At 50.2% G+C, this 57671-nt stretch carries 43 protein-coding genes (1 of these 43 running past the window's edge); 6 read left to right on the top strand and 37 right to left on the bottom strand.

The window, feature by feature from the left end:
* The 17 genes from JJE36_02610 to lepA form a co-directional block, all read right to left on the bottom strand.
* Window positions 1-540, bottom strand: partial view of a sodium-translocating pyrophosphatase gene (locus JJE36_02610; protein ID MBK5211196.1) — the start only. Its footprint begins 1566 nt before the window's first position; only the first 540 of its 2106 coding nucleotides appear in the window; its start codon is at window positions 538-540; the stop codon falls past the left edge of the window.
* Window positions 541-699: 159 nt separating this feature from the next.
* The gene (locus JJE36_02605) at window positions 700-1770 is read right to left on the bottom strand and encodes a deoxyguanosinetriphosphate triphosphohydrolase (protein ID MBK5211195.1); all 1071 of its coding nucleotides are present in this window, start codon (window positions 1768-1770) and stop codon (window positions 700-702) included.
* A 112-nt stretch (window positions 1771-1882) separates the two neighbouring features.
* The gene (locus tag JJE36_02600) at window positions 1883-4603 is read right to left on the bottom strand and encodes a pyruvate, phosphate dikinase (GenBank protein MBK5211194.1); all 2721 of its coding nucleotides are present in this window, start codon (window positions 4601-4603) and stop codon (window positions 1883-1885) included.
* A 140-nt stretch (window positions 4604-4743) separates the two neighbouring features.
* Complete coding sequence (locus JJE36_02595) at window positions 4744-5556, bottom strand: kinase/pyrophosphorylase (protein MBK5211193.1); 813 nt, start codon at window positions 5554-5556, stop codon at window positions 4744-4746.
* 77 nt (window positions 5557-5633) lie between these two features.
* Complete coding sequence (locus JJE36_02590) at window positions 5634-7697, bottom strand: glycine--tRNA ligase subunit beta (GenBank protein ID MBK5211192.1); 2064 nt, start codon at window positions 7695-7697, stop codon at window positions 5634-5636.
* The gene (gene glyQ, locus JJE36_02585) at window positions 7697-8584 is read right to left on the bottom strand and encodes a glycine--tRNA ligase subunit alpha (GenBank protein ID MBK5211191.1); all 888 of its coding nucleotides are present in this window, start codon (window positions 8582-8584) and stop codon (window positions 7697-7699) included. Before glyQ ends, JJE36_02590 begins: the two co-directional genes overlap by 1 nt.
* Before the next feature lie 140 nt (window positions 8585-8724).
* Window positions 8725-9477 carry a DNA repair protein RecO gene (recO, locus tag JJE36_02580; protein MBK5211190.1) on the bottom strand — a complete coding sequence of 251 codons (753 nt, stop codon included), beginning with the start codon at window positions 9475-9477 and terminating at the stop codon, window positions 8725-8727.
* Between the two features lie 6 nt (window positions 9478-9483).
* Complete coding sequence (era, locus tag JJE36_02575) at window positions 9484-10416, bottom strand: GTPase Era (GenBank protein ID MBK5211189.1); 933 nt, start codon at window positions 10414-10416, stop codon at window positions 9484-9486.
* Window positions 10416-11693 (bottom strand): HlyC/CorC family transporter, encoded by a 1278-nt coding sequence (locus JJE36_02570; protein MBK5211188.1) that lies wholly within the window; start codon window positions 11691-11693, stop codon window positions 10416-10418. Before JJE36_02570 ends, era begins: the two co-directional genes overlap by 1 nt.
* Window positions 11690-12223 (bottom strand): diacylglycerol kinase family protein, encoded by a 534-nt coding sequence (locus tag JJE36_02565; GenBank protein ID MBK5211187.1) that lies wholly within the window; start codon window positions 12221-12223, stop codon window positions 11690-11692. Before JJE36_02565 ends, JJE36_02570 begins: the two co-directional genes overlap by 4 nt.
* Window positions 12223-12675 carry an rRNA maturation RNase YbeY gene (ybeY, locus tag JJE36_02560; protein ID MBK5211186.1) on the bottom strand — a complete coding sequence of 151 codons (453 nt, stop codon included), beginning with the start codon at window positions 12673-12675 and terminating at the stop codon, window positions 12223-12225. Before ybeY ends, JJE36_02565 begins: the two co-directional genes overlap by 1 nt.
* 29 nt (window positions 12676-12704) lie before the next feature.
* The gene (gene mtaB / locus JJE36_02555; protein ID MBK5211185.1) at window positions 12705-13961 is read right to left on the bottom strand and encodes a tRNA (N(6)-L-threonylcarbamoyladenosine(37)-C(2))-methylthiotransferase MtaB; all 1257 of its coding nucleotides are present in this window, start codon (window positions 13959-13961) and stop codon (window positions 12705-12707) included.
* A 47-nt stretch (window positions 13962-14008) separates the two neighbouring features.
* Window positions 14009-15151 carry a molecular chaperone DnaJ gene (dnaJ, locus tag JJE36_02550; GenBank protein ID MBK5211184.1) on the bottom strand — a complete coding sequence of 381 codons (1143 nt, stop codon included), beginning with the start codon at window positions 15149-15151 and terminating at the stop codon, window positions 14009-14011.
* A 12-nt stretch (window positions 15152-15163) separates the two neighbouring features.
* Window positions 15164-16222 carry a heat-inducible transcription repressor HrcA gene (hrcA, locus tag JJE36_02545; GenBank protein ID MBK5211183.1) on the bottom strand — a complete coding sequence of 353 codons (1059 nt, stop codon included), beginning with the start codon at window positions 16220-16222 and terminating at the stop codon, window positions 15164-15166.
* A gap of 87 nt (window positions 16223-16309) precedes the next feature.
* Window positions 16310-17443 (bottom strand): radical SAM family heme chaperone HemW, encoded by a 1134-nt coding sequence (hemW, locus tag JJE36_02540; GenBank protein MBK5211182.1) that lies wholly within the window; start codon window positions 17441-17443, stop codon window positions 16310-16312.
* Window positions 17444-17480: 37 nt separating this feature from the next.
* Complete coding sequence (gene dusB / locus JJE36_02535; GenBank protein ID MBK5211181.1) at window positions 17481-18527, bottom strand: tRNA dihydrouridine synthase DusB; 1047 nt, start codon at window positions 18525-18527, stop codon at window positions 17481-17483.
* A complete protein-coding gene (gene lepA / locus JJE36_02530) occupies window positions 18520-20322 on the bottom strand; it encodes an elongation factor 4 (GenBank protein ID MBK5211180.1) in 1803 nt (600 codons plus the stop codon). The genes dusB and lepA overlap by 8 nt, the downstream gene beginning before the upstream one ends.
* Window positions 20323-20439: 117 nt before the next feature.
* Between lepA and rpsT the strand changes: the two genes are divergently transcribed.
* Window positions 20440-20703 (top strand): 30S ribosomal protein S20, encoded by a 264-nt coding sequence (gene rpsT / locus JJE36_02525; protein MBK5211179.1) that lies wholly within the window; start codon window positions 20440-20442, stop codon window positions 20701-20703.
* Between the two features lie 65 nt (window positions 20704-20768).
* Here the strand turns inward: rpsT and holA are convergent, their stop codons facing one another.
* Genes holA through JJE36_02510 form a run of 3 tightly spaced genes read right to left on the bottom strand, consistent with a single transcriptional unit; the run spans window position 20769 to window position 24659 of the window.
* Window positions 20769-21767, bottom strand: coding sequence for a DNA polymerase III subunit delta (holA, locus tag JJE36_02520; GenBank protein MBK5211178.1), 999 nt, complete (start codon window positions 21765-21767; stop codon window positions 20769-20771).
* Between the two features lie 4 nt (window positions 21768-21771).
* Window positions 21772-23943: a DNA internalization-related competence protein ComEC/Rec2 gene (locus tag JJE36_02515; protein ID MBK5211177.1), complete on the bottom strand. Its 2172-nt coding sequence runs from the start codon at window positions 23941-23943 to the stop codon at window positions 21772-21774.
* Between the two features lie 8 nt (window positions 23944-23951).
* Window positions 23952-24659, bottom strand: coding sequence for a helix-hairpin-helix domain-containing protein (locus JJE36_02510; GenBank protein MBK5211176.1), 708 nt, complete (start codon window positions 24657-24659; stop codon window positions 23952-23954).
* A 201-nt stretch (window positions 24660-24860) separates the two neighbouring features.
* Here JJE36_02510 and JJE36_02505 point away from each other — a divergent pair, with 201 nt between their 5' ends.
* The 3 genes from JJE36_02505 (at window position 24861) to JJE36_02495 (ending at window position 29684) form a co-directional block, all read left to right on the top strand.
* Window positions 24861-25463 carry a TetR/AcrR family transcriptional regulator gene (locus JJE36_02505; protein ID MBK5211175.1) on the top strand — a complete coding sequence of 201 codons (603 nt, stop codon included), beginning with the start codon at window positions 24861-24863 and terminating at the stop codon, window positions 25461-25463.
* Window positions 25460-28378 carry a 2-hydroxyacyl-CoA dehydratase gene (locus JJE36_02500; GenBank protein MBK5211174.1) on the top strand — a complete coding sequence of 973 codons (2919 nt, stop codon included), beginning with the start codon at window positions 25460-25462 and terminating at the stop codon, window positions 28376-28378. Before JJE36_02505 ends, JJE36_02500 begins: the two co-directional genes overlap by 4 nt.
* A 91-nt stretch (window positions 28379-28469) precedes the next feature.
* Window positions 28470-29684, top strand: a complete 1215-nt coding sequence (locus tag JJE36_02495) for a 2-hydroxyacyl-CoA dehydratase (GenBank protein MBK5211173.1) — start codon at window positions 28470-28472, stop codon at window positions 29682-29684.
* Here the strand turns inward: JJE36_02495 and JJE36_02490 are convergent.
* The 6 genes from JJE36_02490 to JJE36_02465 all read right to left on the bottom strand — a co-directional run bounded on the left by JJE36_02490 (window position 29665) and on the right by JJE36_02465 (window position 36802).
* Window positions 29665-32124 carry a leucine--tRNA ligase gene (locus JJE36_02490; protein ID MBK5211172.1) on the bottom strand — a complete coding sequence of 820 codons (2460 nt, stop codon included), beginning with the start codon at window positions 32122-32124 and terminating at the stop codon, window positions 29665-29667. The two genes, JJE36_02495 and JJE36_02490, sit on opposite strands and share 20 nt — an antisense overlap.
* An 82-nt stretch (window positions 32125-32206) precedes the next feature.
* Entirely contained in the window at window positions 32207-33259 is a 1053-nt protein-coding gene (locus JJE36_02485) for a YdcF family protein (GenBank protein ID MBK5211171.1), read from the bottom strand.
* 172 nt (window positions 33260-33431) lie between these two features.
* On the bottom strand, window positions 33432-34658 hold the full coding sequence (locus JJE36_02480; protein MBK5211170.1) for an ABC transporter permease: 1227 nt from the start codon (window positions 34656-34658) through the stop codon (window positions 33432-33434).
* A gap of 198 nt (window positions 34659-34856) precedes the next feature.
* Window positions 34857-35981, bottom strand: coding sequence for an aldo/keto reductase (locus JJE36_02475; protein MBK5211169.1), 1125 nt, complete (start codon window positions 35979-35981; stop codon window positions 34857-34859).
* A gap of 27 nt (window positions 35982-36008) precedes the next feature.
* Window positions 36009-36554, bottom strand: a complete 546-nt coding sequence (locus JJE36_02470; GenBank protein ID MBK5211168.1) for a hypothetical protein — start codon at window positions 36552-36554, stop codon at window positions 36009-36011.
* Window positions 36555-36622: 68 nt separating this feature from the next.
* On the bottom strand, window positions 36623-36802 hold the full coding sequence (locus JJE36_02465; GenBank protein MBK5211167.1) for a LysR family transcriptional regulator: 180 nt from the start codon (window positions 36800-36802) through the stop codon (window positions 36623-36625).
* Between the two features lie 108 nt (window positions 36803-36910).
* On the opposite strand from JJE36_02465, the gene JJE36_02460 reads away from it, so the two are divergent.
* Window positions 36911-37906 carry a YeiH family putative sulfate export transporter gene (locus JJE36_02460; GenBank protein MBK5211166.1) on the top strand — a complete coding sequence of 332 codons (996 nt, stop codon included), beginning with the start codon at window positions 36911-36913 and terminating at the stop codon, window positions 37904-37906.
* 412 nt (window positions 37907-38318) lie between these two features.
* Here the strand turns inward: JJE36_02460 and JJE36_02455 are convergent, their stop codons facing one another.
* From JJE36_02455 to JJE36_02415, 9 genes are all read right to left on the bottom strand, one after another.
* The gene (locus JJE36_02455; protein MBK5211165.1) at window positions 38319-40508 is read right to left on the bottom strand and encodes a DUF262 domain-containing protein; all 2190 of its coding nucleotides are present in this window, start codon (window positions 40506-40508) and stop codon (window positions 38319-38321) included.
* A gap of 1 nt (window position 40509) precedes the next feature.
* Window positions 40510-42249, bottom strand: coding sequence for a DUF262 domain-containing protein (locus JJE36_02450; GenBank protein ID MBK5211164.1), 1740 nt, complete (start codon window positions 42247-42249; stop codon window positions 40510-40512).
* A gap of 558 nt (window positions 42250-42807) precedes the next feature.
* Window positions 42808-44688 (bottom strand): ATP-binding protein, encoded by a 1881-nt coding sequence (locus tag JJE36_02445; GenBank protein ID MBK5211163.1) that lies wholly within the window; start codon window positions 44686-44688, stop codon window positions 42808-42810.
* A complete protein-coding gene (locus JJE36_02440; protein MBK5211162.1) occupies window positions 44685-45866 on the bottom strand; it encodes an SIR2 family protein in 1182 nt (393 codons plus the stop codon). Before JJE36_02440 ends, JJE36_02445 begins: the two co-directional genes overlap by 4 nt.
* A gap of 12 nt (window positions 45867-45878) precedes the next feature.
* Window positions 45879-48977, bottom strand: a complete 3099-nt coding sequence (locus tag JJE36_02435) for a DEAD/DEAH box helicase family protein (protein MBK5211161.1) — start codon at window positions 48975-48977, stop codon at window positions 45879-45881.
* Window positions 48978-48988: 11 nt separating this feature from the next.
* The gene (locus tag JJE36_02430) at window positions 48989-50866 is read right to left on the bottom strand and encodes a site-specific DNA-methyltransferase (protein ID MBK5211160.1); all 1878 of its coding nucleotides are present in this window, start codon (window positions 50864-50866) and stop codon (window positions 48989-48991) included.
* On the bottom strand, window positions 50867-51463 hold the full coding sequence (locus tag JJE36_02425) for a DUF4391 domain-containing protein (protein MBK5211159.1): 597 nt from the start codon (window positions 51461-51463) through the stop codon (window positions 50867-50869).
* Entirely contained in the window at window positions 51463-54693 is a 3231-nt protein-coding gene (locus tag JJE36_02420; protein MBK5211158.1) for an ATP-dependent helicase, read from the bottom strand. Before JJE36_02420 ends, JJE36_02425 begins: the two co-directional genes overlap by 1 nt.
* Complete coding sequence (locus JJE36_02415) at window positions 54693-54890, bottom strand: hypothetical protein (GenBank protein MBK5211157.1); 198 nt, start codon at window positions 54888-54890, stop codon at window positions 54693-54695. The genes JJE36_02420 and JJE36_02415 overlap by 1 nt, the downstream gene beginning before the upstream one ends.
* 412 nt (window positions 54891-55302) lie before the next feature.
* Between JJE36_02415 and JJE36_02410 the strand changes: the two genes are divergently transcribed.
* The gene (locus JJE36_02410; protein ID MBK5211156.1) at window positions 55303-56256 is read left to right on the top strand and encodes a hypothetical protein; all 954 of its coding nucleotides are present in this window, start codon (window positions 55303-55305) and stop codon (window positions 56254-56256) included.
* 526 nt (window positions 56257-56782) lie between these two features.
* Here the strand turns inward: JJE36_02410 and JJE36_02405 are convergent.
* A complete protein-coding gene (locus tag JJE36_02405; GenBank protein MBK5211155.1) occupies window positions 56783-57019 on the bottom strand; it encodes a hypothetical protein in 237 nt (78 codons plus the stop codon).
* Window positions 57020-57100: 81 nt separating this feature from the next.
* The coding region (locus JJE36_02400; GenBank protein MBK5211154.1) for a nucleotidyl transferase AbiEii/AbiGii toxin family protein at window positions 57101-57671 on the bottom strand (571 nt) is incomplete at its 5' end.

Here is a 57671-nt window from a genome sequence, read left to right as displayed (position 1 = left end):
GACACGGGCGAAAAGGGCGACAGAAGAAGCACCCATTGAGAAACCTGAAATAATTTCTGCACCTTTCGAAAGGGCACCGAGTGAACCCGCTCCGAGTAAAAGAACGATAGCCCAGATGGCAAGTCCAAAAAGACCGAGACCGGCAACGACAAGCCCCATCGTCAGTCCTGAGCGAAACGCAACATTGAGTGCAACTTCGATACCCTTCGTTGCGCCTTGTGCCGTACGCGCATTCGCACGTGTGGCGACATGCATACCGATGAACCCGGCACCGACCGACAAAAGAGAACCGGTCACAAATGCAACTGCGGTAAGTGGAGTTGTGGCAAAACCGAGAACGGCAGCGACAACGACGATGAAGATGAAAAGTACTTTGTATTCAGCAAACAGAAACGCAAGAGCACCTTCTTGTATAGCTTCAGATATTTCTTGCATCTTTTTCGTCCCAGCATCTTGTTTAAGTACCCAAGATGCAAGATAAAAAGCGACCGCAAGACCCAGCACTGCGCAAAGAGGCGCCAACCAAGCCAACCAAGTCATACCTTACTCCCTTCCCATGAGCACAAATCATATGCACTCTTTTGAAAACTACCGTAGTGCCGCCCCCTAAAGGGAATCCACAAATCCTACATGAATTTGCCATCAATAACATTATCATAAACCCGTGCAAATGCACTATGCGAGTTGGACAAGCCGACCCTAAATACGCCAACTTTTCGGCACGAATATTTCTTCATATTGTTTCAGGGCATAACGATCGGTCATCCCGGCGACGAAATCGATGACTGCGCGAACATCGCATCCGTCGGAATGCACTCGATATTCGTGAGGAACATCGTCCATATGGTCGAGATAATAAAAGAATAACGACTCGATCAATCCGAGAGCCTTCGGCTCCTCCGACTTGGCACCCTGCGATAAATACACGTTATCAAACATCCATGAGCGCAACCCGAGCATAGCGTGTTCGACGGATGAAGACATGATGATTCTCTCTCGTCCGGCCGAATTTTCGACAAGGTCGCGCACGAGGGTGGTGATCCGATGAGGAGAGTTGTCACCGAGAACTTCGCAATATTCTTGCGGAAGGTTCTCCTCCGATATCACGCCGGCACGAAGCGCATCGTCGATGTCATGATTGATATAGGCGATGCGATCAGAAATTCGCACGATCTGCCCTTCGAGAGTTTTCGGAATGTGATTTCCACTGTGCCCCAATATTCCGTCACGCGTCTCCCAACATAAATTCAGTCCCTTGCCGTCGTACTCGAGACACTCGACAAGGCGTAACGATTGTTCGACGTGTTCGTAGTGCGTGGGAGCTTTGGGGTATTTCTCGCGATAATCTGACTGAATTTTTGAAAGCGCGCGGTTGAGAGCGGTTTCGCCCGTATGTCCGAATGGCGTATGCCCGAGATCGTGTCCCAACGCTATCGCCTCGGTAAGATCTTCATTCAGGCGAAGAGTACGGGCGACCGAGCGGGCGATTTGTGCAACCTCGAGAGTGTGCGTCAGCCTCGTCCGATAGTGATCCCCTTCCGCCGCCAAAAACACTTGAGTTTTATGAGAGAGTCTTCGCAAAGATTTGCAGTGGAGGATACGGTCGCGATCTCGTTGAAATTCCGTACGGTATATGTCGAGCGGTCGTACAACGACTCGACCTTTGGTGTCTGCGGACAAGGCGGCGTAGGGAGATAAGATATCCCGTTCGCGCTGCTCGATGTCCTCGCGTAAAAAAACGAGATTAGAAATGTCGTGGTCAGAATCCATGGGAGAGCTCCTTAGTTGTGCGATACATAAGTCTACCGCACGTCCCGGACACAAAAAAGTCCCCACGCATCGTACACGTGAGGACTTTTCATTCTTATGATTTGCGACTGACTTACTTCTTCTCCGCAAGCGCTGCCTGTGCGGCTGCGAGACGTGCGACCGGCACACGATAGGGTGAGCAGCTCACATAGGTCAGTCCGGCCTTTTGACACTTATGGATCGACTCCGGATCGCCGCCGTGCTCACCGCAGATTCCCAGATGAATAGCGGGATTTGCTTTGCGACCCTTCTCACAGGCGATTGCAACGAGTTGGGCGACGCCGTCGTCAAGTGTCTCAAACGGGTTGCGATCGAGAATCTTACGCTCGAGATAAGACGTCAGAAAGCTCGACTCGACATCGTCGCGGCTGAAGCCGAATGCTGTCTGAGTGAGATCGTTGGTGCCGAAGCTGAAGAAGTCGGCGACTTGCCCGATCTCATCGGCCGTGATTGCGGCGCGAGGAAGTTCGATCATGGTGCCGATGGGGATATCCACGTGTTGACCGGTTTCTTGCTCGACCTCGGCGATGACGGCCTCGGCTTCTGCACGAAGTGTCTCAAGTTCGGCCTTCAAGCTTACGAGCGGAATCATGATCTCGGGATGAGGATCTTTGCCGGCCGCTTTGAGCTGATGGGCCGCACGCGTAATCGAACGAACTTGCATGGCGTAAAGTTCGGGGAACACGATTCCCAGTCGACAACCGCGCATACCGAGCATCGGGTTTTGCTCGGAAAGTGCATCGATTTCGGCAAGAAGCTTCTTACCTTCGGCAAGCGCTCCGGCTGAATCACCGACAAGTTCACGTCGCACGAGCTCGACCTCGAGTTCGCGAGGATTATCCAAGAACTCGTGGAGAGGCGGATCGAGAAGACGCACCGTTACCGGCAGCCCGTCCATCGCCTCAAAGATTCCGAGATAGTCAGAAACTTGTACGTCGAGAAGTTTTGCAAGCGCGGCGTTGCGACCTTCATCAGAATCGGACAAGATGAAATCTTGGATGATGTCTTTACGCTCACCGAGGAACATATGCTCGGTACGAGTCAAGCCGATGCCTTCTGCGCCGAAATCACGAGATATTTTCGCATCCTCGGGGTTATCCGCGTTGGCATATACTCCGAGCGTACGAAACTCGTCGGCCCATTCGAGAATGGTTTCGAAATCTCCTGAAACCTCGGGCTCGACCAAGTCTGCATCGCCGAGAATCAAAATACCCGATGTTCCGTCGATTGAGATCGAATCGCCTTCTTTAATGACGATGTCGGTGCCGATGACGGAGGCTTGCTTCGCCTTTGTGTCGATTTTCAATTTATCGACACCGCATACGCACGGCTTGCCCATACCGCGTGCGATGACGGCTGCATGGGAAGTCTTTCCGCCGTGAGAAGTCAAAATGCCTTGTGCAGCGACCATGCCGTGCAAGTCGTCAGGAGTCGTCTCCCAGCGAACCAATACGACTCTTTCGCCACGTGCGGCGGCCGCTTCGGCGTCGTCGGCGGAAAAGACCGCCGTACCGACTGCTGCGCCGGGGCTTGCATTGAGCCCGCGCGCGACGACATCGTAGGTTCGCTTCGTGTCGAACGTCGGATGGAGAAGCTGGTCAAGCTGTGCCGGATTGATGCGGGATACCGCCTCTTCTTTCGAAATGGCTCCCTCTCCGACCAAGTCGACGGCGACTTTGAGCGCCGCACGTGCGGTACGCTTACCGACACGAGTCTGGAGCATCCAGAGCTTGCCTTGCTCGATGGTGAACTCGATATCGCACATATCGCGATATGCCTCTTCGAGAACGGCGAATACGTTATCAAGTTCTTCCCCGGCTTTTTCAAGACCCGGAAGAGTCTTTAATTTTGAAATAGGCTCCGTCAAACGAATGCCTGCCACGACGTCTTCGCCCTGGGCGTTCGTCAGGAAGTCACCGTAATATTCGTTGGTACCGTCAGCGGGATTTCTCGTGAATCCGACTCCGGTGGCAGACGTCTCGCCTTTGTTGCCGAAGACCATGGACTGAACGCTTACCGCAGTTCCGATGTCATCGGAGATTTTTTCCATGCGACGATAGTCACGCGCACGACGATTGTTCCAACTGCTGAAAACCGCCTCGATTGCCAAGTGGAGCTGTACATTGACGTCTTGAGGGAACGCAACTTTGCCGTCGATGACAAGAGAAGGAAAATCGTCTGCGGACACCTCTCGAGAAACGGTCGTTTTGAAATCTTCGACGAGATCTTTGAGGTCGTTTGCCGAAAGCTCGCTGTCATCGATCACTCCCGCTTGATGCTTTTTAACGGTGATGGCGTTTTCGAATTCGTCGCCTTCGACATTGAGAACGACGTTTGAGAACATTTGGATGAAGCGTCGATAGGAATCCCAAGCGAAACGCTCGTTACCCGTCTGGCTGATGAGACCGTGAATCGACTCGTCGTTAAGTCCGAGGTTGAGAATGGTATCCATCATACCCGGCATCGAAAATGCCGCACCGGAACGGACGGATACGAGAAGCGGGTCTTTGACGTCTCCGAGTTTCTTGCCCATTTTCGCCTCTAAATCAGCCGTATATGAAACGAGGTCAGCTTCGAGTTCATCGGGGAAAGAAGGTGGATTGGAATTGTAATACTCCATACAAGTTTGGCAACTGATGGTGTAACCGGGAGGAACAGGAAGTTCCATATTCGCCATTTCAGCGAGGTTTGCACCTTTACCACCGAGAATGAACTTCATTCCTTTGTTTCCTTCGGTGCGGTTCTCGCCTTGTGCGTCTTTTCCGAACGCGTAGACACGCTTAATATCAGACACGGCATCTCCCTTAAAAACTAAGACCCTACTTTGTACGTTTCGCCTCGACGATAAACGCGCAAAACCGACAGTAACGCAGTATCTTAACAAGCAAAAAACGCTACGAATTCCACGTAACGTATTTGCAATGATACAACAGATTATTCGAATCGCTCAACATATCGCAAAATCTCCTGGGCGACTTCTTCAATGGCTCGGTTGGCCGTATTGATCACAATGCAGCCCAACTTGCGCATGAGAGCACGCGCTTCTTCAAGCTCGCGCTCGACATGTTCGCGATCCGCATAATCGGGTACGAATGCGCCGAGTTCCTTCACACGGCCTTTACGAATGTCGAGAAGGACCTCCGGAGTCGACATCAAACCGAATATTTTTTTCGGATCGCAATCGAACAACTCATTGGGAGGCTCCACGCCCAACGCCAACGGGACATTCGCCGTGCGAACCCCCCTATAGGCCAAGTACATGGAGAGGGGCGTTTTCGAAGTTCTCGAAACACCGACGATGACCACGTCGGCTCGCAGAAGGCCATCCGGCCTGCGACCGTCGTCATGCGCAACCGAGTATTCCATCGCGTCGATGCGATCGAAATACTTTTGGTCGGTTCTGCGAAGTGCACCGACGAAGCTCGATGCATGTTGCGAGGTCATACGCTCGAGGCGCATAATCGTCTGACCTAAAACATCGATTCCTATCGCGCCGTCTTTGACGAGATCGTCCATCTCATCGTGTAGTTCACCGTGAGCAAACGTATACAAAAATAAATAGTTTTCTTCGCCGGCGTGCGTTTCGACGATTTGTCGCAACTGATGGACATCGCGAATCATCGTCGACTTTCTAATCACCACGTGAACACCGGGAAACTGCGAAGCAGCCGCCTTGGCAACCGATTCGCCCGTCTCTCCGACGGCATCGCTGATAATGTGAATCGTTATTTTTTCCGGGCTTGTCATCGTCACCTCGGCCTTTTCATACTCATATATATTGAACGAATCTTATTGAACGAGTCTTTTTTCGAACACGGGCAGACTTAAGAAAGTTTTGAAAAATCTGCGAACAAATCGAAGAGCTCCAAAAAGTTGTTGAGAAGAGCCATTCTGTTGTTCTTCAACGCTTCATCGGGATCCATAATCATAACGCCTTCGAAAAACGCATCGACAGGTTCGCGCAACGACGAGAGCAACTCGAGCATGGCACTGTAGTCTCCACTGGTGAAAAACGCCTTACTTCCCTGCGCCGCCTTGATGATGGCCTGGGCGAATGCATCTTCAACCGGAACGAACAATGATTTATCCACTTGAATGCCCACATCGGCCACGCTGAGATTTTTCGCACGCTTGTAAGCTGCAAGAAGATCAGCGGCGGCCTCGTTCGAGGCGCGGAACTCAGTGAGGCTCTCACAACGCCTATAAGCATCGGCCGGATAGCCTCCGTCGACAGCGAGTACGGCATCGACGGTATCGTACGCAAAACCGGCATCACGCAAAATCGTCTGCAAACGTGCCGTAAAAAAGTCGATGATGGATTTTTTGGTCTTTTCCTCATCGAAATCGACACCTTCGATCCGTCCGAGGGCAAAAGATATGGCTTCTTCGAGATTAAGAGGAAGGCTCTGAAGAGCGATTTGCAAAATACCGATCGCACTTCGGCGCAAAGCGAAGGGATCCGATGTCCCCTTGGGGGCTTTTCCTACGGCGAAAATACCGGCGATCGTATCCAACTTATCAGCGATCGACACGATTCGACCGGCAGTGGTGGAAGGAATCGTATCGGACGCGAAGCGAGGCTTGTAATGCTCACGGATCGCTGTGGCGACTTGGGGCTCCTCACCTGAGGCGAGCGCATAGTAGGCACCCATGACGCCCTGCAATTCAGTGAATTCTACGACGGCATTCGTCACGAGGTCGGCTTTTGCGAGATGTGCCGCACGTTGTGCGAACGCCGCTTCATCGGGCGCTAGATCAAGCGACTGAGAGAGCATATGCGTAAGGCGCTCGACTCGCTCCACTTTTGCGGCGGTCGTTCCTAATTTTTCCTGAAACACCACGTGCTCGAGTTTTTTGAGCCATTGCTCGAGCGGAACTTTGAGATCCGCATCATAGAAGAAAGCGGCGTCTGCGAGTCTCGCCCGCACGACACGTTCGTGACCTTCGATGATCTGACGAGAGAATTTCGGATTCCCGTTCGAGATGACCACGAAGTGATTGTCGAGCGTACCGTCCGCTCTCTGAATGGCGAAATACCTCTGATGTTTGCTCATCGCATACTCGAGAATCTCTCGAGGTACGCGAAGAAATTCCTCGTCGAACTCGCCTGCGACCGCATTGGGGTATTCCGTCAGGTTGATGACCTCGCGAAGAACCGAATCGACGATGAGGGGTGTGCCGTACAGCGAACCGAACTCGGCGATTCCCTCTCGGATGAGTGCCTCTCTCTTCGATGGGTCGATCACCACATGATTTCCGCGCAACGTATTCTCATAATCACGCAGGGAGGAAATCTCGATTCTACCCGAAGACAGAAATCGATGTCCGTAGGTGAAACGATCCGAGACGACATCTCCGAAAGAAACCGGAACGATTTCATCGCCGAAAAGAGCGAGAATCCACCGAACCGGACGGACGAACCTGACCGTCTGGTCTCCCCAACGCTGTGAGCGTTTCCAATCCAAATCATGCAAAAATCCGCTTAATATCTCAGGAAGAATAGCGAGTGCCTTGCGACCCTTTTGCTCGACGCACGCATACAGATATTCGACTCCGTCGATTTCGCGCAGCTCCACTTGAGAGATATCGATGCCTTTTCCGCGTGCGAATCCGATACCGGCTTTCGTCGGCTCACCGTCGGGTGTGAATCCGACTTTTTTGGCCGGACCTTTGTACTCAACCACCCTATCGGGTTGCTCGTCTGTCAAACCGGAAACACAAACCGTGATACGTCGCGGCGTCGAATAAAGAGTGAAATCCTCAAAGTCGAGGTTTGCTTGGGCTAAAGCGTTCGGCACGAGTTTTCCCAACTGTACGAGCGCATCGTTGAGTGGCGCGCTCGGCAGTTCTTCGGTACCGATTTCGAAAATCAAATCACGCGCGCTCATTATTCTTCTCCCTTTGATGCGTCGGTTATCAGTTCGAGATAAGCGGCGCAGCAACTCTTCGCCAATGCGCGGACACGAAGTATGTATCCTTGCCGCTCCGTGACGCTGATGGCGCCTCGTGCATCGAGCAAATTGAAAGCATGGCTGCACTTCAGCACATAGTCATAGGCCGGAAGAACCAGCCCCGCATTGAGAGTTGCTTGACACTCCCGCTCATAACTGTCGAATAGGTGCAAGAGCATATCGACATCGGCAACCTCGAAATTGTACGTACTGTATTGAATCTCATCATTGAGGAACACATCGCCGTAGGACACTTCATTTCCGTTTTCATCGCGTGCATAGACGATATCGTACACACTGTCCACGCCTTGAATATACATGACGAGGCGCTCGAGCCCGTAGGTGATTTCTGACGGAACAGGGCTGCATTCGAACCCACCCACCTGCTGAAAGTAAGTGAATTGGGTGACTTCCATACCGTTGAGCCACACTTCCCACCCGAGCCCCCACGCCCCGAGTGTGGGAGATTCCCAGTCGTCTTCGACGAGACGCATATCATGCTCGTCGACATCGATGCCGATGGTACGGAGCGAGTCGAAATACAGATCGAGCACATTATCGGGGCTCGGCTTTAAAATGACTTGAAATTGATAATAATGCTGGAGACGATTGGGGTTTTGACCGTAGCGTCCGTCGGTCGGTCTGCGGCACGGTTGTACATAGGCGGTTTTCCATGAATTCGGCCCGAGAGCTTTAAGCGTGGTAGCCGGATGAAAAGTCCCGGCTCCCACTTCGGTATCATAGGGTTGGAGTACAACGCAACCTTGGTTGGCCCAGTAACGTTGCAACGACAAAATGACATCCTGAAATGTCTGAGCGGTCATATAACTCTCCTCATTTTGCGTGTTGGTTTTCACACGCCTCAGACAAAGGCGTACGGTTCATTCATTCTACCTTAAAACAAATGATGTGGGCTGCAGGTCTTAGAGGAACACATCGCATAACTCACGAAATCTTCTTGATGTCATGGGCAAAGCGACCAGTATATGGGCAATGATTTTATGGTGGCCGCAAAATTATATTCGAAAAAATCAAGCATGAGTTTGCTGATATCCTCCAAAGCCCTTTTCTCTATGTTCGTTTCACCGATTTGTGAAAACGTCGACATGAGCAGATATTTCATCCATTCGACGGTGGCGCCGTTAAACGGTGCAAGGTCGGCGAAATGGAGCGCGCAGGATTCGCAGATGACGCCACCGGCCTTTGCAGACCACCCCACATATGAGGAATATTCCTCCGAACAGACGGCGCAGTATTCGAAAGAAGGCCGATAGCCTTGGACCGCCATGGCCTTCATGAAAAATCCGAGCATGAGGGAGGCACCGCGCTCTTCGCCGAATTCCGATAAATTGTCGAAAGCGGCTATGGTCATCTGATAGAGCATCTCTTCGGGATTGTCGGGCATGGCGATACGGAATGCGATTTCTGATATCGTCGAAGCAAGCAAAGAGAGCTCATAGGATTCCCGCAAATTCCGGTACGCATTGACGGTACGCATTTCCACGATGATATCGAGTGACTTGCCCTTTGCGAGAAGCAGATCGCAGCACATGAACACATCGGTTCTTCCCACATTTTTCGACTTCGGATTACGCGCACCTTTTGCGACACCTTTTATCAAAGAGCCATCCGCACCGAGCATGGTGAGGATGAGATCCGTCTCGCCGAGTTTGGTGGTTTTGAGAACGAGCCCGGTTTTAGCATACGTTTGCGCCAAAAGAGATTACAGCCCTTCCCCATAACCGAAACGCTTGATTTGGCTTGCATCCTTGCGCCATCCTTTTTTAACTTTCACACGCAAGTCGAGGAAAACACGTGTCCCCAGCAGGCGCTCGAGGTCGGCACGCGAAGTTTCGCCTATTTTTTTGATGCCGCTTCCGCCTTTGCCGATGATGATGCCTTTTTGGGAATCACGTTCAACGTAAATGGTCGCGTAAATTTTTGTGATATCGGCTTTTTTATTCTGTTCGAGATCATCGAGCTGTACACCGACTGCATGGGGAACTTCATCGAATGTCGAATAGAGCACTTTTTCACGAATGAACTCCGAAATCATGACTTCGATGGACTGATCGGTATCCATGTCCTCGGGAAACCAACGCGGCCCGCAGGGCAGATGCCGCTCGATCTCAGCAAGCAAACCTTCCAAATTGAAGTCCGTCTTAGCGCTCAACGCGATGATTCGATCGAAATCTCCGAGTTTTTTCACTCGATCGATTTGTGCTTGTACCTGTTCCTCACTGGAAATGTCGACTTTGGTCAATACGAGTATTCTCGCCAACGCGCTCCGAGACTTTTTCACATATTCGGCCACCCACTCGTCTCCTCTTCCGATGGGCTGAGTGGAGTCGACGAGAAAAGCTATGACATCGACATCTTCGAGCGCCTTGAACGTCGACTGATTGACCTCGTCGCCGAGCGCATCGTGGGGCTTATGGAGCCCAGGAGTATCGACGAAGACGATCTGAGAATTCTCACGATTGACTATCGCCCGGAGACGGTGACGCGTCGTTTGCGGCGTATCGCTCGTAATGGCGATCTTTCTTCCGACGAGTGCATTGGTGAGCGTCGACTTTCCCGCATTCGGACGTCCGACCAGTGCGACGAAACCACTTTTGAACTCTTTGGCATCGGGCGCGGCTACGTTGTCAGGCATTATTCCGCTCCTCTCTTCTGCGCAGGGCAAACACGTAATTGTACGATTCTATTGCCGTCGAGACGAGTCACGACGAGTTTCAGGCCTTCCGCTTCGACGGATTCGCCGACGTTGGGAATGCGACCGATGAGTTCGGTGAACAGCCCGGCGACCGAATCTGCGTCGAGATCGAATGCGGTGTCGTACAAATCGTTGAGCTCATCGACGCTCAAGCTACCGGACATGAGATACACGTCCTCTCCGAGCTTGGTGAGCTCGGGAAGCTCCGAGTCGAATTCATCCGAAATATCTCCGACGATTTCTTCGAGTAAATCTTCCAAGGACAGCAGACCCGAGGTTCCACCGTATTCATCGGCGACAATCACCATATGGGTGTGCGTGCGCATTTCAATCATGAGGTCGGGCAACGGTTTCGTCTCAGGGATGAACACCGCTGGACGTGAAAGTTCGAGCAAAGTCCTTTGATCGAACTTCGAACCCTTCATCGCATGATTCGCCACCACACGCAGCAAATCCTTCGAATAGAGAATACCGCGGATGTCATCGAGATCGTCATGATAAATGGGAATACGCGAGCATCCGGAATCCTCGACCATATCGACCGCATCTGAAATTGTCGCGGTATCTTCAAGTGAATGGATGTCGGTGCGAGGAGTCATGACTTCGCGCGCTATTTTATCGCTGAATCCGTTGAGTGTTTCGAGGAATGCTTCTTGTTCCTCCTCGACTGTCTGCTCGCCACTTTGCTCGTCGCGCCACTCCGGCGTCACCGCCCAGATGGTCACCTTACGCTCACCACCGGCTGCCGTGACCACTCCCTTGGCGGGAGCCGAAAGTACCGAGACGATCGGGCGGTACAGGTTTGTCAAACCGAGCGTGAACCCGGCGGTTTTCAATGCGATATATTCGGGATTCGTAACGGCGAATGCACGGGGAGTCGCTTGAAACAATGCGAAGTACACCATCATTGAGATCACCGTGGCTAAAAAGGAAACCACTACGGCAGCCCAACCCGAAAAGCTCGTCTCCGTCAACGTCAGATAAAATGTGGCGGCGGCAATCAGACCGCTGCTGAGCGCCGAGAGGAATATCGCCATGGCGCGCATGCGATGACGGCCCTCGATGAGTTGTTCTACATTGTTCGCACCGACGGTTTGAGATTCTGCGAGCCTATAGGCTCGGCCCGGTGAAAGCATGAGTATCGAAGTTTCACATGCGACCACCACGGCAAGCTGACAGCCGACGAGAAAGAGCACGACGAGCGCGATGATAATCATCTTGATTCTCCCTCTTTCGGCAAATCTTTTTGTTCGGATACGTCTTCATCTCGCACTGAGAGCGGATGAGTGATACACCACGCGCAAAACAGGAAAAAAGCGGCGGCGAAAAGAGCCAGCCACGCCGCTTGCGCTTCCGACAGCGACAGATAGCCGGATGTCAGAAGCGCCAATTTCGGAAGAAAAATAAGTGCTCCGACAATCACGGAAACGAAAGCCATCAACAGCACGCCTCCGGCGGCTATGTCTTTCGCGCGTTTTGCCAACACATGAAAGTCCGAGGAAACGAGATCGACTGCAGATTCGAGCGCGGCATTGAACGCCTCTGACGCGAGCATGATTCCGATGAGGGCCAAAATGACGGCGAGGTCGACTCCGCGTGTGCGCGTCAAACACGCCATGAACCCGACGAGAATCGCCGCGCCCAAGTCAATTCGAAAATTTCGCTCGGTGCGCAAGAGGTTTATGATTCCTTCTCCAGCGCATTGAAAGCTGCGTGCAATGGTTTGAGTTCTCGTATCGGGCACCATTATGATTGCAAACTCCAAGCCTCGAGAATCGAACGTTCACGTGCTTGCATGACTTCTGCGTCCTCATCTTGGATGTGGTCATACCCCAAAAGGTGAAGCACGCCGTGTATCATGAGCAAATTGAGCTCCTCTTCGACGGTGTGACCGAGTTCATGAGCATTCTCCTCGGCAATCTCAGGAGATAAGATGACATCGCCGAGAGTGAGCGGTTCGCCGTCGAGCATAGTGACCGTGACATCGTCGCAGGGGAAAGACAGCACATCGGTCGGTCCCTCTATTTGACGATATTTCGCGTTGAGCTCGGCGATCTCGCTGACGGGCACGACCGCCACGGAAACCTCTGAATTCTGCGGTGCGTTTTCAAGCTCGAGCACGAACAGGCCCAAATCTATGAACGCATTGAGATTGAGAGGTTCGGGTTCGCGGTTCGATATGACCCATATTTGATGCATGGTTGTTCTCCTAAATACCTGGTTTTATTCTACCCTATTACCGTTACGATGCCGCCTCGCACCGGACTGATTTCCACATGCGCGTAAGTATCGAAGTCAAGCTCGACATGCAGATACTCACGCGACGTTCCGGTGATTCTCCCCTCGCTGTTTCGCTCCACGAGCACTTCCAGCGGTTTGCCTGCAAACCGCGCGCGATAGCGTCGGACAAGACCGTCGCTCACTTTACCCAACTCGTCCGCGCGAGAAGCAACGATTCGCGCGGGGATTTGTTCTTCAAGCGCGGCCGGAGTACCGTTGCGCGGACTGTAACGAAACACATGTATTTTGGAAAACCCGATTTCCTCGCAAAAGCGAACCGTCCGGTCGAACTCCTCGTCGGTCTCGTGGGGATAGCCGACGATGACATCGGTCGTCAGCGCGATGTCGGGAGAAGCGGCACGCAACAACGCGATCGATCGGGCGAATTCTTCGGTGGTATAGCGTCTGTTCATCCGTTGAAGCACGGTGTTCGAACCGGATTGCAGCGGAATGTGCACATGTTCGCACATCTGCGGAACACGCTCGAACAACGACGCGAACTTTTCATCGACGTCAACTGGCTCGATGCTCGAAACGCGAATACGTGCAATCCCTGTCTCAGCCACCGCCTCAATCAGATCCGAAATGTCGAAGATGCCGTCTGCTTCATCACGGTAACGACCGATATTGATACCGGTGAGGACGATTTCCTTCTTTCCTTCGGATACGAGGCTCTCCACCTGGGCGACAATCTCGCGAAAAGGCGTCGACGCGCACACACCGCGGGCGTACGGCACGATGCAATAGGAACAAAAGTTTTCGCAACCGTCTTGGACCTTCACAAAAGAACGCGTACGAAAAAGAGGCCCATTTTCATGGCGCATTCGATGTTCCTCGTCGTCCCTTTGCGTAACGCTCAATGAAAAGGAATCCACGATAAAATTCGCTACGGCCGACTTATCGACGACGACACGAACTTTTTCGTCGAGCTGCAGAAGCTCTTTCTCGTGCAGAGCGGCACTGCAGCCGGTGACTATCACAGAAGAACAGCGCGGTGAACGCGCCATTTTTCGAATAGCCTTGCGCGTTTTGGCGTCCGCCGCGCCCGTGACCGAACAGGTATTGACGATTATCGCATCGGCGTGTTCATACTCATCGACCAGCTCGACGTCATACCCGGCCAGATCGAGCATCATTGTCTCCGACTCGACTCGGTTCACCTTGCAGCCGAGAGTTTTGACTGTAAATTTGAACGTATCCTTCACAATCGATTCCCCTCGTCTCTTTGCCGCATGCGAGAAAGCGCCATCTCTTATCCTTTGAACCAATCTTTGAATTTATCGAAGCCGCTTCGTTTACGCATCATGACCGTTCCGACTTCCGAGTCGCCGAACTCGCTTGAAAGCTCAACCAAAAGTTCACGCTGATGCTCAGTGAGTTTGCGGGGAATCTCAACGTTGACGTGCAGATAGAGATCACCTTTTGACTCCGAGCGCAGAGAGGGCATTCCCGCCCCTTTGACGCGTATGACGTCCCCGGTTTGAACACCGGCATCGACCTTGACATTCGATTTTTCGAGGAGACCATCGATGGTCTTCATACTTCCGAGCGCCGCTTCGGTCATAGACACGTTGAGATGCGCGTGAAGATCTGCTCCGTCACGTTCGAAATGTTCGTGCTCCATAACTTCAACGACGATGAACAGGTCGCCGGAACGAGCACCGCGAACGCCCGCCTCGCCAAGCTCGTCTTTCCTGATTTTTTGTCCGTTGCTGATACCTGCGGGGATGTTGACCGTCACCGTCTGACGATCGATTACGCGGCCTGAGCCTTCGCATTCGGGACAAGGCGATGCGACGTACTTTCCGGTTCCGTGGCACCTATCGCACACACTGGCGGTCTGCATTCGGCCGAGAAAGGTATTTTTATACGTGATGACCTGGCCCGTTCCGTTGCAATCGGGGCAGGTCTCCGCGCGCGTGCCGGGAGCGGCGCCCGTGGCGTTGCAATCCTCGCAGGGTGCGAGACGATCGACGACGACTTCTTTGGATACTCCCTTTGCGGCCTCTTCAAGCGTGATCGAAATACGCATCTGCATGTCGCGCCCGTCGAGATTGATTGAGCGCCCACCGGTCGAACCCGAAACTCCTCCGAAGAACGAGGAAAAGAGGTCTCCGAACAAATCATCGACATTGACCTGCTGATAGCCACCGCCGCCAAAACCGCTCGGGCCGCCAACCGTTCCGAACTGATCATACTGGCTGCGTTTGGTGGAGTCGGACAATACGTCATATGCTTCGTTTATTTGCTTGAACTTCTCTTCGGCATCAGGTGCATCGCTGACATCCGGATGGCATTGCCGCGCCTTATGGCGAAACCCCTTCTTGATGGCATCTGCGTCGGCATCGCGAGAAACACCGAGTAATTCGTAATAATCGACTTGTTCAGTAGACACTTGTTTTTCTCCTTATTTTTCTAGGTTCGAAGTTATTCGTGAAAGCTCATCGGCAGCTCGCTGTACCGCCTTGATCGAGCGTAGATAATTCATTCTCGTGGGACCGACGACACCGATATAGCCTTGAGCACCGCTTGCATAGTAGGGCGAAATGACCAGGCTTGTCGGACCGAGTTCGCTGCGCGAGTTTTCGGTGCCGATACGCACGAAGACCGAAGTGTCGCAGAGCAGTTCGGCTTTACCGCACTCTTGACCTTGCTTGAGAAGATCAAATATATCAAGACCGTCTTCGAGCAAGTCCACAAGCGGTTGCGCCAAAGAAGCATCTTGGAATTCCGGTTGCTGCAAAAGGGCCCCCAGCCCGCCATGCGAAACGTGCTCGTGATCGGCCTGTGCCAATGCATCCAAAATCTCATCGATGATGCAAACCGTGAGTCCATCGGTAATCACGCCGGACTCGGCGGTACCTCTCAGCGCCTCCCGCAAAGGTGCGATTTCATTTGCGGGCTTATCGAGAAATGCGACACTCAACGAGTGCTGAACCGTAGCGACGTTTTCAGGCGACGCGTCGAACTTGAGATCGATGGTTCGGTTCACCACTTGCCCATCGTCAGTCATCAACACGAAAAGCACCCGGTTTGCGCCCAAACTGAGAAGATCGAGTTTTTTCACCGTCGCATTTTCCAAAGAAGGAGTCCGCGTGATGGATAACAGGTTCGTATACGTGGAAAGCGCTTGGGCGACGTTTCTCATGAGGAAATGGATATCGAGCGAATGCAACTTCGCCGTATCGAAAAACGGGTGGGATGCATCGGCGTCGACATCATCACGCATTTCAACGAGGCTGTCGACGAATAAACGGTAGCCTTTATCGGTGGGAATCCTCCCCGCTGAAGTATGCGGTTGAATCAGATAACCCCTTTCTTCAAGAGAGGAAAGCTCATTTCGCACCGTGGCCGGCGAACAGTTGAGGTCATAGCGATCGACGAGCGTTCGAGAACCGACGGGAACAGCCGTCGAGATATACTCTTGTATCAACGCGAAGAGTATTCGATTCTTTCGAGCTTCCATGTTCGCCTCCTAACGTTTTGATGAAATGCTAAATTAGCACTCAATTATAGCGAGTGCCAGCACAGCATACAATCACTCCAAACAATCTCAACAATTGTCTTGACTGCACCAAATGGCTCCGAATACTTCATTTCCCAGCAACCACCCGCGTTCGGTGAGCCGGTATCTCTTCGTGTCCGCGTCGAAATATACCAATCCTTGCTCGCAGCATTTTTCCATGACAGCAGTGATTCCGACGGCGAAAACGTCCTCGTCTCGTACGCCTTCGGTTAAACGCATGCCGAGCATGACATCTTCCAGGCGAGCTTCTTTTTCGCTGAGAATCTCGTCTTCCACCGGTTCTTTACGACAAGGGTTTCCCAGATAATCGGAAATTTCGTCGTAGAGTACGAATCGATGACGAACGTTGTCCTCGCCTTCAACCATCGACGCGGCTCCCGGACCCAATCCCAAATACTGACCTCCCTGCCAATAGCGGCAGTTATGTCGGCTTCGCTTACCGGGCCGCGCATAATTGGAAATCTCGTAGCGGCTGATTCCGTTCTTTTCCAAAAAACGCTCCGCGATTTCAAGCTGGTCGGCAGCACGATCGTCATCCACCGGGGCGATGTCTTGCTGTCGAATCAAAACTTCGAGAGGAGTATGCTCCTCGACGGTCAGCGCATAGATACTGATATGGCACGCGTCTGCAGCGACGGCCGCCTCAAGCCAAGAAGTCCATTGTTCGTCGGTCACGCCCGGTATCCCGGCGATAAGATCGAGCGAAAAGTCGATGCCCGATTCTTGCAACAGCCCGAGCGCCGCCTTTGCGATTTTCACATCGTGCGCGCGAGCAAACATTGCAAGGACTTCATCATCGAATGCCTGCACGCCCAAAGAGACTCGCGTCACGCCGGCGTTTATCCAAGCAGTCAGCGATTCTGCGGATAAAGATTCGGGGTTTGCCTCCACGGTGATTTCGGCATCTTCGGTAACGGTGCCTTGCGCGCGAATTTCGTCCAGCACCTCTGCTATCGAACCTGCGAGAAGCGACGGGGTTCCGCCGCCGAAGTAGATGGTGGGAATTTCTCCCAAAATGAGAGGAACCGACGTTTTCACCTGTTCGAGCAAAGCATTGCGGTAATTCTCGAGTTCGGCTCCGCCGGACGTGAGCACATTGGAGTAAAACCCGCAATAAATGCAGCGCGAGCGACAAAACGGCACGTGTAGATAGAGCGACACATCGCCGGAAATGCTGCCAGATACGGCATCGAAAATATTATCTACTGAGGTAGGTATCATAGGCATCTATCAATTTTGTGAGGTCTTCCATCGACGAAATCGAGTTTATCTCGTGTCGGAAAAATGAGGCGCCCGGCAATCCCGCACAATACCAGATGGCGTGTTTACGCATGCGCACAAGCGATTTGCCGCCGAAATAACGTTCGATGAGCTGCGCATGACGGCGCATCATGTCGAACCGTTCGCGATAGGTGGGAGTCGTCAAAGTCGTCGCGCGTGAAACCTCTTCCAATGTCACGGTCGGATTGAGTTTTTGTTCCGTGCGATAGGCGGACAACAGCTCGGCACTTTGTGTGAAGATCCACGGATTTCCCTGCGCTCCCCGGGCAATCATCACTCCGTCGGCGCCGGTCTCGACAAGCATGGATACCGCGTCGTACGCCGTGAGGACATCGCCCGAACCGATGACCGGAACAGCCACGTGCTCTTTTACTCGGGCAATCACGCTACGCTCGGAAACACCCCTATAGAATTGAGAACGGAAGCGACCGTGAACGGTCAGTGCACTCGCACCGGCCGCTTCAAGCGTTTGCGCGAACGCGACGGTGTTTTCGCTTTCCTCATCCCACCCGCGACGAAACTTGGCCGTCACGCAGGTTCCGAGTCCTCCAACCGCTTCGACTATCGCCGCTATGATTTCTGCAGCAAGTTCGGACGAACGCATGAGCGCCGAGCCTTCACCCTTATTGACGACTTTAGGCACGGGACATCCCATGTTCACATCGATGAAGGCAAGATTATTCCCCAGCTGCTCGACGAGAACGCGGGCCTGCGACGCCATAATGGTCGGATCGGCGCCGAAAATCTGCACGGCGACAGGCACTTCTTCGGGAGCGAGCTTCAACAGCATACGGGAGTTATTGTTCGATGAAGAATAGTGCAACCCTTTTGCACTCACCATCTCGGTGAACGTCAAACCGGCACCGGCCTCTTTGCACAGAACGCGAAACGCCGCATCGTTTACTCCGGCCATGGGCGCAAGCCATATGGGATTTTCTTTCAGATATGTTTCGACACTACTCATCGACTTTGAGAATCGCCATGAACGCCTCTTGGGGCACATCGACGCGTCCGATCGCTTTCATGCGTTTCTTGCCCTTCTTTTGCTTTTCGAGCAACTTGTGCTTTCGCGTGATGTCGCCTCCGTAGCACTTGGCAAGAACGTCTTTTCGCTTTGCGCGCACCGTCTGCCGCGCCAAAATGCGTCCGCCGACGGCTGCTTGTATCGGCACTTCGAACATCTGCCGGGGAATGATACCTTTCAATTTTTCGACGAGCACTTTTCCGCGATCGTACGCCTTGTCCTTGTGAACGATGAAAGAAAGTGCATCGACCGGATTTCCCGCGAGCAAGATATCGAGTTTGACCAATGAACTCGGGCGATACCCGATATATTCGTAATCCAGCGAAGCATACCCCTTCGTGCGACTTTTCAATTGGTCGAAAAAGTCCATGATGAGCTCTGAAAGCGGCATTTCATAGTGCATTTCGACCGTATTGGCCGAGAGATACTGCATATCGACGAAAGTGGCGCGGCGGTTTTGTGACAACTCCATGACGGCACCCACGAAATCGGGCGGGACGAGCACGGTCGCATTGAGAAACGGCTCATCGATGTGATCGAGAACAGAGGGGTCGGGCATATCTTGCGGAGAGTGGACGAACATACTCTCTCCCGTGCGCAAATACGCTTGATATTCGACGCTCGGGGCGGTTGCCAACAAATCGAGGTCGAACTCGCGCTCGAGTCTTTCTTGGACGACCTCCATATGGAGGAGCCCCAAAAATCCCACGCGGAACCCGAATCCGAGCGCCTGGCTGGTCTCAGGGTCGTAAACCAACGCCGGGTCGTTGAGCCGTAATTTATCGAGCGCATCGCGAAGTTCGGGATATTGGTCTCCGTCTATGGGGAACAAGCCGGCATACACCATCGGCTTGACCTCGCGATAGCCCGGAAGCGCCACGGCGTTTTTCCCTTGTCGCAGGGTGACCGTATCGCCCACTTTCACAAGTGAAGGGTCTTTCAAGCCGGTTATGAGGTAACCGACCTCACCGGGGTTCAGCGAGTCCACCGGGACGTTGGCGGGACGACGCACGCCGACTTCCTCGACATCGGTCACCGTCGTCGTTGCTATCATCAAGATGCTGTCGCCTTTGCGCACGGAGCCGTTCATCACTCTGATGAGAGCTACGACACCGCGATACTCATCGAAATACGAATCGAAGATAAGCGCTTGCAGCGGGGCATCGGGATCGCCTTGCGGGGCGGGTATGCGTTTTACGACCGCCTCCAAAACGGCGTGAATTCCTTCGCCGGTTTTGGCGCTCGTCAATACCGCCTCGTCGGCCGGAATGGCAAGTCCTTCCTCGATTTCGTGGCGAACCCGCTCCGGTTCGGCCGAGGGAAGGTCGATTTTGTTGATGAGCGGAATGATTTCGAGATTCGCGTTCATGGCCATGACGGCGTTGGCTACCGTTTGTGCCTCCACGCCCTGGGTGGCATCGACGACGAGTAAGACACCCTCGCACGCTTCAAGCGAACGAGAAACCTCGTAGGTGAAGTCGACATGCCCCGGCGTATCGATCAAGTTGAACTGGTAGGTGTGCCCATCATCAGCCGTGTACATGACACGAACCGCTTGGGCCTTGATTGTTATGCCTCGTTCACGCTCAATATCCATACTGTCCAGCATTTGCTCGAACATGTCACGGTCTTTCACCGTGTGCGTCAGTTGCAATATGCGGTCGGCTAGCGTGGATTTTCCGTGGTCGATGTGGGCGATGATTGAAAAATTTCGTATGTACTTCTGTTCAGTCATAGCAAATAAGTTTATCAAAGTTTCCATGTATTTTGGCACTTACCTTGTGCTATCATATTCAAGTTCATCTATCCCCCACTGATGGGCATGATATTTCTATTTGTATCGGAGGACGACGTGGCTAATATTAAAAGCCAAAAGAAGCGCGTACTGACAAACGAGAAGTCGCGTCTTCGTAACAAGTCAGTCAAGTCAGCACTCAAGACCTCTATCAAGAGAGTCGACGAGGCTATTACCGCCAATGACGCAGCAGCAGCAAATGTGGCTGCGCTCGAGGCATGTAGACAACTTGACCGCGCAGCATCAAAAGGCGTCATTCACAGGAACCAGGCTTCGAATCGTAAGTCGGGACTCATGAAACGCGCCAACAAAACCGCTTAAGTAACAAAAAGGGGTAAGACCGAAACTTCGATTTTACCCCTTTTATGCTTTCGCCTCTTACCCGCTTACAGGCGGGTATTTTTGTGCGCGAAATCTCCGACGGTAAACCGAAGAACCCATCGCTCGAAAAGGAGCAGTTCATCTGCTCCGGTACGTGCGGCCTCTAACACGTCGCCGAGCCCGCGCAACGCTTTATTCAATTCGGGACCGGTGAATTTACGAGCCTGAGCGAGCGTCTTGCGCGCCAGCCACTCCTGCTTTCCCGTCTCTGCGGCGAGTACAGACGCGCTTGCATCACCTCTGTCGATGAGGGCACGGGCGGTGATCAATTCGCGCACGGTTCGAATGGCAAAAGTCTCGGCGGAAAATACGCTGTTACCGCTTATTTGGAGCGTGCGGGTCAATCTTGCAAGCGCCTGATGCGCATCTTTATCTGCGAGCGCATTGCTGAACTCCCAAATTTTAACCTCGGCCGTCGTAGCGACCACTTCCGCTATGTCGGCGAGCGAAACCTCTTTCTTGTCTCCAAGATACGATCTTATTTTCACAATCGAACCTGAAATCACATCGAGATCCTCGCCGACCGCATTGATGAGCGCCACAGCTTCAATCGAATGGGCCGTGATTCCCTGCTCGGCGAAAAGAGCCGCAACCACGGAAGGAAGCTCTTTTTTCGCCGGAGCTTTGCGATCGAGCACTGCTCCGACTTTTACAACTTGTTTGTAAAGTCTTGTGGACTTGGCGAGTTTCGTACCGATGAGACACAGCACGGTGGTCTCGTTGGGATCGGTGGCATATTCGACGAGCAGCGCGAGATCGTCGGCTTTGTATTGTTCGATGCCGGTAACGAACACGAGACGATAGGTCGAAGCAAACGGAAGCGTATTGGCCGCATCGATGATTTCTTGCGGCGTATTGACGCCCGCATCGAGTTGGTTGAAGTTGAAATCGAGAGAGCCTTCTTTTTCAAGGCGTGCTTTGAGACGGTCGGTGGCCTGCGTGCGTAAAAAGGCCTGCTCGCTCAGTATCAAATATATCGGTTTGAGATCGTTTTGTTGTGCCATATTTCTATTGTCCCACACTACCGAGAAAAATCGTTCCCGAAAGATCCGTGCGCAGATAGGGTATATGAAACGAACGTAAGAGCGTCAAAACTTTTTGCGTCGGATGACCGTAAGAATTCTCTCCCACCGAAATCACCGCTCTTTTCGGCTTCATGACAGATAAGAGTTCGGCATCCACAGAGACGGCCGAACCGTGATGTCCCACTTTGAGAACATCGACTTCGCGGTCGATAAGCGAACTCTGCGAAAAGGCCTCCTTTACCGAGTCCGCCTCGGCATCTCCGGTAATCAATACGCTTTCATAGTCATATGAGGCACCCGCCGGTTCATCTGCCAGCAGGATCAGGCACGATCCGTTGTCGTCGGGGTCGCTCACTTTGTTCTTCGGACCCACACACGTCAGTTCGAGTTTACCGACCCGTAGGCTATCGCCTGCTGAAATTTCTGTTACCGGGGCATCGAGACTGCGACTGATCTCAGAAATATCCGAATTGTACTTCACTCCGTTTGCGACAACGATCGTTTTAATGCCGTACCGCTTGTCTAAACCGAAAGCACCCCCGATATGATCTTGATGGGTGTGAGTGAAAATCAGAGTATCGATCTTTATCACGCCGATTTCATCAAGTGCCTTTTTGAGTGCAATCGAATCCGGACCGGCATCGATGAGTGCCGTCTCATGCGAGTTTTTCACAAGAATCGCATCGCCTTGACCGACGTCGAGGACGTATACGCCGTCATCCGAACTCTTTATGAAGCCTCCGGAAACATACGAAAGCGTGTGGGGAAACAAGATAAACAACATACACACCGAGCACGAGACGAGAAGAAGCGCTTTTCTGCCGGGGGCGGCTCCATATCGAACCCTGTTTTTGGGAAGCGGCCACAAAAGATACACTGCAATCAGCCCCAAAAGCAGAGAAACCGATAGCGGCACTCCCCATGCGCCTATTTCGAAACTGCCCCAAGAAAGCAATGCGAATTCCTGCGCAACGAATATGATCGCGTCGCAACAGCGCGTGGCTAAAAAGAATATCGGTTGGGATAGGGGGCGTGCCACACCGCCGGCCACTATCCCACCGAGTCCGAGCGCCAGCGTGACGGTCAAAAGCCCGCCAGCGAACACATTGGAGAACGGACCGACGAGAGAGATCATCCCGAATACCGGTATCGATATCGGAAGAGTACTTATTTGGGCCACCATGCTGATCCCGAACGTTTCACGCACGAAACGGGGAAAGAAATTCACACAAGCATCGAGCCACACCGACATCAACCGCCCGAAAAGCAAAATACCGAAAACGGCCGCCACAGAAAGTTGAAACCCGACAGACAGCACCACGATGGGATTACCGATGAGAAGAACGATTCCGCAGATACCGAGCGTCGTGAGGGGGTCGGTTCTTCGTCGAAAAAAGAACACGCAACCTCCGAATAAAAGCATGAGATAGGAGCGCAACGTGGCCTCGGCACTCGTCGTGATAATCACGAAAAGGAATCCGGCCAAAGCCGAAAAGACAAATGTGCTCTTTTTCCCGATTCCGAACCGCAAGAGAACGAATCCGAAGCAAAGCATTATGATGCTCAGATGCGAACCGGAAACCGAAAGCATGTGGCTGAGCCCCGTTACTCGGAATATCTCATCGGTCTCGCCGACATCGCGTCTGTCTCCGAGAAGAACCGCCCGCAAGAGACCGGCTCCCAATGTGCTACCACCACAACTTTTTATGCAACTCACCAGATAGTAACGGAAATGTCCGATGACACCTCGCAAAGTGTTCGGCCATCGCTGAGCGTAGAAGTCAGATACCGTCAGTGTCGCGCCCACACCCTTGGTGAAAAGATACCGTTCATAGTCAGAGAAACCCCGATTTTTGAGAAACCCCGTAAGTTTTACCTCGCGCCCGTATTCGGGAGCAATTATTCCTTCGGGCCAAATAATTTGGATTTTCATACCGTCGTATGACCCGAATGATGTGTTCGAATACGTCCCCACCGACACATCGGAGGTGATTTCGACCGTTTTTCGTTCCAGCCGACTCGTCACATCGTGTGACAAAGGAATCTGCAACTTCCAGGCAATCGAAAACCCACAAAACGTCACCGCGAAGAGAACCGCAAAGAGAATCAACGCTCGAGGAAACTGCGGCCTAATCGCAAACGAGACACGCTTCATCGTCTCGGCTACTTCGCCACGGCGAGCCCCACAAGCGCAGCACACTTCTTTTCGCCGATTCCCGATACCCTCGAAAGATCGTCAAGTGAGCTGAAGGGGCCGTTCGCGCTTCTATCCGCAACGATTTTAGCAGCGGTAACCGGTCCGACTCCGGGAAGCGTGTCGAGTTGTTCCTCGGTCGCCGTGTTGAGATTCACCGGCGCCGCTTTCGTAGAAGAACCACCGGATGAACCTGTACCGCCAGAGGACGAACCACCGACAGATCCCCCACCGCCGAGTGCGGAATACGTATTGAATCCGACTCCTTCGACCTCCTTTTTACTCGGAATGTAAATTTGCTGTCCGTCTTCTATGACGGCCGCGAAATTGACGGCGTCGGATTGCGCGTTTTTTGATACGCCGCGTGCACAGGCAACTGCCTCGACTACGCGTGCGCCGGCGATGAGCGCGTAAACTCCGGGGGCATTCACACAACCGCTCACATACACCGTTACGGTCGTCGTTTGCGATGAGACATCAGCGCCGGCTTTCTGATTAATATCGGCAGTGTTCTCAGAGCCGGCCTTTACGACGGAAGTCTGTTTAGCGGCATCAAACGTCGCCGGAGCGGATGACTTTTTCCCACCGAAAAGCGGCGAGAAAACACGAATACCGATCAGTCCCAAAATCGTCAGTCCGATCAATCCGGGAATGACCCAACGCTTATCAAGCTTCATGTTTATTCGGATACCTTTCCGCATGGCCGCACACGAACTCGGCCACCTCACGCTCGGCGCGTATCATTCTCGAACAAAATAACCATACAAAAAGAGAGAAAGCATCTCACAATATTTTGCTTAATCGAACTGAAAGGCTTTGCTAAAGTTTTGAAATGTATTATACTTATGACAGGTTGTCACAATTAGCTGGAGCATCCCTTGCCAAAAGAACTATTCTTTAAAATTTGCCCCGAAAAGCAGAGGCGTATATTAGATGCGTCGAAAAAGGAGTTCTCCGAGCACATTTTCGAAGACGCTTCCATTAACCACGTCATAAAAAATGCAGATATTTCCCGGGGTAGTTTCTATCAATATTTCGAAGATAAGAAGGACCTCTTTTTCTTTCTCTTGAAAGAAATCTTGCAGGAACGACTGAATATATTTTTGGATGGACAAACCGACTGTACCGATATGTTCGATTTGCAAGAACGACTCTTCATATTCAATTTGAATATGCTTTCCGACTATGAATACCGTCCGATTTTTTGCAACTTCTTTCGCTGTCTGACATTCGAATTCAGTGAAGAGCTGAAAACAATCACATCGGAACTGCGCGATGATGTTTTAGAGGAAGTGCTGAGCACGGATTGCGACGTCGATCAAAAAACAAAGAAGGTAATAATCAATATCATGCAACTCGCCACACGCGATTTACTCGCAGCGAAAATACTGAATGACTTAAGCGATGAGGAAGTCATCGCAGAATATCGCGACATAGAAAGAGTTTTGCGAGCAGCAGCTGAGAAAGTAAGTCACTCATGAAACTCGGACTCGACATAGGCTCGACGACTCTGAAATGCGTTTTGCTCGACGATGAGAATGCCCTGCTTTTCAAAAGTTATGAGCGACATTTCTCCAAGCCTCTCGAGACGCTGGAAGTCGAACTCGATAAAGTACGCGCGCAATTCGGCGATCTGGAAAACTTGCATCTCGCACTTTCGGGCTCGGCCGCCATGGGGTTTGCCGAAACGCTCGGCGCTCCTTTCATACAAGAAGTGTTCGCAACGAAAATCGCAGCTGAAAGCTACCTCAAGAGCGCCGACATCATCATCGAACTCGGAGGAGAAGACGCCAAAATCCTCTTCTTGAGCGGCGGCCTCGAAGTCCGTATGAACGGCTCGTGCGCAGGCGGAACGGGCGCTTTCATCGACCAGATGTCCACGCTGCTCGATATCTCTCCCACCGAGATGAACGAGATTGCCAAAACACACGAGAAAACCTATCAAATCGCTTCTCGCTGCGGTGTTTTCGCCAAATCGGATATTCAGCCCCTCCTCAACCAAGGCGCGCGCAAAGAAGACGTCTCTGCGAGCATTTTCAAAGCGGTCGTCAACCAAACGATCGCCGGCCTTGCGCAAGGACGCGAACTCAAAGGCAACATCGTCTATCTCGGCGGTCCGCTGACCTTCTTGACCGAATTACGCCACAGCTTCGACGAAACGCTCCACACGAACGGAACCTGTCCGGAAAACTCGTTGTACTACGTTGCTTTAGGCGCAGGCATCCTTGCGGAACAAGAGGCCACCGTCACGCTCGATTCACTCATCTCACGCGTTGCCAACCACAAAAACAGTGGAAACTACGCGACCCTTCCCCCGCTTTTCGACTCTGCACAAGAATACGCGGAATTCGAGAAACGCCACGCGCAGGCAACTGTCGCAACGTCCGAAAACCACGAATACGACGGTAAAGCATTCTTGGGAATCGACATAGGTTCCACGACCGTTAAAATGGTCGCACTCGATGAGAAACAAGCAATTCTGTTCTCACGTTACGCGCCCAATGGCGGAAGCCCCATTCCTCTCGTGAAGAAATTCCTCGAGGAATTCTACGATGAATTCCCCCATGCACACATCGCCGCGAGTGCTTCGACCGGATACGGCGAGGAAATGACGAAACAGGCATTTTCACTCGACTTCGGCATCGTGGAAACGATCGCGCACTTCAAAGCTGCGAAAAAATTCGATCCGCATGTCGACTTCATCATCGATATCGGCGGACAAGACATCAAATGTTTCAAGATAGTCGACGGAGCCATCGACGACATCTTCTTGAATGAAGCGTGCTCGTCGGGCTGCGGCTCATTCCTCCAAAGTTTTGCAGCCGTTCTCGATTATTCTCTCGAAGACTTCGCAAAACTCGGACTCTTCGCAAAATCCCCGGTCGACCTCGGCTCGCGATGCACCGTCTTCATGAACTCGAACGTCAAGCAGGCGCAAAAAGACGGCGCCACCATCGAGGATATCTCAGCCGGTCTCTCGGTATCCGTCGTCAAAAATGCCCTCTACAAAGTAATCCGCGCGACCACGCCTTCAGAACTCGGCGAAAACATCGTCGTTCAAGGCGGAACATTCTTAAATGACGCCGTGTTGCGCGCCTTTGAAAAAGAAATCAAGCGACCCGTGGTGCGACCGGTCATCTCGGGATTGATGGGCGCATACGGCGCCGCTCTTTACGCGATGGACAACATGAGACCGTCTAAAGCGACCACAACCCTTACCGGAGCCGAGCTTTCCGCCTTCTCCCACACCGTGCGCTCGGTCACGTGCAAGCTGTGCACCAATCACTGCTCGCTCACCATCAACAACTTCGGAGGCAACCGCAAGTTCGTCGGCGGCAACCGTTGCGAACGCCCGATAAGCCATGGCGAGGAGGAAAAGGGCTCTAACCTCTTCGCGTTCAAGCAGACTCTTCTCGAAAGCTATCGCCAGTCGACCTGGCCGGGCAAACGAGGCAAGATCGGCATACCGCTCGCTTTGAATATGTATGAACTCCTTCCTTTTTGGAACGCCTTTTTCAAATCGCTCGACTTCGAAATCGTCGTGTCCCCTTTTTCCTCACACGAGCTCTACCTCAAGGCGCAACACACGATTCCCTCCGATACGGTGTGCTATCCGGCAAAACTTTCGCACGGGCACATACAGTACTTGCTCGACGAGGGTTGCACGAACATTTTCTATCCGTGCATGACGTATAACATCGACGAGCATCTCGGGGACAATAACTACAATTGCCCGGTGGTCGCCTATTACCCCGAAGTCATTCAGGCGAACGTGCCCGAGGTCAAAGACGTCACATTCATCTACGACTACATCGGTATTCACCGTCCGAAAGACTTCGTCGGAAAAATGCATGAGATTCTAAATAAATACTTCGACGGAATATCCAAAAACGAAGTAAAAACTGCACTCGATGCGGCTTACGAAGAACACACGCTGTTTCTCGAGAAGACTCGCAAAAAAGCCACGGAAATCGTGTCGAATGCGCGCGCGGCGCATAAACCGATCATCGTCATCGCGGGGCGGCCCTATCATCTCGACCCTGAAGTCAACCACGGCATCGATAAACTCGTGATCGAATGCGGAGCCGCTCTCATCACCGAAGATTCCGTCAGCCACCTCGTCGCGTCTTTCAAAACGAACGTCCTCAACCAGTGGACCTACCATTCCCGCCTCTATGCAGCCGCGCGCTATGTGACCACCCAGCCGGATATGAATCTCGTGCAACTCGTGTCATTCGGATGCGGAGTCGACGCCATTACCACAGATGAGGTTCGCTCCATTCTGCGCGCGGGAAAGAAGATCTACACCCAAATTAAAATAGATGAGATCACCAACCTCGGCGCCGTGAAGATACGTCTGCGTTCCCTCTTCGCCGTGCTCTCAGAAAGGCAATGACGTGAGTCGACCAGATCAAAAGGACTGCTCGACGCAGCCGACGCAGCTTCCCCCTCTCGAAGATGTTCCACATCCCGAGTTCACCAAGAAAATGCGAAAGACCTATACCATTTTGGCACCGAACATGCTCCCGATTCACTGGAAACTGGTCGAAAAGCTGTTCGCGCTCAACAACTACCATGTCGAGATTCTCGATAACCACGGTCCAGAAGTCGTGCAAACGGGACTGAAATACGTGCATAACGACACGTGCTATCCGGCACTTCTCGTCATCGGTCAGCTCATCAGCGCGCTCGAAAGCGGTACCTACGACCTGTCGAAAACAGCACTCATGATCACGCAGACCGGCGGAGGATGTCGTGCATCGAACTATATCCATCTCTTGAGAAAAGCGTTGAAGAAAGCCGGATTCGAGCACATTCCAGTGATTTCTCTGAACCTTTCGGGGTTCGAGAAGAACTCCGGCTTCAAGCTCACCTTGCCCATGACACGCCAACTGTTGTGCGGTCTGGCCTACGGCGATTTGCTCACACTGCTCAATAACCAAATCAAACCTTACCAGGTAAGAACTCACGAATCGCAAGATCTCGTCGGCGCATGGATTGAACGACTCATCGAGCAGTTCAAGACCGGTAAAGGTCTCAAAGTCGTCGATATAAAGAAGAACTTCAAATCGATCGTCGAAGATTTCGCCCGCATTAAAACCGAAAAAACGCGCAAGAAAAAAGTGGGTGTCGTCGGCGAGATCTATATCAAATACGCGAGCCTCGGAAACAACGAGCTCGAAAAGTTTCTCGCCGAGCAAGAGTGCGAGGTCATGGTCCCCGGAATCATGAGCTTCATGCTTTTCAAGACCGACAACCGTCTTGAAGACATCAAACTCTACGGCGGAAGCTCACTTAAAAGAATCACCGTGCAAGCCTTCTTGAATTATTTGACCCGCATCGAAAGTGCCCTGCTCGATGCGCTCAAGCCCTATCCGCACTTCATCGTTCCCGCGCCCTACCAAGAGCTCAAAAGACTCGTCGAGCCTTTCGTGGGCCACGGAAATAAGATGGGGGAAGGGTGGCTTCTGACCGCTGAGATGGTGGAGCTCATCGAGCACGGCTATGAAAATATCGTCTGCGCGCAGCCGTTCGGCTGTCTGCCGAACCATATCGTGGGAAAGGGTATGATTCGAAAGATTCGCGAATCATACCCTCAAGCAAACATCGTGCCCATCGATTACGATCCGGGCGCGACGCGCGTCAATCAAGAGAACCGCATCAAACTGATGCTGGCTCTCGCTAAGCCACCACAATCGTAACGATTTTTCGCGGAATGACGATGAGTTTTTTAACCTCTCGCCCGTCGATGATTTCCGCCGCCGCTTCAAGGGCTGCCGCCGATACCGCTTCTTGAGAAGCATCTGAGGCTACCCGGATGCGCACACGCACTTTGCCGTTGATTTGCACCGGCACTTCGATTTCATCCGCGATTGCGAGCTTGGCATCGAAAGACGGCCATTTCTGAACATGGACCGAATCGCTGTTTCCGCACACGTTTTGCCAGAGCTCTTCGCTCATATGCGGCGTCATCGGTGCAAGCATCACCACGAGGCGCTCGATGATCTCGGATACAATCGCAGCACTACGCTGCTGCACGGGCACACCGTTTCGGTATTCATATGCCGCATTCGTGAGTTCCATCAGCGCGGCAATGGCCGTATTGAACTGGAAACGCTCGCTGTCGACCGTGACCTTCTCAGTCAAACGATGCATGGCCTGTATGAGTTTTTTGGCCTCGGGCGTACCGGCACTTTGCGGGTCTGCGGAATAGGCGGCCTGTTCATCGATGCTCTCATCCACGAATCGCCAGACGCGACCGAGCCAGCGAAACATTCCGTCGACTCCCTCGTACGACCAATCGAGGTCTTTTTCGGGAGGCGCCATAAATAAGATGTAGGCGCGCAACGTATCGGCGCCGTACTTGGCGATGATCTCCTCGGGTGCGACGACATTGCCTTTCGATTTCGACATCGTCTCGCCATCAAGCTTCACCATTCCCTGTGTGAGCAGATTGGTGAACGGTTCATCGAAGCTCACAAGCCCCAGATCGCGGAACACTTTGGTGAAAAATCGCGAGTACAACAGGTGCAGAATGGCATGCTCGATACCGCCGATGTATTGGTCGGCCGGCATCCAGTAATCCGCCTTCTCCTTACTGAAAATCTCCTCATTGTTGCGCGCATCGGTATAGCGCAGGTAATACCACGAAGAACACGTGAAGGTATCCATCGTGTCGGTCTCTCTATGGGCGGGACCGCCGCACACCGGACAGGCCACCTCGTAGAATTCGGGATGGTCGGCAAGCGTCTCGCCCTTGGTGACATCGACGTTATCGGGCAAAACGACCGGCAGTTGGTCTTGAGGCACGGGAACCAGCCCGCACTTCGGGCAGTGAATCATCGGAATGGGATTGCCCCAGTAGCGTTGGCGGGAAATCAGCCAATCGCGCAGACGGAAGTTCACGGTGGCACGACCGGCGCCGTTGGCTTCGAGCTCGGCTATGATGGCCTTCGAGCCTTCGCTGTCCTTCCCGCCCTCCATACCGGAGAAACGCCCCGATTGAATCAGGACGGGAGCACCCTCTTTTTCGACCACCACGGGAGGAATGGGCAAATCGTACATACCGGCGAATTCGAAGTCACGGTCATCGCCTGAGGGCACCGCCATGACCGCACCGGTGCCGTAATCCATCAAAACATAGTTGGCGACCCACACGGGCACTTTTTCCCCGTTGATCGGGTTGATGACGAAGCGCCCGGTGAACGCACCGTGCTTTTTCGCGATTCCGCTCTCACGCTCGACGGCGGTCTCACGTGAGGAAAGCTCGATGACCGCGCGCACTCCCGCCTCATACTTTGTGCCGGCGACGAACGTGTCGACAAGCGGATGCTCGGGGGCAAGAAGGAAAAAGCTGCAGCCGAACAGCGTGTCGGGACGCGTGGTGAACACGGGGATGGTCTCATCGGTCGCGTCGCCGTTCTCATCGCATAAGGTGAAATCCACCTCGGCTCCGACACTGCGGCCGATCCAATTCGCCTGCATGGTCTTGACACGCTCAGGCCACCCCACGAGCTTATCGAGGTCGTCGAGCAACTCTTGTGCGTAATCGGTGATTTTGAAATACCACTGGTCGAGCACGCGCTTTTCCACGTGGCTCTTACAACGCCAGCACACGCTGTCGCCTACCACCTGCTCATTGGCAAGCACCGTATTGCACGAAGGACACCAATTGACCGGTGAGGACTTACGCTCGACCAAGCCCTTCTCCCACATCTGCAAAAACATCCACTGACCCCAGCGATAGTACTCGGGGTCGCACGTGCGCACGCTGCGGTCCCAGTCATAAGAAAACGCCATGCGCTTAAACGACGCCGCTTGCGTCTCGATGTTTGCATACGTCCATGTTTTGGGATGAGAATCATGCTTGATGGCGGCGTTTTCGGCGGGAAGCCCGAACGCATCCCACCCTATCGGGTGCAACACGTTGAAACCGTTCATTCGAGCTTGGCGCGCCACGACATCGCCTATCGTGTAGTTACGAACGTGTCCCATGTGAATGTCACCGGAAGGATACGGAAACATTTCGAGAATATATTTTTTAGGTTTGTTCGGGTCTTCGACGGCCTTATCCAAGCCGCCCTTTTCCCAAACCTGTTGCCATTTCGGCTCGATTTCAGCGGGATTATACTGATGTTCCACGAACTTCCTCCGATATGTCAGGTGATTTTATACTGGACTATGATACCGCATCGATACCGGCACAGCGTGAACTCGGATGCAACTAGTTGACTCCCAAAAGAGCCTTTGCACGCGCCAACTCCGAGTTGAAGATTGAGACATGATTGACATCGCGGAAACCGCTGCGCAGCCAATACACCCAGAATGCAGGGATCTCGCGCAGTGTGGTGAACTCCTCGCCACTGACACGTTGCGTGCGAAATGCCGGCACCGTGCGCACGTTGAAGTGCTTGGCGCGATAGGCCATTTTAATCCGAGGCAAATGATAGAACTGACTGACGGCCAAGACTTTCGTTATGTTGTGTTTTTTGAAATAAGCGACGGTGTTTGCAACCGACAAATCGGTGTTGTCGCCCTTGTTGTCGATGATAATCGCACGCGCGGGAACGCCTTGGGTAAGCGCGTACCTTTTCATGCCGATTGTTTCATCGATGCCGTCGGCGTCGATACCACCCGTGAGATATATCTTTTTCACGAGGCCACGTTCATAGAGGTCGATTCCGGACGCCATCCGCTGTTGCAGCGTCAAAGAAATGCTATAACCCGGATACACACGCGCTCCAAACACCACGGCGACTTCGGCTTTCTTGGCATAGTTGGTGGTTCCGAAAAAAGCGATTTGCGCCAGCGGGAAAATCGCGAGCCACAATACCGCAGCGAGCCCGAATATGATGAACTCTCCCATTTTTCCCGCGTAATCGTGCATTAAAAAGGCCGCAAGCGCAAGCCCGAGAAAGAGCAGGCACATCACAAAGGAAAACGGCACGGGAAATCTCGTGGTGAATTCTCCCTGGGAATACGCTTGATAATATTCCAGCATATTGATGACGGCGAAGAGTGCGAATAAAACGATAAGCCCCGTGGTGAGGAAACGGCGAACACCACCCATGGACGGTTTGAACGCGAACGCGATGAGCGACACGGCGAGTGCGACCGAACATACGGTGGCTGCAGCCGACGGCAAAAAAGAAAGGTCGATCCACCATATGTCTTCAAGACGCGCGCTTCCCAAATGGGAGACGACGGTGTTCACCAGAGAAAAACACCCGAAAAAGAGCGCCGTTCCTCGCAGGATGCCTCGGAGTAAATACTTCATTGAAGAGTCCACCCGCTCAATCTTTTCAGAAATTTTGCACGAATCATACTGAAATCAAGTGTAAGGCCTTTTGAACGACAATCACTGATTTGCAAGGTATTTGCACAAAATTCACTCAGACAAAACCGCGCAAAAACGCCCTCCCACCTAAGCTCGATGAGAGGGCGCTTCTCTAATCGTGCGTGAGCTCGTTGGGAGCATAGAACATGTCGTCGACATGCCCCGAGACGGCAATCGCTTCGTCGGCGACTTCGATGGGGACGTCGTCGGGGAACGGAATACCGGCGTCTTTGAAGATCTGTCGACGGATCCGATCAGAATTCGCCGCCTTCGCGTCGTTGGCGTCTTTAAACATCGTCGTCTCACCGGCTAGGATACGGGAGGCTTGCTTCCACTCCCAGTAGCGTTTTCCTACGATGGAGAGGATAACGCCGACAATCAGATATCCGGCGGCCATGATGTAGGCGCGTAAAAGACCCGGCCCAACGTTATAAATGATGTGTCGGAACATCTCGCTCAATGCGCCACCGACAACCACATGGTTGAGCACTTGGAACAGTTTCGGCATCATATAAACCGGAAAAGCGCCACCCGAGGCCGGCATGCTCAAGAATATGAAGACCAACATCGCCGCCACGGTCACGAAACGACCGGTGAAATAACCGATACCGTTCACAAAAACTCCGATGGTAAACATCCACAGCCACCCTGACATCCAAAGCAGCAGGAAATGCCCGTGGACTGCTCCGATTACGGGACCGACGAGGAACTGCACGATGAACGAAGTGATGAAGCTCATGAGACCTAAAGTTATCAAACGGGTCGAATGTTTCAAAGGACCGCCCACCATGCTCAAGAACATTGCCACCATATACCCGCCGAAACAAGTCACCATCATAAGGTACATGGTCACGGTGCCCGCCCAGTCATAGGGGGGAAGCGGTGCGATGTCTGCATCCTTCAGGGTTTTTCCCAAAGCCGCTTCAGCAGGCGTTATGACCTTTTCTGCTATTATAGCTGCCTGGTTCTGGTGAGAGGAGGCGATGATGAGTGTGTCCGACTTCGCGCCGGAAGCAATCGCTGCCGCCATGTCACCTTTTCGGACGGCCGCCGAAGCGGCATCGAATGTCGGATAGAATGAGATCTTTATCGCTCCTTTGAGCATCTTCTCGAGACTCTTGCCCTGCGTGCCTGTCGCTTGCGAACTCGCCACGTACCCGATCGGCATGTCTTGGAGGGTGGGCGCGTGGAACGCATAGATATAACAAAGACAGAACATCGTGATGAAGAAAAGTGGCATCCACATCTGCAAACCCACTAGCTGGAGATTCGGCGAGAGCTGGCTGTATCTCTTGCGCCACCATCTTGTAAACACAGTTTTCCCTTGTTGTTTTGCCATGCTCAATTTTTTTCCGTTTCCACTCGAAGTATTGGTAGATAATCGATACCCAAAAAAGACAAAAATATAAACGCTGAAAAAATCACCGATTTGAAAATTACGATATCTTTATATGCGATATCATGAGGCGAGAATCATTCTCGATATATTTAGGTATATCTAATTATAACATCTGAAATTCGATCTCACGGAAAAAAACTACGGCGTCACGTCGAATTTGGCGGAGACATCCTTCAGCAATTCGACGATTTCCAAATGTTGCGGGCATGCGCCCTCGCATTCTTTGCACTCTATGCAATCGCTCGCTCTGCCATGCGTCGCGGTGAGATTCGAATAGTGGACGAACTGGCTGGAGAAGCTGCCCGTCGCCGAAAGTTTCGCATTATTGTAAAGCGCGAAGTAGTCCGGGATGGCGATGTTTTGCGGGCACTCTTTCTCGCAGTATCTACAGTTCGTACACGGTATCGCCTTGTCTTTGTTGATGATATCGACGACCTGCCCGATTATGTTACGCTCATCCTCATTCAAAGGCTTAAAGTTCTGCATATACGATGTATTATCGAGCACCTGCTCCCTGTCGCTCATCCCGCTCAGCACCATGAAAACACCCTCCAGGCCGGCAGCAAAACGAATGGCCCAGGAAGGTATCGAGGCCTCGGGGTTATACCCCTTCATCAGCTTTTCTGCTTTTTTCGGCACGACTGCGAGATTTCCGCCCTTGCACGGCTCCATGACGATGATCGGCACTCCGTGCTTGCGAGCTATCTCATGGCATCTTCTCGATTGGACTCCGGGGTTCTCCCAATCGATATAGTTGATCTGCAACTGGACGAAGTCCAGAGAGGGATACGCGGTGAGGATCTCTTCCAGCAGCTCGGGAGTGCCATGGAATGATATCCCGAAATTCTTGATCTTTCCCTCACGTTTTTTCTGAAAGCAGAATCCAAAGGAATCGAATTCCTCAGCTTTTTTATAGGTATCGACGACTATGGCGTGGAGCAAATAGTAGTCGATGTAATCGACACCGAGTTTTACGAGTTGCTCGTTGAAAATCCGCTCCATTTCTTCCTTCGACTCGAATTCCCTCATAGGGAGCTTTGTCGCCAGCTCGAACTCGCTCCTGTCATGACGCTCGACAAGCGCCTTTCTCACGGCGTCTTCGGAATGGTAACCGTGATAGACGTACGCAGTGTCGAAATAGGTGAATCCCCTCTCGAGATAGATGTCCACCATCTCTTCGAACGCGTCGAGGTCGACCGACGCCTGGTCGTCTTTGTTGAGAAGCGGAAGCCTCATGCAGCCGAAGCCGAATTTCTTGTCCATTCAAATATCCTTTTCGCTCATATTCGATTATCGATCGATGTCTACTATCTCATATTCTTTCGACCCGAGGAACGCATCACGCACAGTGATCACGGTGAACGTCCGTGACATGTCAATACCGGATTGTACTTCGACCAAAGTTCCGGCCGCCAGATCAGGCACGATTGCACGTCTCGAGATAGCCGCCACTCCAACTCCCGCAGAGACGAAGCCCTTAATCGCCTCGGTGGCACCTATTTCAAGGGGGTTATCAAGTCGTATTCCAGCGCGTGCGAGAGCATCTTCAACGACTGCGCGCGTGCCGGATCCGGGCTCACGCATGATCCAGCGCGTAGCAGACAGCTCTTCCGATGTTACTGCAAATAATTCGCTGGACGGATGCGATGGCCCACAAACAATCACGACCTCGTCGGCAAGCCAAGGCATGCGCTCCACTCGATGCCCTGAGAACGGGCCCTCGACAAAGCCAAAGTCGGCAACCCGCGATTCCACCCACCTGACAACCGCGTCTGTAGCCCCCAGGCGCAGGTTTGTATCGAGCCCAGGATGGCGCAAAAGCAGGGGCGCAAGCATTCCAGGAAGCAGGTAGTTCCCGATCGTCGTGCTTGCTGCGATTGTAACGCTCCCCAGTGCTTCAGTACTTACACCGCGCGCAGCGGCGATGGCTTCCTTGGTCTGCGCAACAGTCGCTCGAGCTCTGAAAGCGATGTTCTGGCCGCTGACTGGACCATACCGAGACTCCGAGCAGCAGCAGTGACAGTACCCTTCCGGCCTATGGCCGTGAGCACCTCTAGTTGGCGTAGCGTGATGTTGATGTTCATATATCACCTCAGTAGATATCTTAGATTCAAGATAACCGTTAGACTGATTTGACATCCTCCCCGCCGTGAACGACGGGGATCCGCGACGCAACGTTAAAGGAAAGTCCATTGAAGACCATCACTGCCAAGGTTCCAGGCGTTCTGCTTACCGTGTTGATTGCAATTCCGGCTTGGCTCATCGGTAAAGCGATTCCCGTCATCGGGAGCCCGGTGCTAGGCATCCTCTTCGGGATGGTTCTGGCTTTTTGGAACAGGCCGAAACTTCTTGACGCTGGCGTCCAATACACCTCTAAGAAGCTGCTGCAGTACTCGATCATCCTCTTAGGCTTCGAGATGAATCTCTTTACAGTGCTCAAAGCGGGACAGCAGACGCTTGTTCTGATGGCGTTCACGCTGACGGCGACGTTTCTCGCCGCCTTCTTCGTCGGTCGGCTCCTTAAAACCGATAGCGCAACCACGACTCTCATCGGCGTTGGCACAGCAATCTGCGGTGGCGCGGCTATCGCGGCCACGGCACCGGTCATCGGTGCGAGCGATGAAGACGTGGCCCACGCCATTTCGACGATCTTCTTGTTCAATGTAATCGCCGCGTTCCTGTTTCCGGTCTTGGGACACGCTTTGCACATGAGCAACCAGACCTTCGGCCTGTGGGCGGGTACGGCGATCAACGACACCTCGTCGGTGGTTGCGGCCGGTTACTCCTTCAGCAATGTGGCTGGCAACCTTGCCGTCATGGTCAAGCTGACGCGGACTCTGATGATCATTCCGGTAACGCTTGCTTTGGCCCTCGTCGTGACCCGAAAACCGGCAGGCGATGGTATTGAACGCCGATATAGCATCGTGAAAATATTCCCTTGGTTCGTTCTGGGATTTGCAGCGACATCCATAGTCAGCACCTTCATTCCGCTGCCGCTGGGTGTAACCGGATTCCTCGGCGAGGTCGGAAAGTTCATGATCGTCATGGCCATGGCGGCGATCGGATTGAACACGCACCTGGTGAAGCTCGTAAAGAATGGGACCCGTCCGATTTTGCTCGGGCTGATTTGCTGGGCGGTGCTGGCATGCACGTCACTCGCCGTACAATACGCGATGATCCGCATGTAGGTAGCTCGCCCGATACTGAATCTTTCGGCGTTTCGCGCGAGCACCCCGTGTAGCGACGAGATTTGGATCCGCGAGGGCCTGCGCTACGTGGCGTCGACGCTATGTGAGGCAATAAGAAAGCCCCCCTACCTGCGAAAGCAAGTAGAGGGGCGTCTATTTTTTTGGTGGAGCTTAGGGGACTCGATACTAGAAATGGCTGGCAGTCCGAATCAGCCTACCCCCTGGAGTCCACTTCAAGTCAAGCTATCCGATGAAGTAATAAGGGATGGAGTTTACCCATCCCTTATTACTTGCAAAATCGCATTCGGGTAGACCGCCCTAGCGAACGAAATCGATTAAAGGTAACGGGCATCACTTCCTCCTTGTATCCAAATCTATAGCTCACACCACAAGGAGTGTCCGCGTCGACTTCCTACATTTTTTGATCTCGTTCTTTCAAGAAGCGCTGTAATTTCTTTATTCTATCTTCCGTGTCTATGCCTTTATCGTTTTGTGCAATAGCTATTCTGTTGACTTCCATGTCCGTCTCAATATTCTTTACAACATAGGCAGTGTTCTCGCATACCATATAATTTTCACCATCAATGGCACGTTTCCCACAACTGTCTTTTGAGAGTTTATCTTTATAAACCGCCTTTAAAAACGGTTGGTAAGTGTTTTCGGAAATCATTGATGCTGTTTGCATAACTAAAAATTCGTATGGTCTCTTCTCAAAATCTTCCCAGCGATATTTCCCAAAGCTGCCAGGCCTGAAAAGATCATATTTAATATAGTAGTATCTCCACTCATAATTATTGTTTTTTTCGCATTCATCGATGTAGGCATTGAAGATACCAGACAAAATGTCATCGCTAAACAAATCGGCGCGAGATAACAGCTCCAGGAGGACAGCTTTTGTTCCTTCATATCCAGCATTACCGCTCTTGTGAAACAGATTTCGCCACGCCGTCGAGCGGGATGAAGAACCTAATTGATATCTCCGTCCGTTTCTCTCTCGTTGTCCGTAGTTCCCGATGGACATAAGTGCACGATCAACAAGGTCCGCATTGCAGGAAAACAAGGATTGAAAACGCAGGAAGTATTCAGGGTATTCCAAGCCGACAATACCGATCTGTCCTTGAAGCAAATCATGGTCCTCTAATTCAAATAACGCTTCGGCCTTGTCCGGATTGTTTTCGACCCATGTAATCTTTAAAGCTTCCTCAGCTAATTGATTCGGATTCAGGTTTTTCTCTATGGCGTCATCGATTGCGCCGGTTTTGATAATGGCATCAACTTGCTTCAAAATAGCCGGCATTCTATTACCGTTTGTTCTAAATTCACTATCGCTGATTTCATCATCTGAATTTTGTATTAGGTTGTTTACAATTCTTAGTCTTCGTGAGAACTCATCAGTGGATATTGTGCCTTTATTCAGGAAATATGAGATAACAGCATATAAAAGGACGATCCTATTCAACGGGAACAGCCTGTTACCATTACCTGATATGTCACCATAATTACGCAAGCAGTCTTTGAAAATGCCAATTTTGTACGTATTTTCGACTTTAATCTTTCCAGCTTGGTGTTCGTATGAAATGAATTGTTCCAAAAACTTGTCTGGAGCGTTATCGCCCTGAAGACAGCACCAACAGTCAAAATAGTCTTCCAGCGTTTGGATATTAGCCATCACATTTTCATTTTTCCCAGAAAAGTATTCCTTCAAGAGGTCAAATTCATCGTTGCTCTTGCCTTGTGTCGTCCCGCCATTCTGGTAACAAATGATGTCACAAATGAACTTGAAATAACGCAGGAACTCATCATCAATCACATTATCGTCGCCACGATACCGCCAGAGCATATCAGTCCAATCAAGATCGATCTTCTTGATGATACGCTTTGCTATAGGATCATCGATCTTCCGAAGTTCACGTTCCAATTCAGCTTTGAAGTGTTCGAATTGCGTTAGTGGCTTCCCCCGTGAATTCATCTTGATATACAATTCATCAGTAAGTCCCATATCTTTTATGGGAAGAAAGTAAAATGTTATTGCCTTCTCTTTCAGTCTTACCCAAATTCCATCGGTCTCTGCGAATTCATCCTGAATCGCATCAAGCATCACCAGCATTGAACTGATTGTCGGATCTTTTTTCCAGTCGAGCGGAAACCATGCCTGATCAACGATTTCATCTGACAGCTTATTTGTGAATGAAGGATTAAACTTGATTAGAAAAGAGCAGAAATCGCGCGCACTGTACCGTGTCTCATAACTGAAGTTGCCCAAAAAAAGATACTCTGAAGCAGCTATGTTTTCTTTCTTCGCCGCGTACCAATGCAGGAGAAAAAGTGCTGTAAGGCGTTGCTGTCCATCCAGCGGTGTCATTACGCCATTTGCATTGATATCTCCGTAAACGAAATCTAAGGTGATGGGATTAGCCAATATGGCTTGGTGTAGAGAGTCCAGAAAACGCGCCCGAATACGATTAACCTCTTCATTTATGCGACCTTGGGCATAGTCGCGCTGAATAATTGGGATCGCTATCTTTTTCAGCTGGACGGTTTCTTCGTCAACTTCAAAATCGCTATTAAATATTTCAATAAAAGTATTAAGAGATGTTCCCATATTATTCAGCCTCCTTCTCTATTAAAATTTCTTCGGCCAAGTAATTTTTAAGTGTAGAATTGATCGCCTTTATGTATGCGACCCTGTCTGGCTGTCCCCAAAAATGTAGTTGATTGCTCGCAGATGGCGTGTAGTATTTCAAGAAAACCATCTTTGTGCAAAACGGAATATATTGACCCTTTTTATCCATTTCAATAATTGCATTTCGTTTTACATCAAATGTGGAATTATTGAGAGCCGCGTTATCGCTCATGTTAAGCAAAGCTAAATTTGCAATAGAATGCATATACTCAGTGTTCCCCTGTGTGGATAATTCTTCTATTACCTTTTGCTGGATGTCTTCAAAGTCCAGACGCTCCAGACGATCTTTATCACTGGCACTTTTCATTTCCTCAATCAGTTCATCGTGCCCCTCACCCAGTGACACAAGAGAAGGAATATGTAATCTTAGCCATTCCTTCCAATCATCTTGCTTTTGCATACCTTCTGACTGTTGCGCATGTATATGCTCCAAGCTCCAAGATACCTTGCCTGTTTTTTGAAACTTGAATTTTTCAAACGGAAACCAATGAGTCTGCTCGCCGTTTTGCCGAATGGATTCAACATTGAATAGAAGCAACAGCTTGCTGATTCTTTCGCAATCCGTAGTTTTCTCATAGCTTAGTTCAGAATAATTGGTGGATATGGCAATACTTTCCTTGATGTACGCGTCTAATTCTGATTTGAACCGGTTTTTTGTTATGCCTCTTCCGTCTATTTCGCGTTTGGATAATGCGAAAATATCCTGCAAAGACTTAGTATTTGAAGCAATCAAGTAACCAATTTTGTGGTAGAGCTCATGATCTTCATACCAGTCTTTGAGAATTAAAAATGTATGCTGGATTTCTTTCCAGATCTCGCTTAACTTCTCTTTTTGATTCAAGTCATCAAAATAGAAGAATGCGTAGTATTTTTCCTTGTTGTCCGCCGGCTTGTCCGAAATCAAATCTAAGATCAAGTCAATGCGTGTTTGATATTTTGAATTTGAGCGATTGGTAAGAAAATACCATAAAGAGTTGTTGTGTAACTCCTTCTCAATATTGTCCCACTGGAGAGAAATTTCTTCCTGCTTCTCCCGATCCATATCGGAATTATTATCGCGGCTCAGGAACATCGCTTTTACTAATTCTGCACTCGTCAGGGGTATTTTCCCGATATTTAGGCGCGTAAACAGTGCTATGGCATCTTCAGACTCATCTACCTCATACCAGATGATTTTGACATTTTCATCGAGGTACTTGTTGATGTTGGTCAGCGTTGATTTCTTGTCCTTGTTGCCAAACCACTTTTCGATTGTCTCGTAGGCATCGCACATAAACCAAAAATCTATATTTTCTTCCTTTTTCGAGCGGTCAATGGATCCAAGGAATTCTTCTGATTTTTCTCTTGTTTCATAAGTCAAAGAGAATTTGGGCTCATCGAGGAAGCCGGAACTGGAAATGTTCATGTACTTATAGATAAGAAACAACGTTGTTAATCGCTGTTGTCCATCAATCAGTTCAAAGGAATCTTCTCTTCTTCTTACAACAACCGGCTGCAAACAATAATTTTTTGTCCCGTTTGAATTAATGTCATCAAGTAGCCGGGTTACCTCATCTTGCCCCCATCGATATCCGCGTTGAAAAGATGGAACATAGAATTTCCCTTCAACAAAACCAACAATCTTCGTTTCGAGTTTTATGTCAGCTTTTGCTAAGCTCATTCCTTTGATTCCCCTCATCCAATATTTCGGAGCTATATCTCCTAAGCATGTTTAGCTGCAGCATTGTCCCGCTATCCCCTTAAACATCTTTTCAACATAGTCGCTACCATCTGCCTTAACATCAGCGATCCGTACTGACCCCCATGGTCTGAGTGATGCACCAGTCCCTCCGTAAACTTTCCTGCGTGTGATGCCCATCATAAGAGCATCATCAACAAGTGCTGCTGTTTGTGTAGCCGACATCGACCAGCCGACGATTGGTTTTCATAAGCTGCGCTGCTTGCGACAGCGAAGGTAAGGGCCTTGGCGATGAGAAAGACGCGCAACGCGCATTACTGCCGCTTACCTAGTCGAAAGCCGGAATATACCAGAGGGCAACATCCTTAGACATAATCACTATGTTGGTCCTGGGCGACAACAAAGGGTTTCTGAGGCACCATCGCAACGCGCTATCAGATCTGGAGCGATGGCCGGCCTCCTTCTAGACGCGAGCACTAGCGATTTGTTCCTTTATGGGGCCAGCAAATCGCCTTGAACACACTCTATAGCTGGGGTGTATCATGTTTTTTCGAGCGCCCAGGCTGAGGCAAGATCCCTATCTGCGCTTCGGGGACGCCGCTCTTCTGGAAGTTGGTCCACGCGTACTTGCGTAGGATATGGGACCGCTGTGCCACTGGCAACGCATGTACCTTGAGGAAGAACGGGGATCATGCTGTTCGTGGAATGATCGATAAACGAAACAGCTTTGGCTATTGCGGACAAGTCTTCATCGTTTACCAGACGATGAATTAAATAATTATGCATCTGAGAAATGATAGTTGCAGAAATGTCTGACGGTCTCTGGCTGCTCACAGTCAAATACATACCAAATTTCCTGCCCTCTTTTACTATCTCCTCAAAAGTTTCAAGTCGGTAATCCCTCCAACCTTCGCTTTCCCTTTGCGAAGAATATGACAGTATGTTATGAGCCTCGTCAATAATAAAATGCACACTCGTTGTTGTATCCAGTCTGCCGCGCTGCTTCTGTTCGCGGTAAATGTACTTAGCAATGATAAGGGGAATAAGCTTTTTCTGCTCTTGGTTCACGTCGAGTAGCGAATATACCCTCACTGCATAGCCATCATCAAACATCCCACTCGGACCAGAAGTGACATATATTTTCCTCGCCTCGCGAAGCTGATTGTCAAGCCTTGGAATCCAGAAAGAAATATGGTCTCTTATGATGCTCCCTTTTCGCCAGCGCTGAAGGAAAAGGAATTTTGCAACAAACTCGATGAGACCCGGGATATCGCTAATTAAAGATATATAGTCCTTTTCGAGTTCCATGAATTTCTCAAAAACACTGGAGACTAACATCTCCGGGGTGTTTCCGTATATATTCGTATCCACTATTCGCAAAGTCGGAGGGTCGCAATAGCTAAAGACCTCAATGTCTTCAACACTTTCAAGAACAGTGTCTTCGGCAGATTCCAAATCATTTTTGTCAATAAGATATGCCATAGTGCGAGAAAATTCTTCCCGTTGCTCATTGAACAAAGGAGCTTTGCCACAGTAATCTCCAATAAATCCAGAGATCATTTTTGCAAGGTAAGCCTCAGGGTCATCCGCTCCTTTGATTCTCTTTGCCGTATTGATGCAGGATCGCAGAAATGGCCTTTGAGTCTTTTCGGTTGCCTGCGTAAGAATGGACCATGTTTCAAGGTCGAAATAGAAATCATCGGGAACGGAAATCTTATCCCCTCCCTGTTTCGTATCAGTGCTTAAGTTGTATACCTTCTTTGCATCAGTAAGAACCGTTGGCGCAATGTACTCCCCATTAAAATCGATTACGATGAATTGACTCTTTCCGGTTCCCAAAGCACCAGATTGTTTCATTTTGTCAAGGCAGTCGCTGTAGATGCGGCAAAGCGTATTTGACTTCCCTGATCCAGTATTGCCGAATATCCCTATGTGGCTCGCAAATAGTGAGCTCGTGGGCACAATCACCGATATGCCATCTTGGCCAGCAAGGTTGCCCAATCTAAAGGAATCTTGCCCAGGTTCCATATGCGAACTTATCAGTGCAAGTTCTTCGGGCGTCAATACATATACATCTGATGAGACAAGCGGAAGAATTGTGACTCCGCGGTCAAATCTATTTCCAACCTTGACACCGAATACAGAGATGTCGATAAACCTATTGAATGATGAGCCTTGTGTAGAGCGCTTTGAATAATCAGGCTCTCTATTGAGTTTTTCTTCTTGAACCTCGCCATCAATCCTACCGATTACTTGATTGAAGCCACAGGGTATTTTCACGTAGCCACCTACAGAAACATTTCGAATCAAGCGCCCACCCTGGAAAATGAAAGCTTCGTTTTTGTCGCTAAATACCTTTGCTCGAATTTTAGTGCCTCGAATCTCAGTGACGCGAGCTACAAGTGTAGAGTCATTATTCATTTGCCGACCATGCCCAAGACATCACAAAAGACTTCAAGATCAAGTTTCTCTTCAGCCTTGAAAAACCAAACATTTGATACAGAGCTGAACAAAGATTGATAAGCGTCAAGATTGTCCTCGGTGTGACAACAAACCCAGAGCATTAACTGTGGATTCTCAAGTGCCCTCTTTGTGATTTCGAGTATGTGCTCATCTGCAAAAGAAAATCCAAAAGCAACTAAGAGAGCATTGTTTCGATCAAGTTCGTTTGCATACAGACGTAATAATTCATAGTAGGTAAGACCAAGGACCGTATCGGCGAACTTCTGTTTTGCAGGGTTCACTAGTCTGAATCCCAAATAGTACGCCTTGGAAAATGATAAGAGTTTATCGCATGCAATTTCATCAATGCTACCCAAAGCTTTGGCAAGGCTCTCAAGCGAAGCTTCACTAGGCTCGCCGCCAATTACTTCGAATGTTTTGCACACAGTTTGATTCTCTAAAAGAACTTTATACTCCTCCGCTAGTGCATCTAGCCCCTTCTTATAGTCGCAATAGTAGATGTCATCCGTTTGACCATCATCCGACCGCCAAGTTAAAGACCCATGGAGCTTCGCGACGTTGATTGTCGGGATTTGGGAGGCATATTCCATCGAAAGCGACTGCACGTATTGGAGACGACTGAATGACCTGGTTGCAAACCGTGGTTGATTTCTTCCTTCGAAGCCATCGTTGAATATGCAGTTCTCTGCTTCAAGGGCGAGTTCGATAAGTGGATCATAGTTGGTCGTAAACACACAGGCTCGCTTTGGGATTGTGGTCGTACCACGAGATTGCACTATTCTCTTTACCTCACGGCAAAGTCTTTTCTGGCTATCCGATGGCTCAACATTACGCATTGGAATAAGCACATTACAGAAGAACTCGTAGTTCAATAAAGCCTCTGCAATTTGTCTCTTACCATCAAACCAATGTTCGTTGCATGCGTTAATTGCTTCTGACCATTTTTCTCTATCCCCAAGACATTGAACGCTTCCTGCAGAAAAGCCGGCACCAAGCAAAAAGTTGATGTGAGAGCATGAAAACGCATCAGAAACAAATGACCTGTGATTATCATTATCGATAGAAAATCGACCATCGTCGCCCTTGACGATATCGATAACATTGGTTACCAAGTGTGTCGGTTGATCATTCGGCATTCGTATTCCTCCTCATCCCATCGATCCAATAACATTCAGCAACTGTTCATAACTATCGACATTGGAATACCGCACGTTCGTCGTGCTCATTTCATTGAAGAGCTTCTTGGCGCAGGCAATCTTCGCATGCTCCACACCGCGCAGTTCCAGGGTATCCATGGTGCCCTTTGTTTCGGCTACAAAATAAATATGCTTGACTGTGCCCTCGTTGAAGGCAATAGCCCAGTCAGGCGCGTAGTTTCCTACCGGAGTTGGTATCTGAAAGGAACGCGGAAGTTTGGCGTACACGCACACCTCACTTGCTGTTTCAAGGGCTTCCGTGAACTCACGTTCATGACCGCTGTCAGTGAACACATAATTTTGGATGCATCTTTTTGTGAGAATCGCCTTAGTAATGTTCTCTGGCATGCGCTCAGTGAATATCTCGCTGTCGTAGTGATCATTAAGCGTGCGATAAGTGATGTGATCCACAATCATGGTTGCCTTCTCGGCAATTATCGCCTTGCTTACCTTGGCGATGAATTCTTCAGGGTTCTCCTTGAAACACGCAAACTTCTCAGCATTTATCTCAGAGAGAATAGCCGCAGCGCTACGACGCGTTACCACTGCCGCTTGAGCGACTTCACCAATCAGGTCGTATGTCACGTTTGATGCAGGGCTAACTTCGATTTCCTTCGTTGTGGTGATCTGAGTTCTAAACTGCTCACCCACCGCGAGGTCTTCGCGCGTTGCCTCGGAACGTTGCGAACCAACAGTCAATGCATAACTCAGTTTGCTTACCACGAGATGTTCGTTGATATGTGAGATTGCCTTACGTCGCAACTCTCCGTCATCGAAGGAAACCGTATAGGCATGTTTGGAATTGATGCGTTTCCAGAGTTCTTGGAACTCTTTCTTATGGAAGTTTTCATTCAAACCGTTCTCGGTCACCTTGGTTTCAAGGCCGTTGGATACCATATTATCCAAGGCGTGCGAATCGTAAACGCTCTTTACCAACGCTTCTATTGCAGGCGCTTTGGCTTGCAATACCTCAGGCAGCTGAATTATTGCATACGAGATGCCCTCTACCTTGAACTTCTCAGTAGGCACTCCTTCAAGGTCGATGAAATCGTTCTTGAGTAAGAAAGCGTACGCGATGGTTTCCTCACCCGATGCGAACGCGATAGTTTGTCCGTCATCCATCGTATAGGCACGACCCTTGAAAAGAGCAGCGGTCACGATCTGCGGGCGGTCGCGTAGCTCGGCCTTAATATCTTTCTGCAACGCAGCCACAAATGATGAGTAGCTTTCCGAGGCGATGACGGTAAGTGCGTTGACCTTCTGCACCTCGCCTTCTCCTAGCGTGGCCAGATCTTGACGGTCGCCGTCTTGGTTTACACATAGACGCAAACCGCGCCCGACCTCCTGGCGTTTGCCAGTTTCTGAATTAGAATGCTTGAGCGTACAAATTTGAAAAACGTTGGGGTTGTCCCATCCTTCACGCAACGCGGAATGACTGAAGATAAACCGAGTAGGCTCGTCAAAGGAAAGAAGACGCTCCTTGTTCTTCAAAATCAAATCATAGGCCGACTCATCATCGCTATCTTCCTGACCACGCTTAACTGCGCTATCGACACTGTGGCCCTTCTTGTCGATGCTGAAATAGCCTCGGTGCACATCATGGGCTCCGAAGTGTTTCAGATAGCTAATATAGAGATTGTCCACTAAATCATTGGTAGTCGGTCGCGCCAAACGCTCTGCCACGGCACACTCATACTCTTCTTCAAAAACCTTGCCGTAGCCAACGGTTAACTCGTTGCCCTTGTCATCGTATTGCCGGTACCGTGCAACTTCGTCGATAAAGAATAATGAAAGACATTTGATTCCCCGATAGAATAGGGCCTCTTCTTTTTGCAAGTGCGACTGTATGGTTTCCCTAATCTGAATACGGCGTATGTCATCCTCGGCAGAATCGCTATAGACCTGCCCTTTGCCCAAAACTATACCGTTCAGCAAACGCACATAGCCGAGGTGTCCGTCTTGGTCAGGAACGATCTCACCGATAACGAAACCTTCACGATAGGCTTCCATCTTCGTTCCGCCAGATGCGTCGTAAATGTCGTCATTTACATCAAAACGTCCGACAACCTTGCGAACCTTACCCGATGCATTCACCTTCTTGTGCTCGATAACCGCAACAGGTGCTTTCGTCTTGCTCACGATAATGTCTTGAAGATACAGGTATCCATCGGTGCCGCGCAGGTTCTTGAGTTCGAATCCCTTCACTTCGATACGCTTCACCAAGCGCTGGTTGTACGCATCTAGAGCGTCAAGCACATAAACCGTATCATGCTTGACCTTGTGCGTTGCGGAATAATTCAAACAGAATAACGGGTTGAACCGTTTTATACCCTCCTGCGTTGCCTTGCCACCCATCTTCTGCGGTTCGTCCTGGATGACGACTGGACGGTTGGCGGCGATAACGTCGATGGGGCGACGGCTTCCGAACTCATCGCGCTCCGAATACATGATACGTGCTTCCTTGCTCTTGCCGTCTTCTTTCATCGACGTATTGAAGGCTTGCATGTTGATAATCATTGCGTTTATATCGGAACTTTGTGAGTAGGCATCCAACTCGTTGAGCCTGTTGCTGCTATATATGAAGTATTTGATACTCTTGTTGTACTGCTCGAAGAAGTGCTGCTCGGTGTTTTGTAATGACTTGAACACACCTTCGCGGATGGCAACAGAAGGCACGACAATGATGAACTTCGTCCAGCCATACAAGCGGTTGAGCTCGAACATCGTCTTGGTGTAAACATAGGTTTTACCGGTACCGGTCTCCATCTCGACATCAAGCGAGCATGCTCCTGCACCCGTACTTAATTCAGCCGACTCCATGATGTGGTTATAGGACTGTATTCTACGGAGATTTTGCAGCAGCTGAGCAGGTACTAGCGACAAGCTCGCATTACCGTATCCTTCGGCGGTGTCGAATAAGGAGGATGGTCCGGATTTGCCAAGGTCGCGCACATAGCTGGCGGCTCCTTGGTTTGGCTGTCCCTCGAATACGTTAACGACTGCCGCAGCTGCTTCCGTCTGGTAGGGCTGTATTTTGAATTTGAACTTCATATCCATCGCCCCTAGATTACTCGACGGATAGTGTCAGGGCTGAAGGTCTTGAACAGTTCTTCGAAGTTTGCCTCAGTGGAGTCATCGGCCATGGAGGCATCGCGAAATACCGCATATACTGGCTTTTGCTTTGCAATCGCCTCGATGGTGTCGACACCGACATTCACGTCAAAGCATGCAAGCAATTGACCGTCATTTACATTGAAGACAGACTTGCCGGCAATGTCGACTGCCTGAACTTTCGCCGAATACGGGATACGAAACTTTGGTAGCACCTGAAAAAGAAGATCGAGATTAGAGCGATCGGCTTTCAGGTTGTCGGCGAACATAGCAAGAGCCCCCTGTGTAACCATCTCTGGCGGCTGATAGGTTTCGGTGTAGTTGGAAGAGTCGATTTTTAGGACGCGGAAGCCGACATCGGGACATGAAGATTTGCATGTGGCATCCCCAAATTCTAATCGCTCATTTTCCTCTAAGTAGTCTATCTTTATCTGGCGGCCTGATCGGCGTAAACGTTCAGCCGCCACTTCAGCAAGATTACTGTACCCAAGACTCAAAGCATCCGATTTTTCGTTTATTTGTTCGGCAAGCTGCACAAGAACAAACCTTCTTTTGCCCCCGTATTCAGCATTTGTTCTCATTACTGATTCTCCAGTCGTTCCAGAGCCTGCGAAGAAATCTAAAACAATAGCCGAAGGATCATCAAATGTCATCATTTTTAGCATTCTGTCAATTAGCTCGAGAGGCTTTGGGGTATCGAAAGCCGCTCCCCCCATAAGCTTCTTCAGTCGCGCTGTAGCATTAGACGTCAAGCCAGCATCATCCCACCAGGTTGTTACTGTTTTTCTAGTCTTTTCTGCATCATGCCTATAATACTTTTGATATAGACTGTCGCCTCGCCGCACAACAAACCCATCATTGTACTTTAACTGCATGGTTTCACGAGAGAAGCGCCAATAGCCCTCTACTCCAAGAAACTCAAAATATGGATTTCCTTTTTTTGCCCCACCAGGGCCATCAACTGGAACGAAACGATAAGGACCCCTGCCATTGTTATCGTCATAGTCAAAACCGTCCAATGTTGGGTCAAGTCCAATCTGCTTTCTGTTCAGTTCAAGCACAGAGATGTCTTTGGCGTAAAATAAAACTGTATTGTGGTTCGGTGATATTATTTTGTCGTTTGAGATTGAGGCTCTTGCTTTATGGCAAACCAGAGCAATACGATTCGCGCTACCAAAAATCTCATCCATGATTTTTGTAAGATTCGTGACTTCATGATCATCAATGCTGATAAAAATTGCCCCACTATTTATAAGCAAATCTTTTGCTAGCGTCAACCTCGGATACATCATTGAGCACCAATCAGAATGGAAGCGCCCATTGCTTTCGGGATTAGAGACCAAACGGCCGCCTTCTTCATCAAACTCGCCACTGCGTTCCACATGATTAGTAGTTGATTCAGAGAAGTCGTCATCGTAGATAAAATTGTTACCAGTATTGTAAGGCGGATCAATATAGACGAGCTTCACTTCGCCTGCGTAACTATCGCGCAGCAACTTCAGCGCCTCGAGGTTATTGCCCTCGATATACAGGTTCTCCGTGGTATCCCAATCAACGCTCTCCTTTGGGCAAGGGCGCAATGTTTTGTCGATGGGTTTACGAGCTTCAAGTTTTGCCTCGGCTTTACCGGGCCAAGTGAACTGGTAGCGCTCGCGTTTTCCCTCAACAACATTACTTGAAAGGTTTTCTTTAAGTGCATCGAAGTCCACTGCTTTGACAAGCTCGCCGTTATCATTCATCGCTTCAGTAATCACGTCAGGAAAGAGCTCAGCTATCTTGGCAAGGTTCTCTTGTGTCAAATCCGTTGTAGCGGGGTTAATCTTTTCCATTTAGTTGCCTTCCTCGATCGTCTGAAGTTCTTCTCTTGCTGCCTTTAATTGTTCAAATAATGTGTTGCGCTTGTTAATCTGCTTTTCCTTCATGCAACTTTTCTTCAGAGTCTCTACCTCAAGTTTAAGAGATGCTAATCGTTTCTGTTTTTCAATTCGCTCATCGATATCAACTGCTTCTGTGTTTCCGAACGCAACCTGCGAAACGATTGAGTCCCAGGCGACATCCAAGTTAGCGCCGCCAAGAGTCAAAGACTCAATCTTGTTTGATACGTGTAGTCCATGACGATAAACTGCCGATTGCCCACCTTTTCCAAAAACAAATATGAGTTGATGAGCATTTGCCTTCGATATGGCTTCCAGAATCTGCTTTGGCAGCTCGCTACCCTTGAGTTCAATGTTGAGTACCATAATCTCATGTACAACTTTGCCGTCAGGGATATTTACTGTCGCGGACTTGATACTGTTCACCACCATTATGCGCTCTACCTCGGACACAAATTGCTCTCGCGTTTTCTTGTCTAAGTTGAGATTTCGATAAAATGCTTCTTTGGGTAAGCGCCTGTTCACCTCGGTTGTGCTTGGCAAACCTAGCATCAGCGCACCACCAAAAAGCAGATGAGTTCAAAGTCGTCCAAACCTGAGATGTCGTTTTCCAAGAAGCTCGTTGTGCCATCACCGAAGAAGCTGTCGATATCCGATTCATCCTTTACTTCGATTACTGAAGCTATCGCTTTCTCAAGGAGATCTGAAGCGAAACTCATGTCACGCCCATCTTTTGTAGCCTTATTGAAGCGGACACATAACTCTTTATCGGGATCAGCTTTTCCTCTACAGAGAAGTCGCATCCAATCGAGCACCTTTTTGGGTTGAAGATGAGTGTTGAGAACTTCGCCGTCATCCTTCACATACACCAAATAGAACGGATGGAGTTGGTTCTTGCTGCAGATATGTTCGTCTTTGCTTATATTGCGCAAAATGAAGATAATGCCCGGTTCTTCGCCGTGTACTACGGCATGTACGCCATGGGGTATGTTCTCGATATTCGGGTTCTCATCGTGGTAGCCCAAAAGATCCATCCGGAATTCGTTAAGTCCTAAGTCGGTTATGGATACACCGCCTGAAACGTCTTCCAGATCGACGACTTCATCCTGCATTTGGCGCAGTTGTTTTTCACGGTATTCCAAGTCCCCTTGCTCTGCTTCGTTGATGTAATCGTCATCCCCAGTAGAGGTAAGCACCGTCGCGCGCATCTTCTGTTCGATACGGCTTTTCAACTTGATGTATTCATCCAGTTCGATGTCGGGCCAGTAGTTTACCAACTGGATAACATCATTTTTCGATCCGATTCGGTCGATACGACCGAATCGCTGCACGATACGCACAGGGTTCCAATGGATATCGTAGTTGATCAGGTAGTCGCAGTCTTGCAGGTTCTGCCCTTCAGAAATACAGTCGGTGGCTATAAGCACATCGATATCATTGCCTTGGAAGTGGGGATATACTGTGTCGCGCTCCTTCGATTCCGGTGAGAAGCAAGTAAGGATCGTATTCATGTCGTTGGGTATATTTTTGATAGTGCACTTTGGTGACGACTTGCCCGTAATAAGAGCAGCCTCCAAGCCTATTTCCTCTTTTGCATAACTCGATACATGCTCAAAGAGGTAGTTTGCTGTATCAGCGAAAGCTGTGAAAATAATCACTTTCTTGTTATTGCCATTTAAGGGGTTGGAGGCCTTTCCCTTGATGGTCTCGCAAAGGTCAATGAGTTTTGCATCATTATCGGGAGTGATGTCATCAACCATGAGCAAGAGAAGATCAAGTGTTTCAAGGTCCTTCAAAAGATCACGTTGCCAAGAGATGTAGTCAAGGTCGGCAATTTCGAACTTCGTCTTCCCGCCGACCTCAAATACCGGCATCTCAGAATCATCGTCATCAAGGTCGAAAGGAAAACCTATATCCTCGACTATTCCCGTCTTGGCAAGAGAAAATTGGTCAATGACCGCATCGACACCTGCGATATAGTCCCGGACTCTTTTTAAGGTCATCCTGAAGGAATGGACGGAGCTTTCAAGTCGCTTGAGGAGATTCATCTGCATGAGTTTGCGGATCCCCTGTTCACGACCTGCGGTTGTTAAGCCACCACCTTCGCCATCAGGATTCGAGTATTTCAGGAGCCTGCTTGGAAGCAGGTATTGCGAGGGCATGTAGACCGCAAGGGACAACTGATCGAGGGCATCGTAAATCTCTTTATAGTTGATTGCGTTTTCGAGCGTTGTGAGCTTCGCACGTTTGGAAATCGGCTTATTCCTCTTCGGAAAGGGCCCAAGAGCGTTCATGTCGTAGTGCCTCTGGATGTGCTTGCGCGAACGAGCAACGGTGACCTCATCGAGTATCTTGAAGAAGTCGAAACTTAGCATGTCAGTGAGCATGTCGGTGGTGCGCTCGGCCGAAGGGAGTTTTGACCAAGCGTTATAGGCTGCCTGGGCGGCGCGAAACACGGAATCGACGTCACCTTCGATGCTCAGCCTTCCTGCCCAGTTGTCTTTATCGCCCTCGTACGCAAGGGCAAGCTGATTTTTTAAGTCATTGAACCGGTTGTTCACAGGCGTGGCTGACAGCATGAGTACTTTGGTCTGAACACCATCGCGCACGATACGGTTGAGCAGTTTCAGATAGCGATTTTCCTTATCGTCGTTCTTGCTCGCTGTGCCCGCTCCATTTCTGAAGTTATGCGATTCGTCTATCACAACAAGGTCGTAGTTTCCCCAGTTGATACGATCGATAGGAAGACCGCAACAGGAGTCGCCGCGCTCACGTGATAAGTCGGTGTGGAAGAGAATGTCATAGCGCAGTTTGTCCGATGCTATGGGATTGTTCACGAGATTGGATCGAAAAGTCAGCCAGTTGTCTTTTAGCTTCTTAGGACACAACACTAGAACGTTACGGTTGCGCGACTCATAATATCGGATGACCGCAAGGGCGGTAAACGTCTTGCCCAAGCCGACGCTGTCTGCGAGGATGCAGCCGTTGTAGGTTTCCATCTTGTTGATGATCGATATCGCCGCATCGCGCTGAAAGTCATAGAGCTTGCCCCAGACAGCAGACTCGCGAAAACCTGTACCCTCATTGGGAAGCACGTCTTCCGAAATATCATCGAGGAACTCGTTGAATATATTGAAAAGCGCAGAATAGTAAATCAGTTCGGGCGCATTCTCGCGATACACCGTAGTAATAGACTCTATCACCTGTTCGGTGATGTCTTGGAGCGCATCGTCATTCCAGGCTTGGTCGAACATGCGCAGTAGCTCTGTTGACGCTGGCGCGCCCTGTCTCATGGTCATGAGATAGCGAGAGACAGAAGGCTTCGTGCCCAACCCGCTTGTGGTAAATTCCTCGAAAGGCATGTAGACAAAATTGTCATCAGATGACTCAACCCCCATGAAACTGTTCATGGATTGCTCGCCTTCAAATGACCTGAATTGCGCTTTGGACTTGACCCATTCGGCACACTCTCGAGCAATTGCTCGTTGGGTGAGTTCGTTTCGAAGTTTTACCTCAAACCGAGTCCCATAAAGGCTTCGCTCGCGGTTCAATCGTGGAATATAAAACTCTCGCTGTGCTTTGTCAGCTTTGCGCCCAAGGAAGGCGGGGGAAGTGTATATGAAGCGGAACCCATCAAGACCATCGAGCTGTTCTGCAAGCTCTTGGTAGGCATAGATTGAGAAGCAGGTCGAGGCGACGGATACCCTATCTCCTGATTTCAGGAGCTTAACGAGATCGTCTTTGACAATGCGGGATTTGTTGTCAAATGATTCGATGTCCATTAATGCGCCTCTCCAAGCGCATCCTGGTTTTCCAGCAACTCATCTGCGAGGAGTGAAACCAACAGCGCGCTGACGTTGGTGCATTTTTCTTCAGCTAGTTTGCCGACAGCCTGTTTCATCTCAGGAGTTACAGCGAAGATAATGCGTTCGCTCTTTTTGCCATTTAGAAGTGCCTTCTTCAGTTCGTTTTCGTTCATCGCCAAAAGCCTCCTACGGCTGAAATAATTTATATAAAGTTTAGCACTACTTTCATATCGAACTTTTGCTGTTGGCTAGATTTGCTAGAAAGAATTTTGCAATTACGATACGGACCGTTTCATTTCAGCCTTGCATGTAACCTGTTTGCTGCTGGAAAGGGGCGCGATGCTTTATCGATTTCTTTTCTGCTTGCTCCTCAACTTATAAGCCGAAAATAAATCACTGCGTTACGAAAAACCCTCTTTAAATTTATTCCCCGCATTCACTATGACGTGAGCACGTCATAGTGAATAGAACGCCGGGTCAATTTGCGTACTATATGCAAGCGCCCCCTCATCATTGACTATCTACAGAAGATTATACTTGTGAGCATATATCAGTTGACTGCACTATAGTGGAGGCGCAACGGCAATGGACAGTGATGCTGACTTCATCGAGAACATGATGGATATTATTAATCCATACATTGACGAAGATACAGGTGCTAGTGGCGATGGCGCATATGGGAGTTACGTAGAGTGGCCATCTTTAGACACGCTGGATGAAACTGTACTCGAAGAGCTGCTAGATTATTTTGAAATCGACTTACCATTCGGTAAAGACATTGGATTTACTGAGGCCGTTAGAATGGTAGCTCGGTCTGGGGTAATCGATAGTCATATTGAAGTCTTTTTCGAAAAAGCAGCCATTGTAAATGATCGAAGCTGCAGAGATGATGTCTCGAGTATCAAGCTGAGAATTCCAGAGTTACCCGAGATAAAGGAGGAGGTTGTTGGCTTCCTAAGAGAAAAAGGCGTTCCCGAAGGAACCTTCTATGAAAATGGCGGTGAGATGAATAACTACCCTGAGCGGACTAGGTGCTGGGGAGGAGCTGATGACGAGGATTATCGTCTATATAGAGAGTTCGGTCTAGAATATGAGAAATATATCGCCGAGATATCCGATATTGAGAGCAAAGTCGACAGCCTGGACGATGTGGATATTGCAAAAAAGGCACTGATTCTGTCGGCGTTCATATTGACCGAAAGTTTTGTTAAGTCAAAAATTGTTAACAAAATTCCAGATAAAGATACTAATATTTTGAATCTTCATTTCAGGCGCATAATTGACAAGCATATAAACGCTAATTTAAAGAACGCCGATGGACGAAAAGGATTATTCAAAGAGTTTTGTGAAGGTAAGTTAGGTAAAATTCCTAACGTGGGCCTAAGGAACGTGCTCGCGCACGATATCGCTATCCCCGAAATAAGAGGTGGGCAGATTGTATTTCAGATTAAAGGCAGCGACCGGGATCTCGATATTTGTGCCGTTTTCTCTGAACTCAAGGATTTCGCAAAAAAACTGGAAGATGCAATGTCGCTATAGAGCATAAGAAGAACGGTTTTTGAGCCTCCTAGGGGTGTCGACGTGGCTTCATGCGCACAAGCCCCCCCTGTTCTCCCTGGCAATTAACAAGACGGGCAATCATATAGATTGTTGAAGCAAGCCCCCTGTTGTTGTCCGGACATAATCTTTGATATTTTGAAAGGTGGAGGGGCGCTCTATAGTTGGCGCGAAGTTAAGTGCAGCTTTATTAATTCTCTCTCCAATTTATTCCTTATCAACTCGCAACAGGGGAATAAATGACTCTCAAATAGGTGAGTTCATTTTGAGTTCAAAAGCTTCGTCGTATTTCTAAAAGAAACATCTCTTTGAACCATTTATTCCCGAACTGGAGCGACTGAGGGGATTTTCTTAACAATAGAGTGGGAATAAACGGGATAGTACGCAGAATATCGGATTAGCTTTATCGTTGTCTGATTCACCGCATGAGATTTCGCATATAACGTCACATGTTAGGTGCGACAGTTGCGACAGATATCCTGGGGCATATTTGATTAAGCTGAAAATGCTAATGCATATTAAACACAGTTGCAATAAGTATCACAGCGGTCATGATGACGATGGCGATTGTTGATCTATTCATTAATCGATTTGAGCGCTCTATGCTCCTGCGTTGCAGTTCATCTAGATAATAGCTAACTCCAACGCTTGTATTTTTTGCGCACTCATCATGAGCACATATCAATTCCTCATCCGTCATTTTGCGAAGCTCTTGAATACTTGCAGACATATCTTCTCTAATCAATTGTGATTGCTATTGAGCATTATATTTCACTGCTCCAGCAGCGTCTGGGCGCTCATTGCGCGTCTTCCACCGCTGGGATTCTTAGCTTCCGAACTGCGGTACTTCTAATCTACCAAAAACAAATCGCAGTAACTCATAAGAAGGCCAGTACAATCCGATATTCGCCAGTCGGCCATCGGGAAGATCTTGCAGCAGCCGTATTGCCAGCGAGCGGTCCCGTTCGTTGGATTCAGCAAGCGTTTGCTCATCGTTATCCATATCGGCAAGAAACGCAAAGCCAAAGCGGACGGCATCGCAAAGTTCGCTTGTAGATGGCACCGGAACCGTCAGCGCACCGATGTCTTCAAGGTCGAATTCGTTCTTATCGCGAACGCGCAACCAATGTTCTGCGCCAAACGTTGATCCTTCGTGACCTGGGCTCCAAGCCATCGAACCTGCGTGCATACCATTCGTATCCACCCATATCTTGAGCACGGCAAGGCGACGAATCAGAGCAAGGTCGAGTGATTTTGAAATTGCGGGCGTATTCGCAATCCATGCCAGGTCATACATGTCACGGGCGGTGGTGGTACGGTTAAGGCGAGCGATTTTTTCGGCAATGTTCTCTTCAAGACGAACGGTTTTTATCTGGGGAAGCACGCTGCCGTATTGG

This window comes from Coriobacteriia bacterium (assembly GCA_016649875.1).
Classification (GTDB): domain Bacteria; phylum Actinomycetota; class Coriobacteriia; order WRKU01; family JAENWW01; genus JAENWW01.
The sequence above is the reverse complement of the archived record's forward strand: the minus strand, read 5'-3'. Positions and strand labels throughout refer to the sequence as shown.

Bases quoted from the DNA above. Each gene is read 5' to 3' on its own strand.
- JJE36_02605 (MBK5211195.1), bottom strand. From the start codon at position 1,770: ATGGATTCTGACCACGACATTTCTAATCTCGTTTTTTTACGCGAGGAC.
- JJE36_02595 (MBK5211193.1), bottom strand. From the start codon at position 5,556: ATGACAAGCCCGGAAAAAATAACGATTCACATTATCAGCGATGCCGTC.
- JJE36_02590 (MBK5211192.1), bottom strand. From the start codon at position 7,697: ATGAGCGCGCGTGATTTGATTTTCGAAATCGGTACCGAAGAACTGCCG.
- glyQ (MBK5211191.1), bottom strand. From the start codon at position 8,584: ATGACCGCTCAGACATTTCAGGATGTCATTTTGTCGTTGCAACGTTAC.
- era (MBK5211189.1), bottom strand. From the start codon at position 10,416: ATGCCTGACAACGTAGCCGCGCCCGATGCCAAAGAGTTCAAAAGTGGT.
- JJE36_02570 (MBK5211188.1), bottom strand. From the start codon at position 11,693: ATGATTATCATCGCGCTCGTCGTGCTCTTTCTCGTCGGCTGTCAGCTT.
- JJE36_02565 (MBK5211187.1), bottom strand. From the start codon at position 12,223: ATGGTGCCCGATACGAGAACTCAAACCATTGCACGCAGCTTTCAATGC.
- ybeY (MBK5211186.1), bottom strand. From the start codon at position 12,675: ATGCATCAAATATGGGTCATATCGAACCGCGAACCCGAACCTCTCAAT.
- hrcA (MBK5211183.1), bottom strand. From the start codon at position 16,222: ATGGAAGCTCGAAAGAATCGAATACTCTTCGCGTTGATACAAGAGTAT.
- dusB (MBK5211181.1), bottom strand. From the start codon at position 18,527: ATGAGTAGTGTCGAAACATATCTGAAAGAAAATCCCATATGGCTTGCG.
- lepA (MBK5211180.1), bottom strand. From the start codon at position 20,322: ATGACTGAACAGAAGTACATACGAAATTTTTCAATCATCGCCCACATC.
- holA (MBK5211178.1), bottom strand. From the start codon at position 21,767: ATGGCACAACAAAACGATCTCAAACCGATATATTTGATACTGAGCGAG.
- JJE36_02515 (MBK5211177.1), bottom strand. From the start codon at position 23,943: ATGAAGCGTGTCTCGTTTGCGATTAGGCCGCAGTTTCCTCGAGCGTTG.
- JJE36_02510 (MBK5211176.1), bottom strand. From the start codon at position 24,659: ATGAAGCTTGATAAGCGTTGGGTCATTCCCGGATTGATCGGACTGACG.
- JJE36_02500 (MBK5211174.1), top strand. From the start codon at position 25,460: ATGAAACTCGGACTCGACATAGGCTCGACGACTCTGAAATGCGTTTTG.
- JJE36_02495 (MBK5211173.1), top strand. From the start codon at position 28,470: ATGCGAAAGACCTATACCATTTTGGCACCGAACATGCTCCCGATTCAC.
- JJE36_02485 (MBK5211171.1), bottom strand. From the start codon at position 33,259: ATGAAGTATTTACTCCGAGGCATCCTGCGAGGAACGGCGCTCTTTTTC.
- JJE36_02480 (MBK5211170.1), bottom strand. From the start codon at position 34,658: ATGGCAAAACAACAAGGGAAAACTGTGTTTACAAGATGGTGGCGCAAG.
- JJE36_02475 (MBK5211169.1), bottom strand. From the start codon at position 35,981: ATGGACAAGAAATTCGGCTTCGGCTGCATGAGGCTTCCGCTTCTCAAC.
- JJE36_02470 (MBK5211168.1), bottom strand. From the start codon at position 36,554: ATGCTTGCGCCCCTGCTTTTGCGCCATCCTGGGCTCGATACAAACCTG.
- JJE36_02465 (MBK5211167.1), bottom strand. From the start codon at position 36,802: ATGAACATCAACATCACGCTACGCCAACTAGAGGTGCTCACGGCCATA.
- JJE36_02455 (MBK5211165.1), bottom strand. From the start codon at position 40,508: ATGGGAACATCTCTTAATACTTTTATTGAAATATTTAATAGCGATTTT.
- JJE36_02450 (MBK5211164.1), bottom strand. From the start codon at position 42,249: ATGAGCTTAGCAAAAGCTGACATAAAACTCGAAACGAAGATTGTTGGT.
- JJE36_02445 (MBK5211163.1), bottom strand. From the start codon at position 44,688: ATGAATAATGACTCTACACTTGTAGCTCGCGTCACTGAGATTCGAGGC.
- JJE36_02440 (MBK5211162.1), bottom strand. From the start codon at position 45,866: ATGCCGAATGATCAACCGACACACTTGGTAACCAATGTTATCGATATC.
- JJE36_02435 (MBK5211161.1), bottom strand. From the start codon at position 48,977: ATGAAGTTCAAATTCAAAATACAGCCCTACCAGACGGAAGCAGCTGCG.
- JJE36_02430 (MBK5211160.1), bottom strand. From the start codon at position 50,866: ATGGAAAAGATTAACCCCGCTACAACGGATTTGACACAAGAGAACCTT.
- JJE36_02425 (MBK5211159.1), bottom strand. From the start codon at position 51,463: ATGCTAGGTTTGCCAAGCACAACCGAGGTGAACAGGCGCTTACCCAAA.
- JJE36_02420 (MBK5211158.1), bottom strand. From the start codon at position 54,693: ATGGACATCGAATCATTTGACAACAAATCCCGCATTGTCAAAGACGAT.
- JJE36_02415 (MBK5211157.1), bottom strand. From the start codon at position 54,890: ATGAACGAAAACGAACTGAAGAAGGCACTTCTAAATGGCAAAAAGAGC.
- JJE36_02410 (MBK5211156.1), top strand. From the start codon at position 55,303: ATGGACAGTGATGCTGACTTCATCGAGAACATGATGGATATTATTAAT.